50 protein-coding genes and 3 tRNA genes (2 of these 53 only partly in view) are annotated in these 57009 nt (G+C 62.5%); 27 read left to right on the top strand and 26 right to left on the bottom strand.

Going from position 1 to position 57009, the window contains the following annotated elements; all coding sequences use genetic code 11:
- From ED21_RS14790 to ED21_RS11200, 6 genes are all read right to left on the bottom strand, one after another.
- Positions 1-1557, bottom strand: the 5' portion of a protein-coding gene (locus tag ED21_RS14790) for a M10 family metallopeptidase C-terminal domain-containing protein (protein ID WP_006834023.1). Its footprint begins 747 nt before the window's first position; only the first 1557 of its 2304 coding nucleotides appear in the window; its start codon is at positions 1555-1557; its stop codon lies off the left edge, out of view.
- Positions 1558-1728: 171 nt separating this feature from the next.
- The gene (locus ED21_RS11220) at positions 1729-3084 is read right to left on the bottom strand and encodes an HlyD family type I secretion periplasmic adaptor subunit (RefSeq protein WP_006834022.1); all 1356 of its coding nucleotides are present in this window, start codon (positions 3082-3084) and stop codon (positions 1729-1731) included.
- Entirely contained in the window at positions 3081-4802 is a 1722-nt protein-coding gene (locus tag ED21_RS11215; protein ID WP_006834021.1) for a type I secretion system permease/ATPase, read from the bottom strand. The genes ED21_RS11220 and ED21_RS11215 overlap by 4 nt, the downstream gene beginning before the upstream one ends.
- 5 nt (positions 4803-4807) lie before the next feature.
- Positions 4808-6241: a TolC family protein gene (locus ED21_RS11210; RefSeq protein ID WP_198005851.1), complete on the bottom strand. Its 1434-nt coding sequence runs from the start codon at positions 6239-6241 to the stop codon at positions 4808-4810.
- Positions 6242-6337: 96 nt separating this feature from the next.
- Positions 6338-6413, bottom strand: a tRNA-Thr gene (locus tag ED21_RS11205).
- A gap of 26 nt (positions 6414-6439) precedes the next feature.
- A tRNA-Cys gene (locus tag ED21_RS11200) sits at positions 6440-6513 on the bottom strand.
- Positions 6514-6626: 113 nt separating this feature from the next.
- Between ED21_RS11200 and ED21_RS11195 the strand changes: the two genes are divergently transcribed.
- Positions 6627-7406, top strand: coding sequence for an acyl-CoA thioesterase II (locus tag ED21_RS11195; RefSeq protein WP_006834019.1), 780 nt, complete (start codon positions 6627-6629; stop codon positions 7404-7406).
- 112 nt (positions 7407-7518) lie between these two features.
- Here the strand turns inward: ED21_RS11195 and ED21_RS14785 are convergent, their stop codons facing one another.
- Entirely contained in the window at positions 7519-8160 is a 642-nt protein-coding gene (locus ED21_RS14785; protein ID WP_006834018.1) for a hypothetical protein, read from the bottom strand.
- Positions 8161-8743: 583 nt separating this feature from the next.
- Between ED21_RS14785 and ED21_RS11185 the strand changes: the two genes are divergently transcribed.
- The 3 genes from ED21_RS11185 to ED21_RS11175 all read left to right on the top strand — a co-directional run bounded on the left by ED21_RS11185 (position 8744) and on the right by ED21_RS11175 (position 15505).
- Entirely contained in the window at positions 8744-10426 is a 1683-nt protein-coding gene (locus ED21_RS11185; protein WP_006834016.1) for a BCCT family transporter, read from the top strand.
- Between the two features lie 375 nt (positions 10427-10801).
- Positions 10802-13456, top strand: coding sequence for a TonB-dependent receptor (locus ED21_RS11180; RefSeq protein WP_006834015.1), 2655 nt, complete (start codon positions 10802-10804; stop codon positions 13454-13456).
- A gap of 84 nt (positions 13457-13540) precedes the next feature.
- Positions 13541-15505, top strand: coding sequence for a tetratricopeptide repeat-containing sulfotransferase family protein (locus tag ED21_RS11175; RefSeq protein ID WP_006834014.1), 1965 nt, complete (start codon positions 13541-13543; stop codon positions 15503-15505).
- 453 nt (positions 15506-15958) lie between these two features.
- Here the strand turns inward: ED21_RS11175 and ED21_RS11165 are convergent, their stop codons facing one another.
- Both ED21_RS11165 and ED21_RS11160 read right to left on the bottom strand, forming a co-directional pair.
- Entirely contained in the window at positions 15959-16759 is an 801-nt protein-coding gene (locus ED21_RS11165; protein ID WP_233995740.1) for a crotonase/enoyl-CoA hydratase family protein, read from the bottom strand.
- An 11-nt stretch (positions 16760-16770) separates the two neighbouring features.
- The gene (locus ED21_RS11160) at positions 16771-17955 is read right to left on the bottom strand and encodes an LL-diaminopimelate aminotransferase (RefSeq protein WP_006834011.1); all 1185 of its coding nucleotides are present in this window, start codon (positions 17953-17955) and stop codon (positions 16771-16773) included.
- Positions 17956-18089: 134 nt separating this feature from the next.
- Here ED21_RS11160 and ED21_RS11155 point away from each other — a divergent pair, with 134 nt between their 5' ends.
- The 7 genes from ED21_RS11155 (at position 18090) to ED21_RS11125 (ending at position 24865) form a co-directional block, all read left to right on the top strand.
- Positions 18090-19970 carry an alpha/beta hydrolase gene (locus ED21_RS11155; RefSeq protein WP_006834010.1) on the top strand — a complete coding sequence of 627 codons (1881 nt, stop codon included), beginning with the start codon at positions 18090-18092 and terminating at the stop codon, positions 19968-19970.
- A gap of 122 nt (positions 19971-20092) precedes the next feature.
- A complete protein-coding gene (locus ED21_RS11150) occupies positions 20093-20896 on the top strand; it encodes a phasin family protein (protein ID WP_006834009.1) in 804 nt (267 codons plus the stop codon).
- 185 nt (positions 20897-21081) lie between these two features.
- Complete coding sequence (gene clpS / locus ED21_RS11145) at positions 21082-21447, top strand: ATP-dependent Clp protease adapter ClpS (RefSeq protein ID WP_006834008.1); 366 nt, start codon at positions 21082-21084, stop codon at positions 21445-21447.
- 37 nt (positions 21448-21484) lie between these two features.
- Complete coding sequence (locus tag ED21_RS11140; protein WP_006834007.1) at positions 21485-21958, top strand: DUF427 domain-containing protein; 474 nt, start codon at positions 21485-21487, stop codon at positions 21956-21958.
- A gap of 65 nt (positions 21959-22023) precedes the next feature.
- Positions 22024-23253, top strand: coding sequence for an LptF/LptG family permease (locus ED21_RS11135; protein ID WP_006834006.1), 1230 nt, complete (start codon positions 22024-22026; stop codon positions 23251-23253).
- Positions 23253-24350, top strand: coding sequence for an LPS export ABC transporter permease LptG (gene lptG, locus ED21_RS11130; protein WP_006834005.1), 1098 nt, complete (start codon positions 23253-23255; stop codon positions 24348-24350). Before ED21_RS11135 ends, lptG begins: the two co-directional genes overlap by 1 nt.
- Positions 24347-24865, top strand: a complete 519-nt coding sequence (locus ED21_RS11125; protein ID WP_006834004.1) for a GNAT family N-acetyltransferase — start codon at positions 24347-24349, stop codon at positions 24863-24865. The genes lptG and ED21_RS11125 overlap by 4 nt, the downstream gene beginning before the upstream one ends.
- 41 nt (positions 24866-24906) lie before the next feature.
- Here ED21_RS11125 and ED21_RS11120 read toward each other — a convergent pair whose 3' ends face one another.
- The gene (locus tag ED21_RS11120) at positions 24907-25995 is read right to left on the bottom strand and encodes a fatty acid desaturase (RefSeq protein ID WP_006834003.1); all 1089 of its coding nucleotides are present in this window, start codon (positions 25993-25995) and stop codon (positions 24907-24909) included.
- A gap of 143 nt (positions 25996-26138) precedes the next feature.
- Here ED21_RS11120 and ED21_RS11115 point away from each other — a divergent pair, with 143 nt between their 5' ends.
- Positions 26139-27302 carry a hypothetical protein gene (locus ED21_RS11115; protein ID WP_006834002.1) on the top strand — a complete coding sequence of 388 codons (1164 nt, stop codon included), beginning with the start codon at positions 26139-26141 and terminating at the stop codon, positions 27300-27302.
- Between the two features lie 186 nt (positions 27303-27488).
- Positions 27489-27875, top strand: a complete 387-nt coding sequence (locus tag ED21_RS11110) for a response regulator (protein WP_233995739.1) — start codon at positions 27489-27491, stop codon at positions 27873-27875.
- A 236-nt stretch (positions 27876-28111) separates the two neighbouring features.
- Here ED21_RS11110 and ED21_RS11105 read toward each other — a convergent pair whose 3' ends face one another.
- Complete coding sequence (locus ED21_RS11105; RefSeq protein WP_198005850.1) at positions 28112-28765, bottom strand: Crp/Fnr family transcriptional regulator; 654 nt, start codon at positions 28763-28765, stop codon at positions 28112-28114.
- Positions 28766-29010: 245 nt separating this feature from the next.
- Here ED21_RS11105 and ED21_RS11100 point away from each other — a divergent pair, with 245 nt between their 5' ends.
- Positions 29011-29802 (top strand): response regulator, encoded by a 792-nt coding sequence (locus ED21_RS11100; RefSeq protein WP_006833999.1) that lies wholly within the window; start codon positions 29011-29013, stop codon positions 29800-29802.
- Between the two features lie 102 nt (positions 29803-29904).
- Here the strand turns inward: ED21_RS11100 and ED21_RS11095 are convergent, their stop codons facing one another.
- Positions 29905-31572 (bottom strand): CHASE domain-containing protein, encoded by a 1668-nt coding sequence (locus ED21_RS11095; RefSeq protein ID WP_006833998.1) that lies wholly within the window; start codon positions 31570-31572, stop codon positions 29905-29907.
- A gap of 272 nt (positions 31573-31844) precedes the next feature.
- Here ED21_RS11095 and ED21_RS15645 point away from each other — a divergent pair, with 272 nt between their 5' ends.
- Genes ED21_RS15645 through ED21_RS11085 form a run of 3 tightly spaced genes read left to right on the top strand, consistent with a single transcriptional unit; the run spans position 31845 to position 33832 of the window.
- A complete protein-coding gene (locus ED21_RS15645; protein ID WP_006833997.1) occupies positions 31845-31991 on the top strand; it encodes a NepR family anti-sigma factor in 147 nt (48 codons plus the stop codon).
- Positions 31991-32599, top strand: coding sequence for a sigma-70 family RNA polymerase sigma factor (locus tag ED21_RS11090; RefSeq protein ID WP_006833996.1), 609 nt, complete (start codon positions 31991-31993; stop codon positions 32597-32599). The genes ED21_RS15645 and ED21_RS11090 overlap by 1 nt, the downstream gene beginning before the upstream one ends.
- Before the next feature lie 54 nt (positions 32600-32653).
- Positions 32654-33832, top strand: coding sequence for an AI-2E family transporter (locus ED21_RS11085; protein WP_006833995.1), 1179 nt, complete (start codon positions 32654-32656; stop codon positions 33830-33832).
- Positions 33833-33889: 57 nt separating this feature from the next.
- Here the strand turns inward: ED21_RS11085 and ED21_RS11080 are convergent, their stop codons facing one another.
- Positions 33890-34501 carry a superoxide dismutase gene (locus tag ED21_RS11080; RefSeq protein WP_006833994.1) on the bottom strand — a complete coding sequence of 204 codons (612 nt, stop codon included), beginning with the start codon at positions 34499-34501 and terminating at the stop codon, positions 33890-33892.
- Between the two features lie 190 nt (positions 34502-34691).
- Between ED21_RS11080 and glmM the strand changes: the two genes are divergently transcribed.
- Genes glmM through thiD form a run of 3 tightly spaced genes read left to right on the top strand, consistent with a single transcriptional unit; the run spans position 34692 to position 37065 of the window.
- Entirely contained in the window at positions 34692-36029 is a 1338-nt protein-coding gene (gene glmM / locus ED21_RS11075) for a phosphoglucosamine mutase (protein ID WP_006833993.1), read from the top strand.
- The gene (locus tag ED21_RS11070) at positions 36029-36253 is read left to right on the top strand and encodes a DUF1272 domain-containing protein (RefSeq protein ID WP_006833992.1); all 225 of its coding nucleotides are present in this window, start codon (positions 36029-36031) and stop codon (positions 36251-36253) included. Before glmM ends, ED21_RS11070 begins: the two co-directional genes overlap by 1 nt.
- Positions 36250-37065, top strand: coding sequence for a bifunctional hydroxymethylpyrimidine kinase/phosphomethylpyrimidine kinase (thiD, locus tag ED21_RS11065; RefSeq protein WP_006833991.1), 816 nt, complete (start codon positions 36250-36252; stop codon positions 37063-37065). The genes ED21_RS11070 and thiD overlap by 4 nt, the downstream gene beginning before the upstream one ends.
- 22 nt (positions 37066-37087) lie before the next feature.
- Here the strand turns inward: thiD and ED21_RS11060 are convergent, their stop codons facing one another.
- Positions 37088-37972, bottom strand: a complete 885-nt coding sequence (locus tag ED21_RS11060) for a TIGR00730 family Rossman fold protein (protein WP_006833990.1) — start codon at positions 37970-37972, stop codon at positions 37088-37090.
- 51 nt (positions 37973-38023) lie between these two features.
- Positions 38024-38099 (bottom strand) — tRNA-Trp (locus ED21_RS11055).
- 87 nt (positions 38100-38186) lie between these two features.
- Here ED21_RS11055 and aat point away from each other — a divergent pair.
- Positions 38187-38870 (top strand): leucyl/phenylalanyl-tRNA--protein transferase, encoded by a 684-nt coding sequence (gene aat / locus ED21_RS11050; RefSeq protein WP_006833989.1) that lies wholly within the window; start codon positions 38187-38189, stop codon positions 38868-38870.
- Here the strand turns inward: aat and ED21_RS11045 are convergent.
- Genes ED21_RS11045 through ED21_RS11030 form a run of 4 tightly spaced genes read right to left on the bottom strand, consistent with a single transcriptional unit; the run spans position 38819 to position 40794 of the window.
- Complete coding sequence (locus ED21_RS11045; RefSeq protein WP_006833988.1) at positions 38819-39304, bottom strand: DUF2155 domain-containing protein; 486 nt, start codon at positions 39302-39304, stop codon at positions 38819-38821. The two genes, aat and ED21_RS11045, sit on opposite strands and share 52 nt — an antisense overlap.
- A 2-nt stretch (positions 39305-39306) precedes the next feature.
- A complete protein-coding gene (locus tag ED21_RS11040) occupies positions 39307-39705 on the bottom strand; it encodes an NADH:ubiquinone oxidoreductase subunit NDUFA12 (protein ID WP_002649874.1) in 399 nt (132 codons plus the stop codon).
- 49 nt (positions 39706-39754) lie between these two features.
- Positions 39755-40213: a DUF192 domain-containing protein gene (locus tag ED21_RS11035; RefSeq protein ID WP_006833987.1), complete on the bottom strand. Its 459-nt coding sequence runs from the start codon at positions 40211-40213 to the stop codon at positions 39755-39757.
- A 2-nt stretch (positions 40214-40215) separates the two neighbouring features.
- Positions 40216-40794: a regulatory protein RecX gene (locus tag ED21_RS11030; protein ID WP_006833986.1), complete on the bottom strand. Its 579-nt coding sequence runs from the start codon at positions 40792-40794 to the stop codon at positions 40216-40218.
- A gap of 130 nt (positions 40795-40924) precedes the next feature.
- Between ED21_RS11030 and ED21_RS11025 the strand changes: the two genes are divergently transcribed.
- A complete protein-coding gene (locus ED21_RS11025; RefSeq protein WP_006833985.1) occupies positions 40925-42664 on the top strand; it encodes a fatty acyl-AMP ligase in 1740 nt (579 codons plus the stop codon).
- A 69-nt stretch (positions 42665-42733) separates the two neighbouring features.
- On the opposite strand, the gene ED21_RS11020 is transcribed toward ED21_RS11025, so the two are convergent.
- Positions 42734-43747: a PAS domain-containing protein gene (locus ED21_RS11020; protein WP_006833984.1), complete on the bottom strand. Its 1014-nt coding sequence runs from the start codon at positions 43745-43747 to the stop codon at positions 42734-42736.
- A 159-nt stretch (positions 43748-43906) separates the two neighbouring features.
- Here ED21_RS11020 and ED21_RS11015 point away from each other — a divergent pair, with 159 nt between their 5' ends.
- The 5 genes from ED21_RS11015 (at position 43907) to ED21_RS10995 (ending at position 49496) form a co-directional block, all read left to right on the top strand.
- Positions 43907-45154 (top strand): toxic anion resistance protein, encoded by a 1248-nt coding sequence (locus tag ED21_RS11015; RefSeq protein ID WP_006833983.1) that lies wholly within the window; start codon positions 43907-43909, stop codon positions 45152-45154.
- Between the two features lie 2 nt (positions 45155-45156).
- On the top strand, positions 45157-45915 hold the full coding sequence (locus tag ED21_RS11010; RefSeq protein WP_006833982.1) for a hypothetical protein: 759 nt from the start codon (positions 45157-45159) through the stop codon (positions 45913-45915).
- Entirely contained in the window at positions 45915-46217 is a 303-nt protein-coding gene (locus tag ED21_RS11005) for a polyhydroxyalkanoic acid system family protein (RefSeq protein WP_006833981.1), read from the top strand. Before ED21_RS11010 ends, ED21_RS11005 begins: the two co-directional genes overlap by 1 nt.
- A 190-nt stretch (positions 46218-46407) precedes the next feature.
- Complete coding sequence (locus tag ED21_RS14780) at positions 46408-46932, top strand: biliverdin-producing heme oxygenase (protein ID WP_156787444.1); 525 nt, start codon at positions 46408-46410, stop codon at positions 46930-46932.
- A complete protein-coding gene (locus ED21_RS10995; RefSeq protein ID WP_006833979.1) occupies positions 46929-49496 on the top strand; it encodes an HWE histidine kinase domain-containing protein in 2568 nt (855 codons plus the stop codon). The genes ED21_RS14780 and ED21_RS10995 overlap by 4 nt, the downstream gene beginning before the upstream one ends.
- Here the strand turns inward: ED21_RS10995 and ED21_RS10990 are convergent.
- The 6 genes from ED21_RS10990 to ED21_RS10965 form a co-directional block, all read right to left on the bottom strand.
- Positions 49456-50190 (bottom strand): class I mannose-6-phosphate isomerase, encoded by a 735-nt coding sequence (locus tag ED21_RS10990; RefSeq protein WP_156787443.1) that lies wholly within the window; start codon positions 50188-50190, stop codon positions 49456-49458. The two genes, ED21_RS10995 and ED21_RS10990, sit on opposite strands and share 41 nt — an antisense overlap.
- 86 nt (positions 50191-50276) lie before the next feature.
- On the bottom strand, positions 50277-51317 hold the full coding sequence (locus ED21_RS10985) for a mannose-1-phosphate guanylyltransferase (protein WP_034922348.1): 1041 nt from the start codon (positions 51315-51317) through the stop codon (positions 50277-50279).
- Between the two features lie 56 nt (positions 51318-51373).
- On the bottom strand, positions 51374-51991 hold the full coding sequence (locus tag ED21_RS10980; RefSeq protein WP_233995738.1) for a TonB family protein: 618 nt from the start codon (positions 51989-51991) through the stop codon (positions 51374-51376).
- Between the two features lie 220 nt (positions 51992-52211).
- On the bottom strand, positions 52212-54875 hold the full coding sequence (locus ED21_RS10975) for a TonB-dependent receptor (protein ID WP_006833976.1): 2664 nt from the start codon (positions 54873-54875) through the stop codon (positions 52212-52214).
- A 253-nt stretch (positions 54876-55128) separates the two neighbouring features.
- Positions 55129-56070, bottom strand: coding sequence for an isopenicillin N synthase family oxygenase (locus tag ED21_RS10970; RefSeq protein WP_006833975.1), 942 nt, complete (start codon positions 56068-56070; stop codon positions 55129-55131).
- Between the two features lie 14 nt (positions 56071-56084).
- Positions 56085-57009: the 3' portion of a NupC/NupG family nucleoside CNT transporter gene (locus ED21_RS10965; protein WP_034922345.1), read on the bottom strand. The gene runs 419 nt beyond the window's last position; only the last 925 of its 1344 coding nucleotides appear in the window; its start codon lies off the right edge, out of view; its stop codon occupies positions 56085-56087.

Below are 57009 nucleotides of genomic sequence, written 5' to 3'. Positions count from 1 at the left end.
CGTGTCGTCGCCCGCGTCGCCGAAGAGGCCGTCGTTGCCATTACCGCCCGTCAGCGTGTCGTTACCCGGACCGCCGAACAGGTAGTCCCAGCTCGCCCCGCCATCGATCGTATCGTTTCCGGCTTCACCGCGAAGCGTATCGTTTCCGGCGCTTCCGACAAGCGTGTCGTTCCCATCTCCGCCCCAGAGAATGTCGGCCAAGATGCCACCATCAATCACGTCGTCGCCACCATTGCCCCAGAGCACATTGGTCACATCGTTACCGATCAGCTGGTCGGCGCCCGATCCGCCAATTGCGTCCTCGAGAATGACGCCTCGCGCAATTGCTACGTTGCCTATGTTCCCGCCTACGCTGGAGTACATCTCGGGACGCAGATCGATCACCTGGTCAGCTGCGAACCCGCTATAGTCGAGCGTGTCGTGCCCGCCGCTATCGTAGATAGTGTAAGCGATATCCGGATAGAGTGTCGCATTAAAGACCGCATCTATACCTACACTGTTAAACCCATAGATGTCGTCGCCAGTGCGGGTCGAAGGCGCGCCATACAAATTCTGGATAGCAACGATATCGGCCAGCATCGGCGTCCCGACATAGACCGAATTAAAACCTTGCTGCGAGAAATACGTGTTCTCGGACTGATCGAAATAGCTCATCACCGTCGTTGCCCAGCTATCGTTGAGATAGGTGGCATCGTTGGCATAGCTCGCAGCACCGTTGTAGTTTCCGGCATGCCCCAGTCCGAGTGCGTGACCGATTTCATGGAGATAGGTCTGGAAGGTATAACTGCCGAGCGTCGAGCCATATTGCGCGTACCAGGCCGCACTGACGTTTACAGTCGAACTTACAATGCCTCCGTTGCCGAATTGGACGGAAGATTGCGCGAATGCCCCTTCCTCGCTGTTCTGAAAAATCAAATTGGCAGGAGACGATCCACTGGATGCGGGTGAGAAATCGATGTCAGCCACTGTCGCCCAATATTGCATAGCTTCGAGGGCGAGACGTTCCTCTCCCTGGCTCAGTCCGACAAACTCGTAGAAGATCGGCTGTGTGAAGGCGCGTTCGTTGCCGCCCCAGTAGCCACTCGTAAGTTGGTTGGCGATCTGATCCAGGCTGTACAGCTCCAGCGGCTGCGCTTCGGACACGCTAAGAGTATATTCACCGATGCTCTGGCCGTTCCAGGAATTGGCCTCGATATAATAGGTGCCGGTTCTGTCTGCCGTTAGCCTCATCAGCGAATTGAGATCTGTACCGCCGTCGTCGTTTTCCGCGATGAGTCGGCCGGCCCCATCGCGAACACGCAGATATGTGTCCTCAACGGGACCAGCGCCGCTACCCGAAAGGGAAATAGAAACGGTTTGACCTGCGGTCAGGTCGATCCGGAACCAATCGCTGTCGCCGATGACCTCGAGTTCACCGACTACTGTCTGGCCAACAGAAATGGTTGCGGAAGTAGTTGCGTCACCAGGAATGTCACCTTCGGCAGCGCTGACCCCAACGGAGGCGGCGAATGTTGCCGCCTCGCCGTGCGAAGCGACAATCAAGCGCTTTGCGACCAAGTCATTGCCATCGGAGTGGCATGCCGAGCAGCCGCAACCATTTGTAGCCCAATCCATCCCAACCTCAGTAAATCTCGCATTTTCCGAACAGGTCCATGCGACCGCTTCCTTCGGAGCATCTATATCACACGGCAATTGCCGTCCGATTAACTGCGCCAACTCGACGCCGCCCTATTCCCGGAAGGCTGTCTCGCTCAAGCGCGTTATGGGTGTGAGGATGTATTGCAGCACTGTACGCTTGTCACCGAGCAGGCTGACGTCGGCGACCATGCCCGGCCCGATCGCAAGCTCCATGCCATTGGGCCCCTCGATCGCGCTTTGCTGCGTGGTTACCCGGACTAGATAGTAGATCTCGCCCGATTGCGGGTCCTGGATTGAGTCGGGAGAAATGGTCGATACCTCGCCTTCCAGCGCGCCATAGACCGTCTGATCATAGGCGGTAACACCGACTTTGGCCTTCTGCCCGATACGCACGTTGCCGATGTCCTGCGGAGAAATGCGCGCTTCGACAAGCAGGCTATCCTCCTGCGCAACCAGTTCGACCAGCGGTTCACCCGGATTGACCGCGCTTCCGCGGGTCGTGACGAGTACCCGGCTGACTTTACCGCCAACCGGTGCGCGCAGTGTGGTGCGCTGAAAACGTTCCTGCAGTGCGGGCAGTGTACTTGCCCGCGCTTCGTATTCCGCCTGCGCGCCGGCCAGTTCGCTGGCGGCCTGTTCGCGCCAATCCTGCCGGATACGCGCAAGATTGGCGCCAGCTTCGGCTACTTGCGCCTGTGTGCGTCCGAGCGCGGCCCGTGCGCCGGCCAGATCGCTTCGTGCTGATGCGGCATCGCTCTCCGCCCGCGTGAGGCTCATGCGCGGCTCGATACCGTTTTCGACAAGCGGACGGATGGCCGCCAGTTCGCTTTCGGTTCGGGTGAGCGTACTTTGGCGCGAAGCAATCGCCGCTTCGGCCTCCGCAACGCTCTGACGCGATCGCTGGAGCTGCGCCTGTCCGGCGGAAAGCGCGCTGCTAAGGTTCGCCTGGCGCGAGGCGTAGAGCGCTTTTTCGATCTCGAGCTGGCGTGCGGCCTCATCGTTTGCCGGGGCAGGGTAACGCGGCGAGCGCCCGGTCACTTCGGCGGTGAGTCGCGCGACCTTCATGTCCAGCGCTAGCGCGGTTGCCTCGGTACTGCCGAGACTCGCACCGGTTTCGGTGGGATCGAGGCGCAGAAGCGGCTGGCCGGCAATAACCTCATCGCCGGGACGCACGAGGATCTCCTCCAGCACGCCGCCCTCGAGACTGGAAACGACCTGCAATTCGCTACTCGCAATAACGCGCCCCATGCCGCGCACAGTGCGATCGATCTCGGCCCAGGCGGCCCAGCCGATGATCAGAACGAAAAAGGCGACGATGCCCCAGAAGAGGAACTTGGACGCCTTGCCCGGTTCGATATCGTCGACGAAATCCTCGAGGTGGCGTTCGTGCTCTTCTTCCTCGATCGTGATCGGCTGGTCGCCCTGGTGTTCGGCAAGCGAGTTCATGGCTGCTTGTTCCCTTCGGCCAGCTTCTTCAGGACCGCGTCCCGCGGCCCGTCGGCCACGACCTTGCCGCGGTCCATGATGATGATCCGGTCGACCAGCTGCAGCAACGGCTGGCGATGGGTCACCACCACCAGCGTGTGGTCCTTGAGCTCGTCCTTGAGGCGATTGATCAGGTCCGCTTCGGTCTGCGCATCCATCGCGCTCGACGGTTCGTCCATCACCACGATGCGCGGCTTGCCAGCCAGCGCGCGGGCGATGGCGATCGACTGGCGCTGGCCGCCCGAAAGCCCTTCGCCGCGGTCGACCAATTTGAGGTCATAGCCGTTGGAAATGCGCGAAACGAAGAGGTCGGTGCCCGAAACACGGCTGGCACGCAGCATTTCCTCGTCGTCGATATAGGGGCGTTCGAGGACGATATTCTCGCGGATCGAGCCGGAAAACAGCGCCGGTTCCTGCAACACCGAACCGATCTGCGCGCGCATCGAATAGGGATCGAACTGGGCAAGGTCGACACCGTCGACCAGCACCATCCCTTCCTGCGGTGGATAGAGGCCGAGCATCATGCGTGCGATGGTCGACTTGCCCGATCCGACACGACCGAGCAGCGCAACCTTTTGGCCCGGCTCGATCTTGAGGTTCACATTGTCCAGCGCCGGGGCCGAACCGCCCGGATAGGCGAAAGTCACGCCGCGCAACTCGATGGCGCCTGCGGTCGCGCCCATCTCGAGCGGTTCGCTCTCCGGCCCCTCGACCGGCTGCTCCATCAACTGGCGGACATGGCGATAGGCGGTGCGCGTGGCGGTGATGCGGCCGACCAGCTGCGATATCTGCGCCAGCGGCGCGATGGCGCGTCCGGCGAGGATCGAGCAGGCAATAAGGCCGCCCAACGTCAACTTGTTATCGGCTACCATGAAGACGCCGACAATCACCACACCGGCGTAGCTGATCATGCCCGCGCTTGTCGCGAAGGTCGTCCCCACCGACGAGATCAGACGCTGCCGCAGATTGCTGTGGGCGTGCTCGCGAACCGCTTCCTTCCAGCGTCGCTTGAGCATGCGATCGGCGCCTGCGACCTTAACATGCTCGATGCTGCCGACGGTCTCGATCAGCACCGACTGCTTGGCGAGGCCCTGCCCCATAGTCGTTGCTGCGATGCGTTGTAGGGCAGGCTGCGCGGCGAGGCCGACCAGGATCACCAGCGGCACCATGGCGGCGGGAACGGCGACCACCCAGCCGCCGATCATCGCCACCACGGCCAGCGTGATCAGGATGAAGGGCACGTCGACCACTGCCACGAGCGTGGCCGAGGCGAAGAAATCGCGAATGGTTTCCAGCTCGCGCATCATGCCGGTGAGCGCGCCGGTCGATCCCTGCCGCAGTTCGAGGCGCATGGCCGTGAGGCGCGCGAAGACATCCTCGCCAATTTCCTCGTCGATCTTGGCACCGGCGAAGTCGACGAAATAGGCGCGCAGCAACTTGAGAATGAAATCGAACAGCAGGATGATGCCTAGACCGATCGAAAGCGCGAGCAGCGAACCATAGGCCGCGTTGGGAACCACCCTGTCGTAGACCGTCATGGTGAACAGGGCGCTCGCGAGGCCGAACAAGTTGATCAGCACGGCCGCCACGGCGACCTTGGAATAGGTCCGCCAGTTGCGCCTGATCGGATCGGCGAGCCAGTCGGCGATCCGTTTCTTAGGGATTTCGACGAGCGACATATCGCTCACAGCGGCACCTCTTCTTCCTCGATTTCGAGCACGTCGAGCAGCCGCCCGGTGCGCAGGAGTAGCACATAGCGTGCCTGGTCTAGTTCGGTCAGCGCGCGGATATAGGCGCTTGCGGCACTAAGATAGGCGTTTTGCGCATCGGCCACGTCGAACAGCGATCCGCGCAACGCGCCGAAGCGTGTCACAACGATGTCTCGCGACTGGCGGGCAGCCTTGTAGGCTTCTTCCAGCGCGGCGACCTGGTCCTCAATTGCCTGGACGTCGGACCAGGCGATCTCGGCATCACGCCGGGCCTCCTCGCGGATGCTGTCGGCTTCGGCATCGGCCGCTTCGGCTTCGGCATCGGCAGCACGGGCGCGCGACCAGACGCCACCACCCAGGATGCGCCAGTTGAGGTTAAGTGTGGCGCGCGTGTCGAAATCGTTGCGATCCCGCTCGAGGATACCATAGCGGCCATGGTCGGCCCGGGCGCTCAACTCGGGGAACTTGCCCGCCTCGGCCGCCTTGGCCTCCTGTTTGCGCGCATCGGCAACCGCTTCTGCCCGCAGGACGGCAGGGACGTTCTCGGCGGCAAAAACCGCATACTCCCTCGTGTAGCGCAAGTCGGTCAACAGGGGCGGCCTCAACAGGCGATCCGGCGGCGCAAAGCCGCTCAGCTGTTCGAAGCGCGCCTCGGCGCTGGCGAGCTGGCGCCTGGCCTGCGCAAGCTGGACGAGCCCTTGCGAACGGAGACTCTCGACGCGCACCCGATCGCCTTCGGCCGACACGCCGCGATCGATCCGGATCTCGACCGCCTCGTCGAGCCCGTCCTGCGCCGCGACGAAACCCTCGATCAGTCTTACGAGCGCCTGGTATCCGAAAACCTGGGTCCAGGTAATGACCATGTCGCCGGCCACTTCACCGGTGCGGGCCTGGCGTTCGTAGCCCGCCGCCCTCAGCAAGGCGGCCGCCGAACGCACTTGCCCATCGGTCCGACCGAAATCTACGAGCGGCTGGGCGACCGAGAAGGTGAAATCTACCCGCTCTCTCGGGCGCGACCGTTCGACAAGATTGAAAGGATCGTCGGAGAAATTGCGCTCGAGCGTCTTGAAAGCCGAGACGCCGACGTCGATTGCCGGGAGGTATCCGCTGCGCGCCTCGTTTACCCGCGCTCTGGCCGCCGTTTCCCTGGCGCGGGCGGCCCGGTCGACCGGGCTTTCCTCAAGCGCGGCGAGCACGATGGTGCGGAAGGTATCGGGATCGGCCTTGGCTTCCGACAGAGCCAGCACGGGATCCCCGCGAAAGTCGATCGCAAGGGGGCGGTTTTCAGGGGTCGGAAGGCTGGGGGCATCGGCCGCCTGGATCGCCGTTTCCTGCGCGCGCGCTGCTCTGCCATCGATCAGCATCGACGTGGCAAGCGCAAGCGCGCAGCAAAGGGCTGTATCCCGCATGTCCGTCCAATAATCCCCGTGTTGCCCGAGGCTCTTACCAGCCTCTTTACCACAAGGCATTAACAAAACCAGCAGAACGCGAAGAATTCGGGAAGGTGGTGCCGCTTAGGTGACTCGAACACCTGACCCCATCATTACGAATGATGTGCTCTACCAACTGAGCTAAAGCGGCACATTCTCTTTTGCGAACAAGAGAAGTGGAGGCCCGAGCCGGAATCGAACCGGCGTGCAAGGATTTGCAGTCCTCTGCGTAACCACTCCGCCATCGGGCCTCGCCCGGCCTCTCGACACGGGAAGCGGCCCACTAGCGATTCTGCAGGCGCATTGCAATCGCCTTACGTAACGTCAGTCTGGACGAAGCGAAAAAGCCGCGCGATGAGGGGGCATGAGCATTGCCAGCCTGACCGATCCGATCACGCCTGACGGCGGGAATACCCGCTTCGAAAATCTCGATCACTGGATGCAGGGCCGCACGCTCTATGGCGGCGCTTCGGCGCTCATCGCCTACACGGCCGCCTTGCGCGCCTTTCCCGACCTGCCCCCCTTGCGCGCAGGCCAAGTCGCCTTCGTGGCGCCGACCGGGCCCGAGGTTGAGCTGCGGCGCGAGATCGTGCGGCAGGGGCGCAATGTCGCGCAGGTGCGCAGCGAGATCTGGTGCGAGGGGAAATGCACGCTGACCGCCTTTTGGCTGTTCGGCACCCAGCGCGAAGCCAACGCGCAGCATCCCGCCGCCCAAATCGCCGACTGGCCCGGCCCGCCCGAAGATGCCCCGGTGACCATGACCGACAAGGGCCCCGCCTTCATCCAGAACAATTTCGAGCTGCGCAAAGCGCAGGACATCAGCGGCCCGGGCGAGCCTGTCGTGCGCCGCTGGGCGCGCCTTGCAGACCGCGAAGGCCTCGATCCGGTCAGCGAGCTTATCCTCCTGGGCGACGTGCTGCCGCCGGGCGCCATGCGCGCGATGCAGCGAAAGGGGCCGATCAGCTCGATCAACTGGTCCTTCAACCTCCTCGACACTGCGCCCACCACGCGGGACGGCTGGTGGCTGTCGGAAAACGCCAGCCAGCACGCGGGCGGCGGCTATTCCTCCGAGCGGCTGCGGCTGTGGAACGCGGACGGGCAGCAGGTGCTCGACGGGATGCAGAGCGTAGCGATCTTCGGATGACGAAGGCGACAGGGTGTCAACCGCTACGCGTAGCTCTCAAGCCCTTGAATTACGGTATCAAACCACTCTTTTCCTGCGGGTGACACCCGGCCTACACCCCCGCCCCGAGCCATCACCGATCGCTGGCGGGCTTTTCGACGCTTTCCGCTTCGCGGTCGAGGTCGTCACGGGCGTCGAGCTCGCTGTTGCAATCCTTGTGCCACTGTTCGGGCCCGTGTTCGACCCGGTCGGCAAGCGCAGCTAATTCGTCGATCCCGAAAGCATCGGCAGGATCGTAGTGGCCCCGGGGCTGACGGTTGAAGGTAGCGCGCATTGCGAGCAGTGCCAACGTCAGGCGCTCGTCGTAACGGCGCGACGTACCGACCAGTTCGCCATTGTAATAGTGCGGCACCTCCACCCCGTTGAGCGCACGATCGAGCGCGGCGTCGGCCAGGGCATCGAAGCGCGATACGAAGGCCGCTTCCCAACCCTTGTCGAACGGCGTTCCGCGCAAGCGGGCGCGCAGCTTGTAGGCCGACTGGCGGCTCATTCCCACCGCGCGCGCGGCGGCGGACACATTGTGCGTCGCGGCCAGCTCGCGCAGGAAAGCCGCCTGCCGCGCCCTCGTCCATCCATCGTGGCGCCAGGGATCGCCCTGTGCAGGAGAACTAGTGGGGGCCGTGTGGCCATGCGCGGCATCATGCGTTGCGCGGCCAGGCGCGGCGGCATCGTCGCCGTCCCGCGCGAATTTATCGGAATCCGGATGTCTGGTCATCCGCGAGGTTAAGGCAAATTGCGCGGCTGTAGGAAAGAGGGCGAGGCAGCGAGGCGGAATCAGACGGCGAAGAGACTTGTGATCTGTGGGCTTTCGGGTGGGAAGCGGTCACTGCTTTGCTCCCAAAGCCGACGCGCCGACTGACGGGAACGTAATTACTGCTTCCACCACCAAAACATCGACGTGATGAAGGCACCTCCTTTGCCTGCTCGATACCTGCGGAACGCAATTAACCAAAAAACGGCCACAGCTAAGATAGGTATCGCAAAGACGATATCGGTCATCAGCACCTTTTCCGGAGAAGCAAGTAATGCAGAGCATGGCGTCTCACGTCCATGTCCGCAATCCGGTCGCAAGCGGAATGCCGGGTTTCAGCCAAACCGTGGCAAAGCTGCTAGTCCGCTCCTAAGCGGGTCGCCCCTTTGTCGAACGTCTGTTTATGGGGTGGAAAGCAGCCGCTCCCCTACTGTCGCTTGGAGTCCAGTGGCAACAATCGGTACAAGCCGCACAATTCTTTCGTCACTGAACCGAATTGCGTTGCCCGGATTTGCATCCTGCAGCGGGTTCCCTATGACTGGGAGGCATGTCTTCCGAAAGTGATGCGCCCATTGCCCCGCCTCTGGTGGAGCTTCCGATCAACACACACGACCGCGGTTTCTACGACGGATTCAGCCGGGCGGTGACGATCCCGTCCAAGATCATCGTCTCTCTGCTGATAATGTGGGCGATCTTCTTCCCGGTCAGCGCAAACGAAACGCTCACCGCGGCAAATTCGACGATCATCTCGAGTTTTGCCGGTTGGTATGTCTATCTGGTCGCTGCGCTGGTGACGGTGTGCTTCCTGCTCGCCTTGTGGCCATCGGCGGGCCGTCTGCGGATCGGGGCCGCTGGCGAAGAACCCGAGTTTGGACGCTTCAGCTGGTTTGCCATGCTTTTCGGAGCCGGCATCGGTATCGGGATGCTCACCTATTCCACTGGCGAACCACTGGCTCATTTCGCAAACAACCCAGATATCATTCGCGGGACGATCCAACCCCTCAGCGCCGAAGCCGTCAGGCCGGCTTATACTTACACATTCCTGCACTGGGGTTTTGCGGCATGGGCGACCTATGCGCTTGTCGGCCTGGCGATCGGATATGTCGCCTATCGTCGTGGCCTCCCACTGACAATCCGATCAGGACTTGCACCATTGTTCGGCCTTAGAATGTCGGGGATCTGGGGTCATATCATCGATGTTGTCGCGGTCGTGGCGACCATACTCGGTGTCGCAGTTACGATGGGTTTCGGTGTCGAGCAATTCGTGGCCGGGCTTGCGCGGCTGGGAATGGGCGACTGGTTGCTGGATGCAGACGGATCGTCATCCGCTGCGGCGGTTATTGTCTCGCTCTTCGTCCTCGTAGGCGCATCCACACTCAGCGCATTGTCGGGAGTGGGTCGCGGGATTAAATGGCTATCCAACCTCAATATGGGTCTGTCCTTCGCTTTGCTGGCACTCTTCATGATCGTCGGCTCGGGCCTGCTCGGGGTCGAGCTCCTGGGAAGCGGGCTGTGGGACTACCTACGCACGATCGTGCCGAATTCTCTCACCTTGTTCGACGAGGCCGGACCAAACGGTCCCGAACTGGTTCAATGGCAGCTCGACTGGTCGGTGTTTTACTGGGCCTGGTGGATCGCCTTCGCCCCCTTCGTCGGGATGTTCATCGCACGCATTTCGCGCGGCCGGACCGTCCGTGAATATGTTTTCGGAGTGATCCTAGTGCCCTCGCTCATGTGCTTCGTCTGGATGACGATCGTGGGTGGGACGGCGATTGACCTCGAATTGAGCGGGATCGCTGGCGGCAAGATCGTCGAAGCAGGCATTTCGGATCAACTCTTTGCCACCCTTGCCGTGCTGCTTTCGCCTGACGTGGCGGCAGTCGTGTCCGGCCTCGTGGTGATCCTGCTTATGACCTATTTGGTCACTTCTGCCGACAGCGCGATCCTGATCGTCAATACGATCAACGGCGCGGGCGAGACGAGCGGCCAGCGTCGCCGCCACATCGTGTTCTGGGGAGCCGCGCTGGCATTTGTCGTCGGTTCCATGCTGATCCTGGGCGGGATCGATGCGATCCGGATCACCATGATAATCGGTGCTTTGCCGTTCTCTCTGGTCGTGGCCTTGATGGCGATCTCAATCGTCAAGGCGGTCATCTATGATCTCAGGCGCAAGAAACACGGCGTGCCGACAACTGCGGCGGGGTGTGCGGAGGTCGCCTCGGCAAAGTAGAGTGCCCAAGAGAGGTTAACCAATAGACTCGATGCAATGATGTACAAATAAACTTGTACTTGAAATTACTTCGTTTAATTCTCTTCTCGGTATTCGTATAAAAAGTACCTTATCATGCCATCAAGATTTGATATTTGAAATATCTGCCGCATACTTGAAATAATGAATACACCATTGATTCCTGTTGTCTTATTGCAACATGCCATAATTCATTGGAAAAAACCCAAGGACTCCGGTGGTGAGTCCACAATCCCTCCCTTATTGATTAAGTCGAGCCAGATAATGAATGGGTCTCGCTCGCGAATATTGGCTTTTTCCGCTTGCCGGGTCTGCAGCCGAGAAAAGTTCGATCCACAACGGGGGAAATTTCCAGTCATGAAGAAACTAGCAAGCGGCGCGTCCGTAAGCGCGCTCGCCATCGCAGTCGCATCGCCTGCGCTCGCGCAGGAAACCACGGAAGCACAACCTGAAGCACAGCCGCGCGCAGGCGGCGTCCAGACCATCGTCGTCACCGCGCAGAAGCGCAGCGAAGACCTGCAGGACGTGCCCGTTTCCGTCGCCGCCATCGGCGCCGAGGAACTCGATGAACTCGCAGTCGACACCTTCGAGGATTATCTCGACCAGTTGCCCACAGTCACCGCAGGTGGCAGCGGCCCGGGTCAGAGCACGATCTACATTCGCGGCCTCGCCTCGACCACGCCGAACCTGACGACTGCAGGTGTTGCCGGTCTCGCCCCCAACGTGGCGCTCTATCTCGACGAACAGCCGCTCGCACAGCCGGGTCGTAACCTCGACGTCTATGCCGCCGACATGGAGCGTATCGAAGTTCTCTCGGGCCCGCAGGGCACGCTCTTCGGTGCAAGCTCGCAGGCAGGCGTCGTCCGCCTTATCACCGCCAAGCCCGACCTGTCCGGCTTCGACATGAGCGCCGATGCCGGCCTCTCCTTCACCAAGGGTGGCGAGATGAGCTACAAGGGCGAGGTCATGGTCAACCTGCCGGTGACCAACACGATCGCACTGCGCGGCACTGCCTATTACGACCAGCAGGGCGGCTACATCGACAATATCTTCGGTACGCGCGACCTGAGCGAAAGCGCCCGCTTCCGTCCGGCTGGTACGGTCCGTTCGAACGGCGTTCCGGTGAACGCACTGCGCGGCGGCTTCCAGGCCGGCGCCGACCTGTCGAACGTGACCTTCCTCGAAGCCGACAATGCCGCGCTGGTCGAAGAAGATTTCAACGACACCAGCTATGCCGGTTTCCGCGCCACCGCGCTGTGGGAAGTCACCCCCGACTGGACCGTGACGGTGGCCCACAGCCGCCAGGAAGTCGAAAGCGACGGCGTCTTCTTCGCCGATCCCGAACTCGACGGCCTCGACGATCTGGAAATCCAGCGCTTCGAAGAAGACACGCTGGAAGACGAATTCTCGAACACCGCCTGGACCGTCGAGGGCCGCCTCGGCATGCTCGACTTGGTCTACACCGGCGCGTTCACCGACCGTACGACCGACCAGCGCGTCGATTATACGGACTACCTGTTTGTCGGTCAGTACCTGCCGTACTACATCTGTGACGGCTCGGTGACATACCCCGGCGCAGCGGCCCCCAGTGGCACCTGTCAGGCACCCAACCTCTACGTCACCTCGTTCAGCGAAACGGAAGTCTTCACCAACGAATTCCGTTTCAGCACGCCGGACGACAACTGGATCCGGACCACGGGCGGCGTGTTCTTCTCCGATCTCGAGCTGAAGGAACGCAACGACTTCGCCTATCCTGGCAACGTCATCGCGCAGCCGTTCGGCGCTTTCGCACCGAACTTCCCGCAGGCGGGCTATACCTCGCTCGACGGCCCGTTCCCGGCAGAAACGATCTTCCGGAACGACATCCGCCGGACCGACAAGCAGTTCGGCATCTTCGGTGAAACCAGCATCGAAATCATCCCGGACCTTCTGACCATCACCGGCGGCATCCGTTACTACAACATCCGGGTCGACTTCGAAGGCAGCGCCAACGGCAGCTTCTGCAACAGCGGCGCTGCGCAGGACGCGAACGCGTTCGGCACCGACCTCAACGACCTGTATGACGGCGACGGTTCGTTCACCTTCATCGGTTCGTGCAACTCGGCCCTGCGCCAGACCTTCACGATCGACGACACCTTTGCCGACATTCGCGCAGCCGGTCTCAGCGTTTCGCAGGCTCGCGCGGTATTCAACGCCGTTCGCGCACCGGACGAAGCGAAGGCCGAAGGTGTGATCTACAAGGGTACGCTCACCGTCACTCCGACGCCGGACCTGCTGTTCTACGCGACCTATTCGGAAGGCTTCCGTCCCGGACTGCTCAACCGTCCGGGCGGCGCGACCAACGGCGCCGGCTTCGTAGTTCCCTTCGAACTCGATACCGACGAAGTGAAGAACTACGAATTCGGCTGGAAGACCGAGCTGCTCGACGGCCAAATGCGCTTCAACGGCAGCGCGTTCTACGTCGACATCAGCCGCCTCCAGACGACGATCTTCGACCCGTCGATCACGAACCTCTTCTTCTCGGCAAATGCTGCGAATGCGGAAATCCGTGGTGTGGAAGCAGACTTCACCGTGGCGCCGTATTCGATGCCAGGCCTGACGCTCTCGGGTGCCGTCTCGATACTCGACACCGAGATCACCGAAGTGCTCATCCCGACGAGCGACGTGATCGTGGGTAACGAACTTGCCTTCGCACCTTCGTTCCAGGGCAATTTGCGCGCACGGTACGAATGGTCGCTGACGAATGACTGGGAAGCTTTCATCCAGCCCCAGGTCACCCATTCGGCATCGAAGTTCACCGACGTGATCGAGATCAACAAACTCGAACTCGACAGCTACACCGTGGTCGACCTTTCGGCAGGCGTTAAGGGCGAACAGTGGAGTGTCGAACTGTTCGGCGAGAACCTGTTCGACGAACGCGCACAGATCTCGGGCAACTACGTCAATGACCGTCCGCGTATCGCGACCAACCGTCCGCTGACGGTGGGCCTTCGCGTCGGCTTCGAATACTAGGTCCGGCACCCTTCAAGGGAAATGAGGCGGCGGGAGCGGGCAAAGGCCATCGCTTCCGCCGCTTCCGTTTGTTAGGCGGCAATCATGACCACCCGCGAAGACACTCTCTCGGCAGCGCAAAAGGCCCTGCAGGCTGGCGACTTCGCGCGCGGACGCGAGCTTGCCGGCGACCTGCTGACCGAAGACGGCAAGGACGGCGAAGCGCTGTACATGGCCGCGGTCGCTGCGCGATATCTGAAGCAGTACGACGATGCCGAACGCTATCTTGCCTCGCTTCACGGGGTCATGCCGGAATATGGCCGCGCTTGGCAGGAAGCCGGGCATCTTGCGAAGGCGCGCGGCCAGTCGGCCGAAGCAATCTCCGCCTATGCCAACGCCACCCGCTTCAATCCCGCACTGGAAGCAAGCTGGCGCGCCATGGCCCCGCTTCTTACGGAGACCGGGCGCGTAGCCGAGGCACAGAATGCCATTGCGCAGGCCGACCGGATCGCTGGCCTGCCTAAAGAGCTCGTCGCGGTCACGCACCATTTCCACGAAGGCCGCCTGCTTCGTGCCGAGGAAATCTGCCGCCATTACCTGCGTAGCCATCCGAAGAACGTCGAGGGCATGCGCTTGCTCGCCAAGATCGGCATGCAGCTGGGCGTACTCGAAGATGCGGAGTTCCTGCTCGACAGCGCTGCCGCTTTCGAGCCGCACAACATCCAGGTCCGGCTCGACTATATCGACGCGCTGCGCCGCCGCCAGAAGTTCGAAAGGGCGCGCGAGGAAGCCGAGGCGCTTTACCGGCAGGACCCCGAAAATCCGCTGTTCCAGTCGCACCTAGCAATCGAGAGCATGCAGACGGGCGACTATGACAAGGCGTTCGAACTTTTCGATGCCGTGCTTGCCAGGCTGCCCAACGATCCTGCCACGCTGACCAGCCGCGGCCATGCCTTGAAGACAACCGGCAGGCAGGAGGGTGCGGTCGAGAGTTATCGCGCCGCCTTCGCCGCCAAGTCCGACCACGGCGACGCCTATTACGCGCTCGCCAATCTCAAGACCTACAGCTTCACCGACAGCGAAATCGCCGCGATGCGCGAACAGGTCGCCCGCCCCGGCCTCGCCTTCATGGACCGCGTCCACCTCTCCTTTGCGCTCGGCAAGGCATTCGAGGATCGCGGCGAATATGAAGCGTCATTCGGGCATTTCGAAGAAGGCAATGCACTCAAGCGCGCGCAGACCCGCTACAGCGCCGATGCCATGAGCGAGGAACTGGCGAAACAGGCCGAATTCTGCACGCCGGACCTGTTCGATACGCACGCAGGTTCGGGCCATTCCGCGCCCGACCCGATCTTCATCCTCGGCCTCCCACGCGCAGGCTCGACCCTGCTCGAACAGATCCTTGCCAGCCACAGCCAGGTCGACGGGACGCTGGAACTGCCCAATATCCTTGCGCTGGCGCACCGGCTGCGAGGCCGGAAGGCCGGCCAGTCGCGCTATCCGCTGATTCTCCACGACCTCACCCGCGAACAGCTGTCGCAGTTCGGCGAGAAGTTCATCGAGGACACCCGCGTCCACCGCCGGGGTGCGCCCTTCTTCATCGACAAGATGCCGAACAATTTCCGGCACATCGGCCTCATCCACCTGATCCTGCCCAATGCAAAGATCATCGATGCCCGCCGCGCGCCGATGGACTGCTGTTTCTCCGGCTTCAAACAACTTTTCGCCGAAGGGCAGGAGTTCACTTACGGGCTGGAGGAAGTGGGCCGCTACTATTCCGACTACGTTGCGCTGATGGATCATTGGGACCGCGTGCTGCCGGGCAAGGTCCTGCGTGTGGATCACGAGGACGTGCTCGACGATCTCGAAGGCCAGACCCGCCGCATGCTCGAATATTGCGGCCTGCCCTTCGAGGAAGCCTGCCTCGACTTCCACAAGTCCGACCGCGCAGTACGAACCGCCAGCAGCGAACAGGTTCGACGGCCGATCAACCGCAGCGGGCAGGACGCATGGAAGCCGTTCGAGCCTTGGCTAGACCCTCTCAAGGCAGCTTTGAGCCTGTCCGGATAGCAGGTGATCAGTCCGAACGGTTTCGACACACTTTTTTGACGCTGATGCCTTCCGCGCTGGATGTCCGCTATCGGGTCGTTGGCTGTCCGTCTGCTCCGGCACATCGCTCGTTCAGTGAAACTGTCACGAAAGGGGTGGTTAGCAGATACCCACTACTGTCCGCCTTTCCAGCGCCTCAATATCGAGAGAAGGCCCCAAGCCAGACCGCCACTAATCGCGAAGGCCGCGAAGAGTGCAGCCAAGGACCGCAACTCCAAGGAGCAGCCGCCTCAGATGCATTGGGCGGCGAAGCTTTCGAAAAACCAAACAAAGAGCATCACCGTAGAAGCCAACCAGAATAGGCAAACTAAGATACCCGTCGCTGATGGGCCCGCCTGATCAGAAAATGCCACGAAGGCACGGTAGAGAAAGAGCGAAACGTCCGCAATCGGCTCATCAGCGGAGATAGCCCCCTTACACGTCCGTAAACTTCGGCGCGCGTTTCTGCATTCCGGCCATTACCGCCTCGATCTGGTTCGGCCGCCTCATCACGGCCGCCTGCTCGACGCTTTCGGCCATCAGTACATCGTCGCCCGATTGCTCCAGCATCGCTTCCGACAAGCGCTTGGCGCCACGGATGGCTTCGGGATTGCGGTTGGCGATTTCGCCCGCGATGTCGTTCGCCTTGCCCAGCGGGTCGTCGGAAACAAAGGTGGCGAGGCCGTATTCCTTCGCCTCTTCGCCGGTGAACTCGCGGTTGGTGTAGACCAGTTCGCGCAGGACATCGTCGCGCACATTGCCGCGCCACAGATGGTAGCCGCCCATGTCGGGCACGAGGCCCCATTTCATTTCCATGATCGCCATGCGGGTGGCGGGATGGACCACGCGGATGTCCGCGCCGCTGGCGATCTGGAGGCCGCCGCCGAAGCACACGCCGTGGACCGCCGCGATGACGGGGACCGGGCACTTGCGCCAGGTTATCGCCACTTCCTGGAAGGTGTTGGAATTGCCATGCGTGCGCTCGGTCAGGGGCTTGCGCTCCCCGTCGGGCGCGGCGGTGAAGCTCGATACGTCGAGACCGGCGCAGAAGGCACGCCCCTCGCCCGCCAAGACAACCGCGCGCAGCCCTTTCATGTCGCGCAGGGTCTCGCCCGCCTCGATGATCGCTTCGAATTGCGCCGGGTCGAGCGCGTTCATCTTGTCGGAGCGGTTGAAGCGGACCTGCGCGACGCCGTTGTCGGCAAGATCGATCGTGACGCGGTTTTCGGTGCTCATATTCTCTCCGATCATCGCCCGTAATCGGCGAGGAATTTCTTGATGTTGCGCGCCGCCTGCCGGATGCGCTGTTCGTTCTCTACCATGGCGATGCGGACATAGCCCTCGCCTTCCTCGCCGAAGCCGACGCCGGCGGCGACCGCCACTTCGGCCTCCTGCAACAGGCGCTTGGAAAACTCGAGGCTGCCCATGTTCTCGAAACCCGGCGGGAGCCTGGCCCAGGTGAACATGCTGGCGGGCGGGTTCGGGATGGCCCAGCCGGCGCGGGTAAAGCTTTCGACCATCACGTCGCGGCGGTGCTGGTAACGCGCACGGTTCTGCTCGACCACTTCCTGCGGCCCGTTGAGCGCGGCGCAGGCGGCGGCCTGGACGGGAGTGAAGGCGCCATAGTCGAGATAGCTCTTCACACGCGTCAGCGCGGCGATCAGCTTCTGGTTGCCGACGCAAAAGCCGATCCGCCAGCCGGCCATGGAGAAAGTCTTGGACATGGAGGTGAATTCCACCGCGATTTCGATGGCCCCCGGAACCTCGAGGATCGAACGCGTCGGCTTGCCGTCGTAATAGAGCTCGGAATAGGCGAGGTCGGACAGGACCCACACCTCGTTGCGCTTCGCCCAGGCGACCAGCCGCTCGTAAAAATCGAGATCGACCGTCTCGGCAGTCGGATTGCTCGGATAGTTGACCACCAGCACGGTGGGGCGCGGCACGGTGTAGGCCATGGCGTTGTCGAGCGCGCGCCAGTAATTCTCGTCCGGCGTGGTGGGCACGCTGCGGATCGTGGCGCCGGCGATCATGAAGCCATAGGTGTGGATCGGATAGGCCGGGCTCGGCGCGAGGATGACGTCGCCCGGCGCGCTGATGGCGGTGGCCATGGAGGACAGCCCCTCCTTCGACCCCATGGTCACGACGACTTCGCGTTCGGGATCGAGCTCTACCCCGAAGCGGCGCTGGTAATAATTCGACTGGGCGCGGCGCAGGCCGGGAATGCCCTTGGACTGCGAATAGCCGTGCGCATCGGGCTTGGCCGCGACCTCGCACAGCTTGTCAATCACGTGCTGCGGCGGGGGCTGGTCCGGGTTGCCCATGCCGAGGTCGATGATGTCGCGCCCCGCCTGCCGGGCCGCATGCCGCATCGCGTTGACCTCTGCGATCACATAGGGAGGCATGCGTTTGATACGGTAGAATTCGTCGGACATTTAGGCTCCGTGGCGCGTTGTTCTGTCACACTGATTACCTATTCGCGTCCCAAGCGCAAAGATGCTCGCTATTGCACCTGCACGAATTATCTTGGAGGGCCGCGAAGAGCCGCTTGTCAGACCAGAGGATAGAGATGACCGAGACGCCCGACCCTTTCACCAACCTGTACGAACATCCTGCCAAGCTGATGCGCGCCATATTCGCGCCGATGACGGGCGGGATGGACCCGCAGATGATGATGGGCGAGGCGTCGATGAAGCCGGAGGACGCACAAGCCTGGGCGGAAACGGGTGCGCAATTGCAGGCGCTCTGGGCGCAGTACCAGGCCGAGCAGATGAGCAATCCGCAGGCGCTGGTCCCCTATTTCGACCCGGCGCGCTGGATGGCGCTCGCCACCGACTGGTACAGGCAGATGCCGATCGCGCAGGCCGAACAGCAAAAGGCGCTGTGGGACGAAGGCATGGAGCTTTGGAACACGGTGCTCGGCCAGTACGGCCTTGGCCCCAGGGCCGCCGATGGCGTGGACGGCGAAGTCGAACTGCCGCGCAAGGACCGCCGCTTCGCCGACGAGAAATGGCGCGCGCACCCCGCGTTCGCGCTGATTCACCAGACCTATCTCTTCCTCGCCGAGCGGGTCGAGCAGATGGCCGACAGCATGGAGGGCCTGAACCCGCAGCAGCGCGAACAGCTCAAGTTCACCACCAAGGCGATCACCGAAGCGGCGAGCCCGGCCAATTTCCCGCTTCTCAACCCCGTTGTAATGGAACGCACGCTCGAGACCAAGGGGCAGAACCTGGTCAAGGGCATGGAGCATTTGCTCGCCGATATGCGGCGCGGGCAGTTGAGTCATACCGACGCAAGTGCCTTCACGCTGGGCGAGAACATCGCCACCACGCCGGGCAAGGTCGTCCACGAGACGCCGCTCTACCAGCTGATCCAGTACACGCCGACCACCGACAAGGTCATGGCGACCCCGCTGGTCATCTTCCCGCCGTGGATCAACCGGTTCTACATCCTCGATCTCAACGAGAAGAAGAGTTTCGTGAAGTGGGCGGTGGATCAGGGCGTCACCGTCTTCATGGTCAGCTGGAAATCGGCCGATGCCAGCATGAAGGACGTGATCTGGGACGATTACGTCCGCGCGCAGATCGACGCCATCGACCATATCCGCGCCCGGCTTGATGTGCCAAGCGTCCACGCGATCGGCTATTGCGTCGCCGGAACGACGCTGGCCGCCACCCTCGCCCTGCTCCATCGCCGCGGCGAAGAGGACAAGGTCAAATCGGCCACCTTCTTCACAGCGCAGGTCGATTTCGAGAAGGCGGGCGAACTGCTCAACTTCATCGACGACAGCCAGCTGGGCACGATCAAGGCGCTCTCGCCGGACGGCTATCTCGACGGACGCTACATGGCGGCGACCTTCAACCTGCTGCGCGGGACAGATCTGATCTGGAACTACGTCGTCAACAATTACCTGCTGGGTGAAGATTACCCCGCTTTCGACCTGCTGCACTGGAACGGCGACGTCACCAATCTGCCCGCCAAGTGGCACCAGCAGTACCTGAGCGACCTTTATCGCGACAACCGTCTGGTCGAGGCCGACGCGCTGAGCGTCGACGACACGCCCATCGACCTCGGCACGGTCAAGACGCCGACTTATGTGCAGGCGGGCAAAGAAGACCATATTGCGCCGGCCGAAAGCGTCTGGCGCCTGAAGGAACACTTCACCGGCCCGATCAAGTTCGTGCTGGCCGGCTCGGGGCACATCGCCGGTGTGGTCAATCCGCCGTCCTCGGGGAAGTACCAGTACTGGACCAACGAGGGCGAGTCCCGCAACCTCGCGGAATTCCGCGAAGGCGCCGAAGAGCACCCCGGCAGCTGGTGGCCCGACTGGATCGGCTGGCTGCGCGAGCAGGACGGCGCAACCGTCGCCGCCACGGGCAAGCGCAACCCCGGCGGAAAAGGCGATAAGGTGGTCGAAGACGCGCCGGGGCGCTATGTCGCTACACGCTGATATGCGACCTAACCCGCTGTAAACACGTCTCGTCACGGCATATTGTGCACTGCACAAAAACGCTTGACTTCGCAGCTGCAATGCCTATTTTGTGCGGTGCAACATAAAGCGAGGTTATTCCCATGGCCGAGAGCCAGACCAAAATCGATGCTGCTGCCGAGAAGGCCTATGCCGCGGCTGCCGAAAAGAAGACTGCCGAGGTTAGCGCCGAGGCTGTCGAGAAGGCAGTCGAAGCGGACAGCCCGGCGCCAGTGAAGACCGACAAGGTCGCGAAGGCCGTTGCAGCTCCCGCGAAGAAGGCCCCTTCCGAGAAGGCTCCGGTGAAGAAGAAGCCGGCCGCAAAGAAGGCAGCTCCCAAGAAAACCGTGGCGAAGAATGCCGCTCCGAAGAAGGTTGCCGCCAAGAAGGCCGCTCCTGCGAAGAAGCCGGCTACCACGACCTCCGCTACCCCGATTGCCAAATTGAAGGACACCATCATGGCCACTGCCAATAACGCTAAGACCACCGACTACACCGCTAAGGCGAAGGAAATGGCTGCCGAAGCGCAGACCCGCGCCAAGGCTGCTTACGACAAGGGTGCTGAAATGACCCAGGGCGTCGTCGAATTCCAGAAGGGCAACTTCGAAGCGCTCGTCGAAAGCGGCAAGATCCTTGCCGGCGGCATGCAGGACATGGGCCGCACCTATGTCGAAGAAGCCAAGTCGGCTGCCGAAACCGTCCAGGGCGACGTCAAGAAGTTCGCTGCCGTGAAGTCGCCGACCGAGCTGTTCCAGCTGCAGGGCGAAATCGCACGTCGCAACTTCGACGCCATGGTCTCGACCACCTCGAAGAACACCGAAGCCATGCTCAAGCTTGCCAACGAAGCCTTCGCTCCGCTGTCCAGCCGCATGAGCCTCGCTGCCGAAAAGGTCCGCAAGGCCGCCTAAGCAATTACGATCTTCAACCCGCCGGGCATCTCTCTCCTCTCTCCCTTGCCCGGTAGTTGGAAACGGCGGGTCGGATGGCACCATGTGTCATCCGGCCCGTTTGCTTGTGCAGCGGATACTCGTGGCAGCGAACATGGTTTAGCCACTTGCGATTCCGCAAAGCCTTACGATATTGGCGCGCTGACATGACCCATCCCTTCCGCCTCCACACGATCCGCGCCGCCGAGAACGGCGATGACGATAGGCGCGAAGGCGACGGCCAGGTCGCCATCGCCACCAAAACCCGCGCCAAGCCCAAGAAGCCCAGCCAGTACAAGGTGCTGCTGCTGAACGACGATTACACTCCGATGGAATTCGTGGTGATCGTGCTGAAGCGCTTCTTCCGCATGGATATGGAAGAGGCGACCCGCGTGATGCTGCACGTCCACCAGAAGGGCGTCGGCGTCTGCGGCATCTTCCCCTATGAAGTCGCCGAGACCAAGGTGAACCAGGTGATGGACTTCGCGCGCCAGAACCAGCATCCGCTCCAGTGCACGCTGGAAAAGGCCTGAAACGATAGCCTTCTTCGGCCATCCCGAGCCCGATGCGGTGGGCGAAGGACAGGAAAGCGTCTGGGACTACCCTCGCCCCGCCATTGCCGTAGCCACCGACCGGCATATCGTAATCCGCCATCGCGGCGTGACGCTGGCCGATACGCGCGGAGCCTGGCGCACGCTCGAAACCAGCCATCCGCCGACCTACTACCTGCCGCCAGAGGACATCGCGACCGGGCATCTCCGGCCAAACCAGCAGCGTTCGCTGTGCGAATGGAAGGGACAGGCGCGTTATGGGGATGTGATTATCGGTGACGAGCGGATCGAAGCCGCTGCCTGGAGCTATGCCGCCCCCACCGACGCTTTTGCGCCCATCGCCGGATTTCTCGCCTTCTATCCCGAGCCGTTCGACGAATGTCTTGTCGACGGCGAACAGGTAACGCCGCAACCGGGCGGCTTCTACGGCGGATGGATCACCAGCCGCGAGGCCGGGCCTTTCAAGGGCATTCCCGGCAGCCGGTTCTGGTAGGGCATGACGCGCGCCGATTTTGCCGCTAGGGCCTTGCCCCAAGTGACCCAATAGCCGGAACCCGAGTGCTCAATTTCCTCCCCGCAATCGACCGCTACATCGCCCGGCTCGTGATCGTGCCGATGGTGGGCGTGTTCGTGCTGGCAGCGTCCTTGCTGGTGCTCGACAAGATGCTGCGGCTGCTGGATTTCGTCGCGGTGGAAGGCGGCCCGGTGGGCGTGGTCTTCAAGATGCTGGCGACGCTGCTTCCGGAATACGCGAGCCTTGCCATTCCCTTGGGCCTGCTGCTCGGTATCCTGCTCGCCTTTCGCAAACTGGCGACGACGAGCGAGCTCGATGTCTTCCGCGCCGTGGGGATGAGCTATGGCCGCCTGCTTCGCGTGCCCTTTCTGATTACCGGCGTATTGATGACGCTGAATGTCGCGCTGGTGTTCTTCATCCAGCCGGTCAGCCGCTTCACCTACGAACGGCTCGAATACGAACTGCGGTCGGGCGCGCTGGGCGCCTCGATCAAGGTCGGCGAGTTCACCACGCTGGCGGACCGCATGGCGCTGCGCATCGAGGAAAGCGAGGATGACGGGCGGCAGTTGAAGGGCATTTTCGCTCGCGTCGCCAACGACAAGGGGCAGGTGCTGTCGATCAGCGCCAAGGAAGGCAATTTCCTCGCCACCACCGACGATCCCGACACTATCATCCTGCGTCTGACCGAAGGCACCATCGTGCAGGATACGGGCAGCCAGACGCCGCGTGTGCTCACCTTCACACGGCACGACCTGCCGATCGACCTGCCCGCGATCGAGGAATTCCGCGCCCGTGGAGAAGACGAGCGCGAGTATATCCTGCCCGAATTGCTACGCATCGGGTGGGCCGACAACCAGACCGAGAGCAAGCGCGACGCCTCTCAGGCGAGTTTCAACTTCCGGCTGGTGGAGGTCGTGATGATGGCGCTGATGCCGCTGCTTGCGGTGGCGCTTGGTATCCCGCCGAAGCGAAGTACCAGCGCGCTCGGCGTCTTCCTCTCGATCATCATGGTCGTCGCCTATCACAAGGTGAACCAATATGGGGAGGACCTGGCCGCAATCGGCATGTTCGATCCGATCCTGGCGTTATGGGTGCCGTTTTTCCTCTTCGCCGCGTTGATCTTGTGGATGTATTACCGCGTCGCCTTCGTGCCCGGCGGACAGGCCATCGGCGCGCTGGAAAACTGGTTCGCCAAGGTTTCGAAGCGGTTCGGCAAGCTGTTCCGGCGCAAACGGCGCGTGGTGCATGACGAACCGGGTGAGGAACCCGCCTGATGCAGCTCGATTTCTTTCCCTCGGCAACGCTGACCAGATATCTCGCCAAGCTCTTCGTGGTTCGCATCCTCGCGGTGCTGGTCATGCTGGTGCTGGTCCTGATGATGCTCGACCTGCTGTCGAACAGCGGCAAGATCCTCGCGGTAGAAGGCAATGGCCAGGGCGAACTGCTGAAATACGCCAGCCTGCGCGTGCCGCAATTGATTCAACGCTTCCTGCCCTATTCCGTGCTGCTCGCAACGCTCATCTCGCTCGTCACGCTGAACCAGAACAGCGAGGTCATCGCGATGAAAGCGGCCGGCCTCTCGGCGCATCAGGTTCTGGCCCCGCTGCTGCTCACCGCGCTGGTTGTCGGCGGCGTGTCCTTCGTATTCAACGAGCGCGTCGTCACCCGCGCGACCGCCACACTCAAGGCGTGGGACGCGGCCGATTGGGGGCCGGTCCCGGAAGAGTCCTCCGTCCGGGCCAATGTCTATCTTGCCGACGGAAGCAATGTGCTCACCGCCGCACAGCTGACCGGTTCGGGCGACGCCATCCGCATGCGCGACGTCACCTGGTACCGCCGCAGCCCCGAAGGCACGATCGTCGAACAGGTCGATGCCGCGCGCGCGACTTACGCGGGCCCCGGCTGGCGGCTGGAGAATATCGAGCGCTTCGAAGTCGCTGCGGCGGCCTCCAGCACGGGTGACAGCCTGGTCGTTGGTGAAGGACTTACGCCCGACCAGATCGACCTTGCCAAGATCGACCCCGATGCGGTGCCCTTCTGGGAACTGGGAGAGCGGATCGACGCCTTCGAGGACGCCGGGCGCCGCACCGGCGAAATGCGCGCCAAGTGGTGGCACAAGCTGTCCGGCCCGCTGTCTTCCTTTCTCATGCCGCTGCTAGGCGCGGTCGCCGCTTTCGGCCTTGCCCGTTCCGGCCAGCTCTTCGTGCGCGCGCTGATCGGCATGGCGCTGGGTTTTGCTTATTTCGTGGTCGACAACGCCGCCCTCGCCATGGGCAATTTTGGCGGCTACCCGCCGCTGCTCGCCGCCTGGGCGCCTTTCTTCCTTTTTGCGCTGATCGGCGAGACGGTCTTGATCCGCACCGAGGAATGAGCGACTTCGCGATCCGGCTGGCGCGTGCCGAGGACGCGGCGGGCTTCCACGAGGTCGAGGAGGACGCCGCCACCATTCTGCGCGAAGAGCCTTCGCTGGCAGGCATTCCCGTCCCGCCTTCCGAAACCGCCGAGCATTATCGCGTACTTATCGGTAAGGGCAGCTGCCTGTCCGCCGTGGCCGAGGATCGGCTGGTCGGTTTCGCTGCCGCCACCCGCGTGGGACGCGAATTGCACTTGCACGGACTGAGTGTACGGCGCGATAGCCAGCAGATGGGCATTGGCAGCACCCTGCTCCGCGCCCTTGCCATCGATGCGCGCAATTGCGGCCTGCGGGCGATCACTCTCACCACCTATCGTGACATACCGTGGAACGCGCCCTTCTACGCGCGGCACGGTTTCGTCGAGGTCGAGAATCTCGAAGGCCGCGCGCATCTTGCCGAGAGCCTCGAGGCTGCCGTGGCGTTAGGCCTGCCGCGCGACCGGCGTATAGCCATGATCCGCTTTCTAAGCTGAAGACGAGACACCCGAAGGGTGCCCGCCCCCCAGTCCCCCGCCTATTTGCGGCCCATCGTGCTGCGCGCGATGCGCGCTACGAGGACGCCCATGCCGGCATGGTTGGCGCCGTGATAGGTCGAGGCCTCGCCCAGCTCTCGGGCGAGGCGGCGGTGCGCTTCGGGCAGCGAATGATAGGGCATCGAGGGCATGAGGTGATGCAGCGCGTGATAGCGCAGGCCCACCGGTGCCCAAAGTTCGGCGATCCGGCCCGGCGGCGGCACGTTCACGCTGTCGAGGAACTGGGCGGTGACGGTCATCGCCTCGCCCTCGTTCTCCCACAGATGGGCCACCAACGTGCGCAGCTGGTTGAGCAGCGCCACGACCGAGGCGACGCCCAGCGCCACCAGCAGAGGCTTCCAGCCGAAGGCAAAGACGCTGCCGATCAGCGCCCACGACCAGAGAAAGCCCCCGGCCTCCTGAAGCAGGACACGCGGGCGCAATTCGCCTTCGGGGGGACGGCGACGGAATTCGGGATTGATTGCGAGCGCGCTCGCCCGCTGCCAGGTCAGGCGGCGGATCGGCGGAATGATCGCGCCCAGCGGCACCAGCACGGCAAAGCGGAACAGCAGCGCCACCGGGGCGAGGATCGCGATGATGACGAACAGCGGCAGGCTCCACGCGTTCATAAGCGCGAGCGGGAGATATTCCGGATCCTCCACCGTGCCATATTGCGTGCGCTTGTGGTGGAGCGTGTGGACCTGCTCGTACATGAAGGAAGGCGTCAGCATGGGAATGCCGACCAGCGCGTTCCAGGCGGTGCGGAAACCGGGCAGCGCGCCGTTCCGGAAATGCGAAATCTCGTGGATGAAGAGCAGCGCGCGGTAGAGCGACAGGACCGATACCAGCGCGAAGGCGACCGCGACGACCATGTTCTGCGCCAGGATCGCGCCGGCGAGCGAGCCGTAGCCGACCAGCGCCGATCCGATCATGTCGCTCCAGTAGATGGCCGCGCGATGCTCGGCGATATCCTTGGTCAGGTCGCGAGCAGCGCGCAGCATCGCCTTGTCGTCAGCGATCTGCGAATGCCAGCCACGTGTCCGGGGAGCGGACGCGGATTTGGCAACAGCGATGGTCTGTTCGGCGTTCATGGTCGTAATTTCCTGGGACGCCCTTTAGGGCAAAGGCACGAAAAAGGACAGTCTCCGCTTTCGATCATTGTGATCGCGTGCGCGCGGCATCCTTGACAAAGATCGGCTAGCCTACACAGGGCTAACCGAGGCTGAACGAAGGAATGCTGGTGTCCAAAAACAATATCGTGATCGACCCGGTCGATGGCAAGAAGGGGCGCGCCGCCTTCGTCGATCTGGGCCGTGAATTCGCCGCGCGCGAGCCGAATCACGTGCCGCAGCTGCGCTCCGAACAGCTGGAACTGGTCGATCCCGCGAAGAATCCCTTCTTCGGCCACGCCACTGTCCAGCTCTTCATAGCGACCCGTTCCGGCAAGCCAGTCGGACGCATCGCGGCGCATATCGACCATCTCGCGCTCGAACTGCCGCGCGAGCAGGGCATGGGACCCGGCACGGGCATGTTCGGCTATTTCGACGCCGAGGACGAGGAGGTCGCCCACGCCCTCCTCTCCCGCGCCCGCGAATGGCTGCGAGCCAAGGACATGACCCGCATGATCGGGCCGATTTCGCTCTCGATCTGGGAAGAACCCGGCCTGCTGGTAAAAGGGCAGGACCATTCGCCCATGATCATGATGGGCCACCACCCGGCGCATTACGCCGGCTGGATCGAGAGCTTCGGCATGACCGAGACCAAGCGCCTGCTCACCTACGACCTCGACATCCAGAAGGGCTTTCCCAAGCTCGTCCAGCGCATCGTCGCCTCGGGCGAGCGCAATGAGCGTATCCGCATCCGCCCCATCGACATGAAGCGCTGGGACGAGGAAATCCGCACGGTGCTGCACATCCTTAACGATGCCTGGTCGGACAATTGGGGCTTCGTTCCCTTCACCGAGGCCGAGATCGATCACGCCGCGAAGAAGATGAAGCCGATCATCAAGCCGCGGCTCAACATGATCGCCGAGTTCGACGGGCGCCCGGTCGCCTTCATGATGGTGCTGCCCGACATCAACGAGACGCTGAAGAAGGTGGACGGCAAGCTTTTCCCCTTCGGTTGGTTCCACCTGCTGCGCTGGCTGCGCAAACCCATGGGAGCCGGCATGCGCGTGCCGCTGATGGGCGTGCTGAAGGAATTCCAGAGCTCGCGTCTTGCCAGCCAGCTCGCCTTCATGATGATCGAGTTCATCCGCCGCAACGCGGTCGAGGACTACGGCAGCACGCGCGGCGAGATCGGCTGGATCCTCGATGACAACAAGGGGATGGTCGCGATCGCCGACACGATCGAAAGTACCATCAATCGCGAATATGTGATCTACGAAAAACCGCTCTGATTCCGGCCCTGCGTGGCGCGCCTGCCACACCAGCTTGCCAATCGGTCCCGGGCGGGAACTGCGGGGCCTCTCCTCGTGTTTCGAAATCAGGGCGCTCGCGATTGGTTGGCGCCTCCTATTTCGTGGATCGATGGAACGCGCGTGAAAAAGCCCGGCAAGCCGAATAGCAAACTACCCAGTCGAATCTTGCTGGTTGAAGACGATGCCGTGATCGGCCTGACCATCGAGCAGGCCCTGCTCGACGCGGGCGTTGCAGACGTCACCATTTGCCCTACGACCGACCAGGCGCTGGCCGCCCTCAGGGACAAGCAGCCGGAAGTGATCGTCCTTGATGTGCACCTGGCGGATCGCGACGATGGCTGGGCGGTGGCCGAACTGGTGCAGACACTCGGGCCAGACAGCCCACGGATCATCTTTTCGACCGGCATGCCGCAGGATATTCCCAAGGACATCGCGGAAATGGGCTGCGTGCTCGAAAAGCCCTATGATGCGCAGGTGCTCGTCGACCTCCTGCGCGAGCCCCAGCGTCGCGGGATCATCTCGCGCCTGCGCGGCGCGCTTTCGCACAATTGACAATTCCGCACTGGTTCGAATGGGACTGACGTGGGCGCGCCCGCCTCACGTCGACGCATCTGTGACGACCACGAGAAAAAAAGGCCTTCGCTCTTGTGGAGCGAAGGCCTTTCGGGATCGTATCACCAGCCGCTTGGACGGGAGGGGGGGTCTCGGCGGTGACATAAGCTAAATGAGCCAGCGAGAATGGGGTTCCCGTCTGTGCGAAAATTTTTTCGACAACAGGGCCAAGCCATTCAGATGTAAGGTCGTCTGCCCCTGCTATCACGGTCGAAGCCAGCATAGTCGGCCGCGTGCTCCATGTTGGGCACACAGATTTCGCGCGGGCCCCATTCGACCAGGCCTTCCTTATCCAGCGTACGGATGGTCCGATTCGTATGAACCAGCGATAGGCCCAGCATATCGGCGATCTGCGACTGGGTGACCGGGATCGTCAGCGTGTTGCCCTCGTTCGCGACCCCCGTCGCAAGGGCCCGGTCGAGCAGCCACACCGCAAGAAAGACAACCCGCTCCTTTGCACTGCGCCGGCCGAGCGAGACGATATGGCCTTCCAGAGCCGCCTCTTCCTTCGCTGCGAGCCAGGTCACGTCATAGCCGAGCTGCGGGTTCTCTCTGATGAGACCTTGGAAGTTGCTTCGGTCGAAATGGCACAAGCGCGAAGATATTAGGGCCTCGATCGAATGGCTGGCTGGTTCGTCGAACGCTCCCTGCAGGCCGACCAGGTCTCCAGGGAACATGAAATTGACGATCTGGCGGCGTCCATCCTCAAGCGACCGGTAGCGAATCAGTACCCCTTCGATAACGGTGTAGAGGTGACGGATATGCTCGCCTTCGCGGAAGATTGGATCGCCACGCTCGATCAGTCTTTCGCCGCGTTTTATGGTGTTCATGTAAGCGCGCTGGCTTGGATCCAGCGGCCTCAATCCGGGGCAATCGAGCAAGGGGCAGGCGATGCAATCGTAAGGATTTGCAACGTTGATCAAACCGGCACCCTCTTGCATTACACGTTACAATTGTCTGGCGCTGTTCGTCGGAGCAAATATGTCTTTTGTCAAATCGTGTGAATTACCAGCGCAATAAAGGAACCGAACCGGAAGCCGGGCGTTCTCCACGCGCAAACCACGGAAGGGGTTATATGTCGCTTGGTGACCAGATTGCTAAAAACCTGCCTTATCTCCGTCGATACGCCCGCGCGCTTACCGGCTCGCAGGCTACCGGAGATGCCTTTGTTCGCGCCACGCTCGAAGCGGCGCTGGCAGACGAAAAACTCAAGTCCTCGCTCGAAGGCGGCCGCGTGCCGCTGTACCGCGCCTTCAACAAAGTCTGGTCGAGCGCCTATATGGATGTGCCGTCCGAAGAAGGCGACACGGGCCATGAAGGCGCTGCGCAGGATCGCCTGAAATCGATCACGCCGCTCAACCGCCAGGCCCTGCTGCTGACCACGCTGGAAGATTTCAGCGTCGAACAGGCGGGCGAGATCATGGATCTCGAGACGGACAAGATCGAAAGCCTGGTCCAGGAAGCCGTCGGCGAGATCGACCGCGAAAGTGCGACCAGCGTGCTCATCATCGAGGACGAGCCGCTCATCTCGATGCAGCTCGAAGACCTCGTGACCTCGCTGGGCCACGAAGTCTGCGGAACCGCCGCCACGCGCACGCAGGCGCAGGAAGTCGTTGCGGAAAAGACGCCGGGTCTCGTCCTCGCCGACATCCAGCTTGCCGACGGCTCTTCGGGCCTTGACGCGGTGGACGATATCCTCGCGATCGACAGCGTGCCGGTGATCTTCATCACCGCCTATCCCGAACGCCTGTTGACCGGCGACCGTCCCGAGCCGACCTATCTCGTGACCAAGCCGTTCCAGGAACAGACGGTGCGCGCAGCGATCAGCCAGGCGCTGTTCTTCGGATCGAGCCGCCCGCTCGGCTGATCCGCGATACGGATTATAAAGGGGACAAGGCCGCCCGGAGAGGATCCGGGCGGCCTTTTCTTTTGTCTCGAGACTATCGTGGCGTTGCCAATAGCAGGGCGATCAATGCCCTCGGCTGGTTCCGGCCGAGGGCCGCACGCTGCGGAGCTGGAATTCGTTGGGCTCGCGCACCGGGACGAGCAGGGTACAGCGCACGCCTTCGGGATGGAAATCGAGCTCGACCGGATGGCGCAGTTCGTGGGCGACGATCTTCTCGATCAGATCGGTCCCGAAGCCCCGCTTCCCCGGCAATTCGACGCGCGGGCCGTTGCTTTCGGTCCAAACGATTCGGGCGAGTTTACCGCTGACTAGTTCCCATACGACCGAAACTTTCCCGCCCGCGCAGGAGAGCGCGCCGAATTTCGCTGCGTTGGTCGACAACTCGTGGATCGCCAAACCGAGTGAGAGGGCATCGTTGGGAGCCAGTTCAACCGGCGGACCGCGCATTTCGACCTCGTGATCCTCGTCGCCAGTATACGGCGCGAGTTCGACCTGCACGACCGAAGCGATTGGCGTGGTCCCCCATTCAGACTGGGTCAGAAGGTCATGGGTTGCCGACAGCGCCCGGATGCGGTTGTCGATACCCGTAGCGAATTCGTCGAGTGAATTGGCACGCCGTCGTGTGAGCGACACGATTGAAAGCACATTGGCGAGGGTGTTCTTCACCCTGTGATTTAGTTCGCGGGTCAGCGAGTTCCGGATCGAGTTCTGCTGCGCAAACCATTCAAGAGAGCGGGTGTCCTCCTCGGCCTGCTGGGTCAACAGGCGCGCCACAACGAGCAGCAGGCTGGCGACCGCGAGACCGAAGAGCAGTGTTATCATTGACAGCGGCGAGAGCGTGGCTTCCCTTTTGGACTGGACGACCAGCATCATCCTGCGATTGGCGAGATCGATTTCCCTTTCGACCGTCTCGCCCTCTTCCGCCCAGGCGCTGCTCGATGCCATCATAATCCGATCATCGCCATCGAGGTCGTAGAAGCGGACATTGGCTTCACTACCGGTAACCAGTTCTGAAGCCGATTCAAGGAACTGCTGGGCGTTGAAGGGACTGTAGATAAAGCCTTTGAGCGAGCGCGTAGGGCCACTGCCACTGAAAACCGGCATGTAGATGAGGAAGCCGCTTGCCCCCTCCGCACCTTCTTGCACCAGCGTGACCCGGCCGCTCGCCGTGGGCCTCAGGCTGCGGGTGGCCTGATCCATGGCTGCTTGCCGGACCGGTTCCGAATACATATCGTATCCCAGCGCCCGGCGGTTTCGCAGTGTATCGGGCTGGATATAGAGGATCGGCACGAGTTGCTGCCGGGGAAGTTCTTCTAGCGTCGGCGTGACGCGGGACAAGGACACTTTCCTCGAATTGAGACGCCTCTCGAAATCGTCGACTTCTTCCATTCCTATAGCGGGTGCCCAGCCGATCCCCTCGGCCCCCCGATAGTCGGAATCGAGCCGCAGTTCCGACACGAACTCACGAAACAGGACATCGGTAATCTCGTTCTGCGATCCGAAGAGCGCGGCCCCCGCCCGCAAAAAAGACGAACTCGAATAGGCACGCCGTTCGATTGCGGACACCATGGACTGAGCCTGGCGGTTGAGATCGGCTGTCTCGCGCACGCGCTCGCCGCGCTCGATAGCGAACACGCTGACGACCGTCACGGCCGCCACAAGCAGGAAGATCGCAAGGGGTACGGCGCGCGGGTAATCGACGAGCCATCGTCGCCGGCTGCCCCTGCGCATGAGATCATCCTGTACCAGCTTGCGCCTCGCGTCGTTCTACCCCGGTTTGGCGATACTATCCGCCGCAGCCGCTAAAGTTCCGCCCTATCAGGACATCCCGGCATTTTGCACAATTGGCGGAACCGATCCCCCGTTATCGCGTTAGGGCGAAACTATGGGATCGAATGCGGGGCCAATTTGCGCGGGACTGACGCGCCGATTTGCGTCCGCGAAGGTAAGGACGTATTCTTTTAACGATGACTTCTGAAAAACCTTCCGAAGGCAGGTCCTCTATGGGCAAGGGCAAGGAAGCAAAAGGCGAAGCGCGGCAGGATCCCGAATGGGCGAACGGCTTGCGTCAGCTTTACGATTCCGTCGTGGAGGAAGAACTCCCCGACAGCTTCAAGGACCTCCTGGCACAACTGGACAGCAAGGACTGATGGGGGCGGAGAAACGGACGGTCTCCGAAAAGGCCGATTTCAAGCGCGAACTCACCGAGGTGGTGCCGCACCTGCGCGCCTTTGCGCGCGGGCTGTGCGGACGTGCCGACATGGCCGACGACCTGGTGCAGGAAACCCTCCTCAAGGCCTGGGCCGCGCAGGAGCGTTTCCAGCCCGGCACCAGCATGCGCGCCTGGACCTTCGTGATCTTGCGCAACGCCTATCTCACCGACATGCGCCGCAACCGTTTCCGCGGCGAATACGACGAGACCGTTGCCGAGCGCGTGCTGACCGCACCAGCCGGGCAGGAGGAGCCTATCCATCTGTCCGACATGCACCGAGCCCTTCTGACGCTCCCGCCGGAGCGGCGGGAGGCGCTGCTGCTGGTCGGTGCGGGCGGTTTTTCCTACGAGGAAGCGGCCAATATCTGCGGCTGCGCCGTGGGCACGATCAAGAGCCGCGTGGGCCGCGCCCGCAGCGCGCTCAACACCATGCTGGCTGACGGATCGATCCCCAAGCGCTCGATCGACGACGACACGGCGCATCGTGCGATCCTCGAGGAGCTCGACGATGTTGCCGCAGGCCAGGGTGTCGCGGCGCGCAGTTGAGCCGGCCGGGCGCGCGGTTGCCCGCAAGGGCGGCGCGCGGGAAATAGGATGGGAATGAGCGAGGGCGAACCACAGTCCAGCGAAATATCGACCCCGGCCGAAGTCCACCACGGCCGGCGCTTTTCCTTTGCCGAACAGGAACTGCGCCTCATCTCCGCCCTCGTCGTGCTGATCGGCCTCGGGGTGTTCTTCGCCCTGCCCTTCGTGCTCTCGATCGGATCGGTGGTCTTCCTGCCCGTAGTGACGGCGATCATCCTCACGGTGATCCTCTCGCCGCTTGCCGACAAGCTGACCGGCCTCGGCCTGCCCAACGCGCTGTCCTCGCTGGTTTCCCTGCTCGTCTTCTTCGCGATCCTGCTCCTGGCCCTTGCCCTGATCCTGCAACCGGCGATCACCCTGTTCGACGAGCTCCCCGACCTGTTCCAGCAAGTTGGCGAGCGCTTTACCGAATTGCGCAACCAGTTCGCCTGGGTGGCCCAGATCAACGAACAGCTGGCGGCCCTCGTCGATCGCGGCGAGGGCCGCGAAGTGGTTCTGGCCACACCGAGCCTGCTCGAAGAGGTCGCCTTCGCCACGCCGACCATCGTGGTGGAAACGATCCTCACCCTGTTAATGGCCTTCTTCATGATCGAGGCGCGGGTGCGCCTGCGCCAGAAGCTCCTGTTCGGGAGGACCAGCTTCGGTACCAGCATCAAAGCGGCACGGGTCTTGCGCGAAGTGCAGGACCGTGTGGCAGCCTACATCCTGACCGTGGGCCTCATCAACGCCGGCGTTGGCGTGGTGGTCGCCCTTGGCGCCTGGGCGCTCGGTGTCGATGCCCCGATCATGTGGGGCGGACTTGCTGCAATCCTAAACTTCCTGCCCTATATCGGGCCAACGATCATGATCGGCCTGCTGGCGCTGTTCGGCATCGGCACCACCGAAACGGTGCTGCTCGGCCTCGTCCCGGCCACCGCTTATCTCGCGCTGCACACGGTGGAGGCGAATGTGATCACGCCTTCGATCCTGGGCGCGCGTTTCACCATGAACCCGGTGATGATCCTGATCGCCCTGTCCTATTTCACCTGGGTATGGGGCATCTTCGGCGCGCTTCTCTCGGTGCCGATCCTGCTGATGCTGACCGCCCTGTTCGACCATATCGGCCGCCCGAACCTTGTCGGCTTCATCTTCGGTGAGCCCCTGTTTTCCAACAATCTGCTCGACATGGGGCAGGACGAGGCCGGCGAGACATGAAAAAGCCCGCCGGGCGGATGCTCCGGCGGGCCTTCGATGTCTCTCAGGAAAGCTGCCTCAGCAGGGATACTGCCAAGTCGTACCGCGCGCGAGATTCTCGCTTGCGAAGCTCCAGTTGATCTTGCTGCTCACCGCATTGAGATATTCGGGGCGAGCGTTCTGGTGGTCGAGATAATAGGCATGTTCCCAGAGGTCGATCACGAGCAGCGGGTTGACGCCGTCCTGATCGGCCAGAGTGTCGCCATCGTGGGTTTCCTCGATGGTGAGTTCGCCGTTCTTGACCGCCAGCCAGACCCAGCCGCTGGCGAAATGACCTGCGCCGCGCTCTTTCAGCTTGTCCTTCAGCCCGTCGACCGAACCGAAGGCGTTGTCGATCATGGCCTTCAGTTCGTCCGAAGCGGAGGTTTCTTCCGCCGCCATCGAATGCCAGTAGAAACCGTGGTTCCAGCTCTGGGCGGAGTTGTTGAACAGGCCCTGGTCGCTACCGCGGGCGGCCGCGATGACTTCTTCCATGGTTTTACCGGCAAGGTCGCCGCCTTCGATGGCCGCGTTGGTCTTGTCGATATAGGCCTTGTGGTGCTTGCCGTGATGGTAGCTCAGCGTCTTGGCCGAAACGGCCGGTTCGAGAGCGCTATCGTCATAAGGAAGGTCGATCAGCTCGAACGCCATAGATATTTCCCCTTTGTGAAAAACTCGGTGTAAATCGGCACAGGCAATCGCCTGCTTGCGACCCTAACGCATGGAAGCGCCCGTGGTTGCACTAGGCCGCGACGAGCGGCACGGAAAGGGGGCAAGCGGTCTTTTCTTGTGTCGCCATTCACGCCAGAAGGGCGGCCAGGCAAACTCACGAAAGGCTTTCATGGCACGGACATACTTCGGCACCGACGGAATTCGCGGCCGCACCAACGAAGGCGTGATGACCGCCGAGACCGCGATGAAGGTCGGCCAGGCAGCGGGCACACATTTCCTGCGCGGCGGCCACAAGCACCGCGTCGTTATCGGCAAGGATACGCGCCTGTCGGGCTATATGGTCGAAAGCGCGCTGGTCGCCGGCTTCACCAGTGTCGGCATGGACGTGATCATGACCGGGCCGCTGCCCACGCCTGCCATCGCCCTGCTCACCCGCGAAATGCGCGCCGACCTCGGGGTGATGATCTCCGCCAGCCACAACCCATTCGAAGATAACGGCATCAAGCTCTTCGGCCCCGATGGTTACAAGCTGTCGGACGAGGCGGAAATGGCCATCGAGACGCTGATGACGCAGCAGCCTCTCCTCGTCAGCCCCGAGCGGATCGGACGGGCGCGGCGGATCGACGATGCCAGCGGGCGCTATATCCACGCGGTCAAGCAATCGGTGGCGAGCGATGTGCGCTTCGATGGCCTCAAGGTCGTGGTCGATTGCGCCAACGGAGCGGCTTACAAGGTCGCCCCAAGCGCAATCTGGGAACTGGGCGCGCAAGTGATCGCCATGGGCGTCGAACCCAACGGCACGAACATCAACCGCGATGTCGGCTCGACCTCCCTCGACGCTATCAAGGCCCGCGTGGTCGAGGAAGGCGCGCATATCGGCATTGCGCTCGATGGCGATGCCGACCGGCTGATCGTGATCGACGAGAAGGGCAACACGGTCGATGGCGACCAGATCATGGGCCTCATCGCCACGCGCCTGAAGGAGCGCGGCGACCTCAGGGGCGGCGGCGTGGTGGCCACGGTGATGAGCAATCTCGGGCTCGAACGCTATTTGGCAAGCCAGGGCCTCACTCTGGAACGCACCAGGGTCGGCGACCGCTATGTCCTCGAACGCATGCGGCAGGGCGGCTTCAACGTCGGCGGCGAGCAGTCGGGGCACATGATCCTGAGCGACTACGGCACCACGGGCGACGGCACGGTGGCGGCGCTGCGTGTGCTTGCCAGCGTGGTCCGCTTCGGCAAGCCGGCGAGCGAGCTGCTCCATGTCTTCGATCCCGTCCCCCAATTGCTCAAGAACGTGCGCTATTCGGGCGGCAAACCGCTTGAGAACGAGAGCGTGAAAGCCGTGATCGTCGAGGCGGAGAAGGAACTGGAAGGCAAGGGCCGCCTGGTCATCCGTCCCTCGGGCACCGAGCCCGTCATTCGCGTCATGGCCGAGGGAGACGACGCGCGACAGGTCGAGACGGTCGTCGACCGGATTTGCGATGCCGTGAGGGAGGCCGCCTGATGCTGGAGATGCGCCCCGAGTGCGAGCGCTGCGGCACGGACCTTCCGGCCGAGGCTTCCGGCGCCTTCATTTGCAGTTTCGAGTGCACGTATTGCGCCGATTGCGCCGATGCGCTGGACGATCTGTGCCCCAACTGCGGCGGCGAACTGATGGACCGGCCCACCCGCGCACAGGACCTGCTGGAAAAATACCCGCCCAGCACGACGCGGAAGTTCAAGGGGTGAGCGAGACTGCCGCCCCGCCCCGCATCCTCTCCATTGCCGGCTCCGATTCCTCGGGCGGCGCAGGAATCCAGGCCGACATCAAGACGATCACCATGCTCGGCGGATATGCGATGACCGCGATCACCGCCGTCACCGCGCAGAACACGCGCGGGGTGCAGGGGATCGAGGTGATGCATCCCGATCTCGTGATGGACCAGGTCGAAAGCTGCCTTGCCGATATCGGTGCCGACGCGATCAAGATCGGCATGCTTGGCTCGCCCGAGATCGCCATGCGGCTCGCCGAACGGCTCGATACCTTTGCCGGCGCGATCGTGTTCGACCCGGTCATGGTGGCGACCAGTGGCTCGGTGCTGGCCGACGAGGCGACCATTGCCGGCTTCGGCGCGCTGATGGAGATCGCAACCGTGGTGACGCCCAACCTGCCGGAACTCGCCGCGCTGACGGGCCGCGAGACCGTGGGCGCGGAAGAGGTGTTCGAAGTCGCGCTGGAACTGGCCGAGGCGCAGGACACCATCGTGCTGGCCAAGGGCGGGCACGCGGCAGGCGACCAGGTGATCGATTATGTCGTTTCTGCCAGCGGCAAGCTCGCTAGCTTCGGGCACGCGCGGATCGACACGCGCCACACGCACGGAACGGGCTGTACGCTTTCCGCCGCGCTGGCGACCATGCTCGCCCACGGCCAGCCGCTTACCCACGCCATCCGCATCGCCCGCGCCTTCACCCGCGTTGCAATCGAGCAGGCGCCGGGTTTCGGCGAAGGCAGCGGACCGCTTGGCCACGAGGCCGTGCGCAAGCTGGAGGCGGACGACTAGCGCCCGCCTTCCCGCTAACGCGTTACAGCTCGTAGAACGCGCTGATGTGGTCCCAGGCCTCGTCCGCGGTTTCGCACCAGCGGAACAGGTCCAGATCCTTCTTCGAGATCGTGCCTTCCTCGGCAATCGCCTCGAAGTTCACGACGCGGGTCCAGAAATCCTTGCCGAACAGCAGGATCGGCATGGGCTTCATCTTGCCGGTCTGGATCAGCGTGAGCAGTTCGAAGAACTCGTCGAACGTGCCGAAGCCGCCGGGGAACACCGCCACCGCCTTGGCTCGCAGCAGGAAGTGCATCTTGCGCAGCGCGAAGTAGTGGAAGTTGAGCGACAGATAAGGCGTCACATACTGGTTGGGCGCCTGTTCGTGCGGCAGGATGATGTTGAGGCCGATGCTTTCGCCTCCCGCATCGCTTGCCCCGCGGTTGGCCGCTTCCATGATCGAGGGGCCACCGCCCGAGCAGACCACGAACTGGCGCTTGCCGTCCTCTATGATCGACTTCTCGGTGACCATTCGCGCCAGCTTGCGCGCCTCGCCGTAGTACTTGCTTTTCGCGACCAGGCTTTCGACCACCTTGCGCTCGTCCTCGGGCAGGTCCTTTGCCCCTTCGAGCGCGGTTTCGACCGCTTCGGGCGGGGGAATGCGCGCGCTGCCGTACATCACCATGGTCGAACCCACGCCTGCCTCGTCGAGGATCATCTCGGGCTTCAGGAGTTCGAGCTGGAAACGGACCGGGCGCAGTTCCTCGCGCAGGAGGAAATCCTTGTCCTGGAACGCCAGCTTGTAGGAAGGATGCGCGGTTTGCGGAGTGTGGACCGCTCGGCCCTTCTTCTCGAACTCGGCTTCTTTTTCCGCGGGATAGAACTTGCGATCCTTCAGATCGCGCTTTTGCTTTTCTTCTTCTGTCATGACGGGGGCGATAGTGCGGCCATGCGTCAGCGACAAGTCATGAAGAGAAAATGGCAGGGGTGACAGGATTCGAACCCGTGGCCCTCGGTTTTGGAGACCGATGCTCTACCAGCTGAGCTACACCCCTGCAGAGGAAGGCGCGCACTAGTATAGCCTTGCGCGCTTGGCAAGACACGTATCGCAGCAACGCCAACAAACTGGTAGGACTTCGTCCATGCATGCTCCCGTGCCCGACACCATCCCGGCCGAATTGCTGCTGCGGGCCTATCGCAGCGGGGTCTTCCCGATGGCCGATCACCGGAGCGACCGGGAAGTCTACTGGGTCGAGCCGCGCGAACGGGCGATCATCCCGCTGGACGGGCTGCATGTCTCGAAAAGCCTGCGCAAGATCCTGCGGCAGGATCGCTTCCGCGTCAGCTGCGACGAGAATTTCGCCCGCGTCATAGCCGCCTGCGCCGAACCGCGCGAAGAACTGGCCGAAAGCTGGATCAGCCACCAGATCGAGGCGAGCTACATCGCCCTGCACAAGGCGGGCCACGCCCATTCGGTCGAAGTCTGGCAGAGCGGGGAGCTCGTCGGCGGGCTCTACGGCGTGGCCTTCGACCGGGTGTTTTGCGGCGAAAGCATGTTCAGCCGTACGGCCAACGCCAGCAAGGTAGCGCTGGCCTGGCTGGTCGCCGCCATGCGCCGCGCAGGCTATGCCCTGCTGGACTGCCAGTTCATGACCGAACATCTCGGCAGCATGGGAGCGGTCGCGATGCCTCAGTCGGCCTATCTCGGCCTGCTCGCGCGGGCGAGCAGCCCGGCATCATCGAGCATTCCTGCCGCGATTGCCGCGGCGAACGCTCACTCCTCGCCCGGGAATTCCATCGCGCAGGATTTCACCCAGACATCGTAGATAGGGTGCTCGACCACATTGATCGAAGGCTTGTTCTTGAACAGCCAACCCGAAAAGACACGCCGGAAATCGCTGGTCGACCCGCGTTCGCGCACCAGCACCTGAACGAAAGCGCCTTCGTCCTTTTCCATTTCCCACGGCGCGGTGCGTTCACAGGCGCGCAGGCGGATGATGACATCGCCGACCCGGCGCTGTTCGCCCGGCTTCAATTCGAGGTCCTGGCTGAGGTTGTTGCGCTTGTTGAGCAGCCCGATGGTCGCGGTGCGCTCTTCCATCGGGGTGCCGATTCCGGCATCCTCGGCAATCACTTCGGGCAATTCGACGCCCTTCAGTTCTTCTGGGATTTCGGTCTGGACCGGCTCGGGCGCAGGCGGATCGTCCGCACAGGCGGCAAGCGAGCAAACCGCTGCAAGAAGCGCGACCCGGCGCAGCATGGTCAGGCGTCCGGCGACCAGGCTTCGTAATCGCCGACGGCGCGGGCGCGTTTGCCGCCCCGCTCCAGCGCGCCCTGCGGCCGATAAGCCGTCTGCGTGCCCGTGGCGTTGGGCGTGTAATCGACTTCCCAGATGCGTGCGGGCGGAAGATTGCTTTCCGGTACATCGTCGAACGCCCCGTGCAGCCAGCCGTGCCATTCGCTCGGCACGCGGCTTGCGTCGTTGGAACCTTCGTAGATCACCCAGCGCCGTTCGCGCTGGCCTTCGCCGCGCTTCTTCGAACGGTAATAGGTGTTGCCCTGTGCGTCGGTTCCGACCTTCTCGCCGTTCCGCGAAGACCAGAGCATCGTGCCGATGGTCGCGCCATCCCACCAGGTGAAAATCTTGCCGAGGAAACTCATGGCGCGCGCCTAGCGGATTCGCAGGCAAAGGCCAAGATACCTTGCGCGCCTACCAGCTGACCCCGTCGCCGGGCTCGATCCCGAGTTCCGCGGCGCGACCGCCGGGGACTTCCAGCACTGCGCTGGCCGAGCCGACCGAATAGATCTGCTGTTCCGAATATGGTTCGGCCATGGCGGCGATATTGGTGATTCTCCCGTCAAGCCCCACGAAAATGATATCGAGCGGGATCGGGGTGTTCTTCATCCAGAAGGCCTGCGCGGTCGGCGCGTCATTGGGGAACAGCATCGCCTCGTCCGGGCCGAGCCGGGTGCGATGCATCAGCCCTTTGCGCTGCAACTCGGGTGTATCGGCCAGTTCGGCGCGAAAGGTATGCGAGCCCTCTCCGCTCGAAATGACCACGGGCACGATCCGATTGCCCGATTCGGCGTGGATTGCGGGTTCCGCCGGGTCGGCAACGGCCGTGTCGCCCTGGGGCGAGCAGGCCGCCAGGAGCGCTATGGCGCCCAAAATCAGTCCCGCGCCTCTGCAACCCATTCTTCAAGCTCCGCCTCGCTCTGCGCCTCGACTGCGCGCCGGGCGTGCTCGAACGAATGGCCTGCGCGCAGGATCGCGGCAAGCTGCTTTTCGCGCGCCTTGTGTGGCGCTTCGGGACCGGGGGCGGCGGATGGCCGGCCGAAGGGACCGAAGCGCCGTCTCCGGACATAGGCGAGCAGCGCTTCGCGGACTTCGGCCTCGGCGGGTCGGTTGCCCTCGCGCACGTCCTCGCCAAGACCATCGGCGCGCAGTTTCTCGTCCACCCGCCGCGCGCCATAGCCGCGCGCCAGCAGTCCGGAGGTTTTCATCCGGGCAAAGGCCTCATCGTCGACATAGCCCTTGGCGGCAAACCGTTCGACGAGTCCCGGAATATCGGGCTGCCCCTCCCCCTCCCAGCCGCGCTCGCGCAGCTTGCGTTTGAGGTAGGATTCCAGCTTGCCGGAGGAAGTCATGAAACGCGCCACATAGTGCAACGCGAGATCGTTCAGCCGCGTGCGGTCGAGCGGTTTGGGTATGCGACGAGTGCGCCTGCGTGTTGCATCACCATCAGCCATCGGCCATATTCGTGCCACAAACCTTGACGATTGGGAAAGGCTGAAAAGACTGTCGCTTATGGGAGGGTGGCATCTGTTCGCACGAGGGTCGCCGCTAAGGCATTGTTTTCAAAAGGTATAAAAAGCAAATATGACCGACGCCGTTTTGACGCCGACGCCGAACGACTGCAACCTGCCGCGACGCAGGAGCGATTTTGCCACTTTCAACGAGGCGATCGATTACGCTGCGCGCAGCGAAAAGGGCCTCAATTTTCACGATATGCGCGGCAATCTGTCGCGCGTGTATACCTTCTCGGAAATGCGCGCCGACGCGCTCGAGCTGGCCTACAAGATGGTTGCGAGCGGGATCGGCAAGGAAGACCGCGTGGCGCTGGTCGCGGAAACCAGCCCGGAATTTGCCGCGCTCTTCTGCGCTTGCATCTATGTCGGCGCCTGGCCGGTGCCGCTCCCGCTGCCGACCACCTTTGGCGGCAAGGACAGCTATATCGACCAGCTCAAGGTGCAGCTCGACAGCAGCGATCCAAAGATCCTGATCTATCCGCCCGAAATCGCCGAAATGGCCAAGGCCGCCGCGGACCAGCAGGGCTGCGAGGGCGAAAGCTGGGATGTCTTCGCAAAGCGCGAAGGGCCGGAATGCGACCTGCCCGAAGCCCGCCCCGATGATATCAGCTATCTCCAATATTCCTCCGGCTCGACCCGCTTCCCGACCGGCGTCGCTGTCACGCACGAGGCGCTGCTCCACAATCTTTACGGCCACGCCACCGGTGTTGATCTCGGCGAGAACGACCGCGTGGTCAGCTGGTTGCCGTGGTATCACGACATGGGACTGGTCGGCTGCTTCCTGTCGCCGATCGCCAACCAGGCTTCGGTCGATTACATCAAGACCGAACATTTCGCGCGCCGCCCGCTCGCCTGGCTCGACCTTATCAGCCGCAACAAGGGCAATACGCTCAGCTATTCGCCGACCTTCGGCTATGACATCTGCGCGCGCCGCATTTCCAGCCAGAGCCATGTTTCGGAGCGCTTCGACCTCTCGCGCTGGCGCACCGCCGGCAACGGCGCGGACATGATTCGGCCCGACGTCATGCAGAACTTCGTGAACGCCTTTGCCGAAGCCGGCTTCAACGCTTCGGCCTTCACGCCGAGCTACGGCCTCGCCGAGGCGACACTGGCGGTTACCGTCATGCCGCCGGGCGAAGGCATTCGCGTCGAACTGGTCGAGGAAGAGCGCCTTTCGGGCCGCCCGCGCGACCTCTCCAAGCCCGCGCGCTACCGCGCCATCGTCAATTGCGGCAAGGCGCTTCCGGGCATGGAAGTCGAGATCCGCGGCGAGAACGGAGCGGTGAAGGGCGACCACCAGATCGGCAAGGTCTGGTGCCGTGGCAAGAGCGTGATGCACTCCTATTTCCGCAACGAGGAAGCCACCCACGATTGTCTTGTGAACGGCTGGCTGGACACAGGCGACATGGGCTACCTTACCGATGGCTACCTGTTCATCGTCGGCCGCGCGAAGGACATGATCATCATCAACGGCAAGAACCTCTGGCCGCAGGATATCGAATGGGCGGTCGAGCAGCTGCCCGGCTTCAACCACGGCGACATTGCCGCCTTCTCGATCGACACGGAAAATGGCGAGGAAGCGCCCGCTGTGTTGGTGCATTGCCGCGTGTCCGAGCCCGAGGAACGGCTTAAGCTCCGCGACCAGATCGCCGATAAGGTCCGCGGCGTGACCGGCATGAGTTGCGTGGTCGAACTCGTGCCCCCGCGTACGCTGCCGCGCACCAGTTCGGGCAAGCTCAGTCGGGCCAAGGCTAAGCGGCTTTACCTTTCGGGCGAAATACAGCCGATCGAGCTCGACCTGGTCGCCTAAGGTTACTGAACAAGCGCCGGTGCCCGCACGTCATCGGACGTCTCATCGGAACGCTGGGCCGCTGATCCCTTACGCCAGAGTGCGCAGGTAGAAGGTCGCGGCTGGCCCCGAACTGTGCCACTCGACCCTGCTCGTGTGGCTGCCCGTCGAACCCAGTCGATCAAGCAGGATCATGCCTGCACCGACATGCTCCGGCGTGTCGAGCGGCTCGCCGATATCCTCGTGCCAATGCATGCAGAGCAGGTGCTCTTCCTGGGTGGCGGACAGGGTGATCTTGCCCTTGTCGTCCCGCAAGGCGCCGTATTTCAGCGAGTTGGTCTGGAGCTCGCCCACCATCAGGGCGAGCTGTTGCACGCCATCGTCGCCGAGCGGGACCTCCGGCATCTCGAGCACCTCGATCCGCTCGCCTGCCCCGCTTGCGCCCAGCACCTGCTCAAGGGCCGCCGCGGCCGATACCGGCTCTTCACGATGGACCGTGAGCATGTCCTGAGCTCTCGCCAAAGCGGCGATCTTCCGTTCTAGTTTCACCTGCATGTCGGCCGCGCTGTCCGAATGGCGCGACAGGAGTTTGGCAACCGAGCCAACCACTGCGAGCTGGTTTTTCAGCCTGTGACGCATCTCGTGTGCGACGCTGTCGGAATGTTTCGCCTGCTCTTCCGCCTCCTCGCGGCGCAGTTGCTCGCTCATCCGGCTCATGTATTCCGTCACATCCCGCGAAGTCGCCAGGATATGGCGGAGCCTGCCGTCGCGGTCGCACACCGGACCCACGCTGACATCCCACCAAGTCGGTGTTCCCGCCAGCGTCGGGCAGAGCGCCTCGAAGCGCGATTGCTGGCCGCGACGGGTCTTGTCGATCGAAGTCTCGATATGATGGCGCGCTTCCTCCGGCCACAGCGTGGCCCATTGCTTGCCGACAACCTCCGCGAAATCCTCGATCGCCAGTGCTCGGCGGCCGTTCTCGTTCATATATTCGATTTCGCCGGATGCATTGAGGAGCTTGATGCAATCCTGGCTCTGGTCGAGAATTGCTGCAAGCAGCAGTTCCGATTCTGCGGCAAGTTGCCGTATGGTACTGGTTGGCATGATGCGTCCCCGTCTGGCCTCAATCGGCCCCCCGGCGACTCGCATAGCATAGATTGTTGTTTTTCAGGACTCTTTAGCCAGCTAAGGTAAGTTCGCTTGAATATCCTGTCTTAGCTTCCTAATACAGGTCCAGGAATGTAACGGAGGTCTTCGCCCGACATGAGTGATGCAAAACCGCAGGCTGGCACGGCTGCTGCGCCCACGACCGCACCCACCACCACGGCGGCCCCGCCCGAATTCGACCTCACCCCGCCCGATCCTGTTCCGGCCGTCGCTCCTGAAAAGGCTGCGGGCCTCGTTCCGGTCTCGGAAGAGGTGAAGAGCAAGCTGGAAACCAAGGTCGACGGTTTCGTCGAGGACCTGATTGCGCAGGACGCCAATTCGCCCGAATTCGGCAAGAAGGTGGACCAGCTGACCAATATGGGCCGTAAGGAAATCATGGCGGCGGCCGGCATGTCAAACCGCTTCCTCGACCGCCCCGTGCGCGCCATGGACAAGGACGAGGGCGTCGGCGCCAATCTCGCCGAACTGCGCCGCGTCGTGGAGGACCTTGATCCGGGCAAGCGCGGCAAGTTGTCGGGCACCCGCAAGTTCCTCGGCATCATCCCCTTCGGCAACAAGCTGACCAATTACTTCCGCAGCTACCAGAGCGCGCAGACGCACATCCAGTCGATCCTCGGCAACCTTGCCAGCGGCAAGGACGAGCTAATCATGGACAACGCCGCGATCGACGTCGAACGGCAGAAGCTGTGGGAGGCGATGGGCAATCTGGAACAGATGATCCACATCTCCAACACGCTCGACGCCAAGCTGGAAGAAAAGGCCGCCGAACTCGACGCGACCGATCCGGCCAAGGCCAAGGCCGTGCGCGAGACCGCGCTGTTCTATGTCCGCCAGCGCACGCAGGACCTGCTGACGCAAATGGCGGTGAGCGTACAGGGATATCTCGCGCTTGACCTCGTAAAGAAGAACAATGTCGAGCTGGTGAAGGGCGTCGACCGCGCCAGCACAACCACCGTGGGCGCGCTGCGCACGGCGGTGACGGTGGCCGAGGCGATGACCAACCAGCGCCTCGTGCTGGGCCAGATCACCGCTCTCAACGACACGACCGCGGGCATCATCGATTCTACCAGCACCATGCTGCGCGAACAGACGGGCAAGATCCACGAGCAGGCTGCCGCAAGCACGATCCCGCTCGAAACGCTCCAGCGCGCCTTCCAGAACATCTACGATACCATGGACGAGGTCGACGAATTCAAGGTCCGCGCGCTCGAAAGCATGAAGCAGACCGTCACCGTCCTGTCGGACGAGGTCGAGAAATCGAAGGGCTATATCGCGCGCGCCGAGGGCCAGAGCCAGGCGCAAAGCCGCATCGCCGACGACAGCCTGCTGAGCATCGAAGGCTGACCATGGGCGACCTCACCCGCGACAGCGACCGCATCCTGGGCGATGCCGCACGCGTGCGCGACGACAACCGCACCGGCGGTCGCCATCGCCGCGAAGTCTCGATCGGACGCGGTTCGGCGAAGATCAAGAAGGACGTGTGGCTCAAGCGCATCCGCAACATCCTCATTACGCTCTTCGGCATCTGGGTGGCAGGCGGGATCGCCGGGCTGGTCATCGACGGCATCGGCTTTGCCGGTGTCATGGCCGTGCTGGTCGCCAGTGTGGTCGCTGTCGCCGTGCTCAGCAATTATCCCAAGCTCAAGACGCCCAGGCGCGAGAGCCTCAACAAGGGCAATGTGCAGGACATGGTCGGCCGGACTGAGCTCTGGCTCGAAAACCAGCGCCCGGCCCTGCCCGCCCCGGCAGCGGCGATCGTCAGCGATATGGGCGTGCAGCTCGACGCGCTCGGCCTGCAGCTTGAGGGTGTCGACCAGAACCACCCCAAGGCCCGCGAAGTGCGCAGCCTAGTGGGCGAGCAGCTGCCCGAAATGATCGACAGCTACCGCAAGATCCCGGCCCAGCTGCGCACGGAGAAGCGTGGCGGGGCGACGCCCGACGAGCAGCTGACCGACAGTCTCGGCAAGATCAGCGGCGAGATCGATTCGATCACACGCCAGCTTGCCGAAGGGTCGCTCGACGATCTGGCGATCAAGCACCGCTACCTCGATTACAAGTTCGGCGAAGGCGCCGAGACCACCCCGCAACTGGAGCACAAGGACTGATGCGCGTTCCCCTGCAGCACACGCTGGGCAAGGACGAAGTCCGCCGCCGCCTGCACGCGCGCAGCCACGAGATCGGCGACGCGATACCCGGCGGCGTGGCCGAGGTGACGACAAGCTGGCCCGACGAAGACTGCATGGCGCTGGACATCAACGCCATGGGCAATGTGGTTCGCGCGCAGGTGCTGATCGAAGAAACGCAAGTCGTATTCGAAATCGACTTGCCCCCGGCGCTATCCTTCGTCGAGCCCATCATCGCCGGCGCGATCCGGAAAAAGGGTCAGAAACTTCTCGAATCCAAGTAGGCTCGGCGAGCCGCCACAGCTCGGTTTCCATGTCGGAAACGCCTCGCAAGTCGGAACCAAATCCGCTTTCAATCGCTTTGCCCAGCGGAAGAAAAGGGTTCAGATTCCTTTTCCGTAATGCCTCGTTCGTGAATTTCCTTCGCAAGCCGGGTTCGTACTTGAGAGGACGGGGGTCCAGTTGAGAGAAGAGTTGAGGGAAGCGACTGGCGCGATTCACGCCCGGATCGATGCTTCGGTCGGACATATGGTGCTTGCTTCCGATGCCGATTACGCAGCCTTCCTTTCGGCGCAATACGCAGCGCGCTCCCTGACCGAGCGCATGCTGGCGGAAACCCCGCCCATCGATTTGCCCCCTCCCCCGCGGCAAACCGATGTTCTTGCAGAAGACCTGTCCGATCTCGGCGCAAGCGCCCTCCCGGCTTCCTTTGCGTTTACAGTCAATTCCCCTACCGAGTCCCTGGGCGCGGCCTGGGTTCTCGCAGGCTCCTCGATGGGTAATCGTACGCTGCTGGTCCGTCGCCGAAAGGCCGGGCTCGACGGCCCCACGCGGTTCCTTTCGGACCCGCGGATGCCTGCCTATTTCAAGGAATTGCTCACGATCCTGAACGCCCACCACTCCGATAGCACCATACGGGACGCGATTGCGGGTGCACGGAGGACCTTCGTCCTCTTCGAAACCGTTTTCTGCCGCTGCCAACTGGAGCAGGCCGCATGAGCACGCAGATGCACGATGTCGATCTGACCAATTGCGATCGCGAGCCGATCCACCGGCTTGGCCATATCCAGGCCTTCGGAGCGCTGATCGCCGTGAACGCCGACTGGTTTCTCGCCCAACGCTCAGCAAATCTGCAATCCATTCTGGGCACCGAGAGGGAGCCTGAAGTTGGGGTGCGCCTTTCGCAGATCATCGCACCTCGCGGAATGGAGCGCCTGAGAAGTGCGGTGGCAGCCCTAATCGATCCTGACCAGACGGAGCGCCTCTTCGGCGTCGATCTATTGGACGATGGTGGGCTCTTCGACTGCGCGATCCATACATCGGGCCACTACACGATCATCGAGATCGAGCCGCATGAAGAAGGCAAAGTCAATAGACAGATCGGATTGCTGCGTCCGATCGTGGCGCGGCTCGAAAAAATAGGCGAGAGTGATCGCTTGCTCGCGGAAGCGGCCCGCCAGTTACGCCTCTCGCTCGATATCGACCGCGTCATGGTCTATCGCTTCCACAAGGATCTTTCCGGCGAGGTAGTGGCCGAGTCCAAGCGTGATGATCTCGAGAGCTTCCACGGGCTTCGTTATCCCAAGACCGACATCCCGGCACAGGCGCGCGAACTCTACAAGCGCAACCGATTTCGCATCATCAGCGATGTAGAGGAAGCCCCCATCCCCATCGAGCCCGGCGTCAATGCCGAGGGCGAACCGATCGATTTGTCCATGAGCACGCTGCGCGCAGTCTCACCGATCCACATCGAATATCTACACAACATGGGTGTCGGCGCTTCCCTGTCGATCTCTATCATCATCGGCGGCGAGTTGTGGGGCCTGTTTGCCTGCCATCACTACGGCCCGAAGGTCTTGCCCTATTCGCAGCGCACTTCAGCCGAGCTTTTCTCGGAACTGTTCTCGCTCATACTCGAACGTTCGCTTTTCCGAGAGCGCGAGGAACTGCGCGAAAGCGGACGCAAGGTGCACGACCGACTGATGCGCGATATCGCGGCTGGCACGCCCCTGAGCGAAAGCCTTCCGCTCCTCACCCCGGTTATTCAGCAGATCATCCCACATGATGGAGCCAGCGTCTTCATCGATGATGTCTATGACGCGCGCGGGGCAGCCCCGAACGAAGAAGAATTCCGAGCGGTCGCACCGGCTCTCAACGCAGCCGCCACCAGCCGTGTGCTGGCCACGGACTCGCTACAGCAGCGCTTCCCCAAGGCCGACCGCTTCGCTGATCGTGCGGCGGGCGCGCTGGTCATTCCGGTCTCGCGGACACCGCGCGATTATCTCGTTCTTTGGCGGCGCGGCCTTACGCAAACCGTGCTGTGGGCCGGCAATCCGGAAAAGCCGGTCGAATACGGCCCCAATGGTGCACGCCTCACCCCGCGAAAGAGCTTCGAAGCGTGGCAGGAGTCGGTTGAGGGGCGCAGCCCGCCCTGGACCGATGGCGAATTGCAAGTCGCCGATGGGCTGCGCGTCACTTTGCTTGAGATCATCCTGCGCCTGACGGACGAGGCGGTTAAAGAACGCGCCCGCGCCCAGTCACAACAGGAACTGCTGATCGCCGAACTCAACCACAGGGTACGCAATATCCTTAACCTCATCCGCGGATTGATCAGCCAGTCAAAGCGCGAGGCGGGATCGATCGAGGAATTTTCCGACATCATTGGCGGGCGCATTTCCTCACTCGCCATGGCGCATGACAACATCACGAAGACCAACTGGTCGCCAGCGCCCCTCCGCGAACTGATCGAGACCGAAGCGCACGCCTATCTCGACGGCCGAGCGGACAGGCTGAACCTCACCGGTCCCGAAGTCCTGATAACTCCCGAAGCCTACACTGTCTTGGCGCTGGTGATGCATGAGATGATCACCAACTCGGCGAAATACGGTTCGCTTTCTGACAGCACCGGCCAGCTCGAAATTGTGGTCGAGCGAAACAAGGACGGATCGCTCCAGTTATTTTGGCGCGAAAAGGGCGGCCCTCCCGTGAAACCGCCCACGCGGCGCGGCTTCGGCTCTACCATTGTCGAGCGCTCGATTCCCTTCGAACTGGGAGGCGAGACCAAGATCGAATTTAAGCTGTCCGGGGTGGAGGCAGAGTTCTGCGTTCCCGCTCGCCACGTCACTTGGAGCGAGCGAACAACTCCGCAGTCAGATTCGCGCAGCAGGGCTGCAGCCGACACTGCGTTGCTGCCGGGTTCTCTCCCCGAAAGCATTCTGCTCGTCGAGGACAGCATGATTATCGCTCTGGATACGGAGGATAGCCTGCGCGAACTCGGCGTAGGCCGGGTCATGGTCGAAAGTACAGTGGCCGGCGCGCTGGATTCGCTTGAGAAGCACACACCCGATCTCGCAATCCTCGACTATAATCTGGGCAAAGAAAGCAGCGAACGGGTGGCCGAAGAGCTTTCCCGACGCGGGATACTCTTCTGGCTAGCCACTGGTTATGGAGAGATGGCTGACCGGGTCGAGGACATTGGAGGGATGGGCGTTCTCACCAAGCCCTACGGCAAGGCCGAACTGATCAAGATCTTGTCGACTTCAAATCCCGAGGCCGAGGACTAGCTACCAGAAGGCAGCGTTCGGAAAGGTCGAATTCGATTTCATACAGACTGCCAACCCAGGCTGAACCTCCGGCTGCTACGACGATATCCCCGATGCAGCACTGACCAGCCAGCGGTAGGAATTGAACGGCCCCCTCCAGGCGGGCTGCCAAACCATCGCTGGGCTTGCCAATACATTGGGCAAGGAAAAAGTGTGGACCGTCGACCAGCAAGAGTTCGCGCCCGGGGTCGATCCGTGTCCTTAGTTCGGGAGGGTGGGGGCCGGTCAGTATGGACGCCATCGCCTCTTCCAGATGGAGTACCCGCGGCCTGCCATAGTCGTAGAGGCGATAGGTGATATCGGTGTTTTGCTGAATTTCCACCACGGTTAACCCAGGCCCCATAGAATGGACCGTGCCTGCAGGCACATAGATGAAATCGTTGTCGGCCACTTCACGCCACGCCAGCATGTTTTCGATTGAACCGTCGAGCGCAGCCGCGCGAATCATCTCGGCAGAAAACTCTTCGCGGAAGCCCACTGCAAGGCGGGCGCCTTCCTTTGCATCCGTAACAAGCCAACACTCATCCTTACCTGACTGTGCCGGGCTGAAGTCCGCCGTTGGATGCACTTGAACGGAAAGATGCTCTCCGGTGAATAGATACTTTGCCAGAACCGTAGACATCGAAGGAGGTGTATCGAACCAGATCTCTCCCACCGGCTGGCTAGCCTCTGACCCAAAGGATGGAGGCAGATTGCGCCTGCCCCAAGGCTTGGTCAGCCGTTTCCTACCGAGCAGCCCACTCACCTCTCCTGCGCCCCCGGCAGCTCGCCAATATTCTGTGAGTGCTCACGAGTGGTCACGAGCAATTCGCCGTGCGAAACGACGATAACCACGTCTTTCAGGCCGAGGGCTGAGACTCGCAGCCCCTCACTACGCACCAAAACCCCGGAACAATCGACGAGATCTGCGCGGCCCTCGACGACATTGCCATGGGTGTCCCCCTCGGCGAGGGTCATCAAGGCATCCCAATTGCCAATATCCGACCATCCCATATCCGCCGAGACCATGGCGCCCCGTTTGGTATGTTCCATTACCGCATAATCCACGCTTTCGGGATTGATCTGTGCGAAGGGCTGACATGCGGCCAGAAAGGTTGTTCCATCGGCCAAGCCATTTTGATGGGCACGTTCGATCAGATCCATCATCTGAGGTCGTTGAAGTGCCAGCTCCGCGAGGAAATCCGCCGCGCGGAAGACGAAAATGCCCGTGTTCCAAACGAATTTTCCGGATGCGACATAGGACTGGGCGGTTGCGCAATCAGGCTTCTCGACGAAGCGAGCGATGAGGTGACCCGCTTCTTCCCGCGCGCCCCGTTCGATATAGCCATAACCCGTCTCCGGGCGCTCGGGCTCGACTGCCAGACACACCAACCACCCCTTGCGCGCAAGTTTCGCGGCCCGCTCCACTCCGGCACGAAAGGCGCTCTCGTTGGCGATGTGGTGATCGCTCGGGCAGACCAACATAACGGTCTCGGGTGGAAGTGTCAGAGCAGCAAGGGCAATGGCGGGCGCGGTGTTGCGTCCGACCGGCTCGACTATGAGCGAATGATGGCCGCCTTGTCGCTCGACCAATTCGCAATGGTCCTTGCCCGCCACCACGATTGACGGGGCGAAGCGCGACCGATCGGACACCCGCGCGAGCGTTTGCTCGAAAGGGGTTGCGTCCCCCATAATCCGCAGGAACGGTTTAGGACAGCCGGGTCGACTTAGCGGCCAGAGCCGCGTTCCCGAGCCACCGCACAGGATTACCGGCTGTATCGAATCTGGCGAGCGTTCGGGCATGCTGCACTTGTGGCGCGGCGATAGGCGCACAGGCAAGCCCTGTCAGTGCAGAGGGATCAGTTGAAGAAGCGTTGCTGGTAATAGAACGGCGCGGCAACAGGGTTGCCTTGCGTATCGCGCGCCGGATCGAAGCGGATCTGCTCATAGGACAGGCGGCAAACGACCGCGTCGGTTTCCGGGAACGGGCTTGGACGATAGATTGAGCAGGCTGTGACCCTCCCCTGAGGCGAAACCATCAGGCGCACTATGACCGATTGCCCAATCCGCGCCTGGCGGCCGCCCGGCGGGATAGGGAAAGCGCTGACATCGCTGATCGAGCGCGTGAGGACAGGTTTCGTGGCGGCCACTCCGCCCTGCCCGCCGCCGCCGCGCCCGGCCCCGGTCCCCGCGCCGGAACCTGCGGCTCCCGTACCGCCGCCGGCCTGCGTGGCTCCGGAGGTCGTGGCGCTACCCGTGGAGGACGCGCGCGGCACGGGGCGGTCTTCCCTCACTTGACGGCGCGGCGTCGGCGCCGTGACGGGCTGCGGCACAGCCTCTTCGCCCGGATCGCCCTGCGCGCCCTCGTCCGGCTCGGGTTCGACCACGGGCGTTTCCTCTTCGGGAGCGGTCACGGTGACGGGGAAGGCCGAGATGACCGAGCGTTCGACCGTGGCAATCGTTCCGGGCGCCAGCAAACGTGCGAGTGCGTACAGAAAAGCTAAGTGGATAAGCAAAATCAGCGCGATGACCCAAGGGTTGGGTCGCTTCTTCGATGTGCTGAAGTTGGTCGCGTCTTCGGGCATATCGGCACAAACGGGGGAACGGAGTTGCACGTTCCGAACGCTAACCGCGTTCGAAAGAAAAAGGGCGGCCCCGAAGGACCGCCCTTTCCTGTTTGTCGGTCGCTGGTGCGGCTTAGAAGCCGATCACGAGCGAGACGCTGCCGGCGCGCGGTGCACCGATCTGCGCGAAGCCGAAGTCGTCCAGCGAACCACCGAAGTAGCCGATGTAGTACTCATCGAACAGGTTGGTGAGGTTCAGCTGCACCGCAACGTCGCCACCGGTCGGGAATTCACCCAGCAGGATGCGCGCGTCGAGGTCGACTACGGTGTAAGCAGGGACCTTGGCCGGGAAGAAGAATTCGTCGCCATTGGCGAGTTCACCTTCGAGCGGCACGTTCTGGTCATTCACGAAACGCGTACCAGTGCGCTTGGCCTGTGCACCGAGTTCGACGGGACCGAAAGCGATCTGGCCACGAGCACCGAAGGAGTACTGTGGCGTACCCGATTCCGTCTTGCCGCCGGTCGCGAGGTACTGGAGGTCGCCAACTGCGTTACAGCTGTAGAAGTTGTTGTCGACTTCGAACTGGTTGCAGGTGCCGGACAGGACATCGTCCTTAATTTCCGAGTCGTTGTACGAGCCGAAAACGTAGAGCAGCGTGTTGCGGGTCGGGCGCCAAGCGATCGAACCGTCGATGCCGTACTTGTCGACCGTGCCGAGGTTACGGAAGACGCGTGCGCCTTCACCATCGCGAGCGTCCGGATCGAACGCCGAAGCGAGGCGATCCTGATACTGCGTGTAGTAGCCGCCGATCTGGGCCTGGATCGAACCCGACTGGAAACGCAGGCCGACATCGAAGCTGTCGGTGGTTTCCGGGACCGGCTGCGAAGCCGGGTCGTTCGCATCGAGGAAGAGCGAGTCGTACAGCGGATCGGTGCCGGGGACCGAGAGACCCTTGGCGTAGTTCGCGAAGACCGAGACATCGCCCGTTACATCATAGGTGAAGCCGATGTTCGGCAGCAGCTTGTCGTACTTGTAGGTACGCGACTGCGGCGGCGCGAAGTCCTGACCGTTCTCGATCTTTGCCAGTTCGTAGCCGGCGGTGTCGAAGCCCGGGTTCGGACAGTCCACGAAACCGTTGTCCGACGTCGTGTAGCAGTTCTGGTTCAGTTCGCGGGTGAAGAACGGAGCGCGCAGAGCGAGCTTCGCGGTGAGGTCGCCGAAGCGGCCACGGTATTCACCCGAAATCTGGTGCAGGATTGCGTAGGACAGACGGTCACGCTTGTTGACCGGATTGCCGTTCACGTCGAGCAGCGGGTTGTCGATCGCGAACACATCGCTGATCTCGCCGTTGCCGAGCATGTAGGTGATCTGGCCGGTCTGGCGGTGACGCGCGTGGTCGAGCGTGTAGGTCGCACGGACGCGGTGATCCGGGTTGATTTCGTAGATCAGGTTGGTGATCACGCCGTAACGATCGGTCGTCGTCTGGCTCGGATCGTTACCGGCGATTTCGTCGTCGAGATCGCCGTCGCCGTTGAGGTCACGACCGAAGTAGTAACCGCCGTTGAAGGCACCGGTGTAACGACCCGTTTCGATGAAGTTGTCGTTCTCGTCTTCGTATCCGGTAACGAAGAAAGATTCACGCAGATCGTCGGGTCCGCCACCGTTCGCCTTGACGTACTGGTAGCTCGGGTCGACCGTGAGCGTCAGCGCGTCGGTGAGCGAGAACCGCGATGCACCGCGGATGTTCCCCGTGTCCGACGGGTTGAAGCGGCGGTAGAAGGCTGCGCCGCAACCGTTGCGGTCACTGTAATCGACGCTGTCGCCGGGGCTGCCAACGGCGTAGCCGGTTTCTTCGGCCAGCACGCGCGGGTCGACTGCGCAGGGGTATTCGCCCGCACCTTCGTAGACGCTGAAGCGCTGTTCCTTATCGTTGAAGCCCGAAGCGGGCTCGTAGTACGACAGGAGCGTTTCGAGACCTTCCGAGCCAGCGAAGTTGTTGCGGTTCACGTTCCAGTGACCCGAGATCGACACGAAGTCGCCATTGGTGCCAAGGTCCTGCCAGATACGGCCGTTGAACTGCGTCTTGTTGATGCGACCATACGGATTGTAGGGAACGCCATAGGTGGTGTAGCTGACCGACCCGAATGCCTTGGTGCCCATGCCGGTGATGTCACCGGTGTCCACCATCAGGAAGCCGCGGACATACGCGCTGTCTTCCACACCTTCAGCAAGAACATCGCCGTAAGTCATGGTTGCAGTCATGCCGAGCACATCGCCCGGTTCGCGGGTGCGAATATTGATGGTGCCGCCGGTGGCCGAAGCCGTCGGGCTATCGACGTCCGTCGAACCGAGGCTGACGCTGACTTCCTCGAGCACTTCGGGATCGACCATCTGGTTGGTGTAGAGCGCGTAGTTACCCGAATCGTTCAGCGGCAGGCCGTCGAGGGTCTGCGAAACACGGTCGGCGCCGAAGCCGCGGATGGTGAAGCCACCGCCCGACGAACCCCAGGGGTCGTTGTTCTGAAAGCTGACGCCCGGGACCAGGTTGACGATGTCGTTGACCGTCTGGCCGGGACGCTGACGACGGATGATCTCTTCGTTGAGGACCTGCTTCGCCTTGGTGGTGTCGGGAATTTCGACACCACCGACGCCGTTGAAGCGGGCGCCGGTGACGACGATGACTTCTTCGCCTTCGTCTTCGAAGTCGATCGAGCCGGTCGACTGGGCGAAGGCAGGCGACGCTGCCACTGCGGAAAGACCGACCACCGAGGTGGCCAGGAGATACTTGAACTTCATCGGAGAAGACCCCTTCGTCTCTTACGATTGAATATGGATAGCACTTGAGATGCGCAGCCCCGCTAGGCTGGCGATGTTTCGCCAAAGCTATCGTTTTATGACAGAGTCAAGACAACCGGCCGGGCGGTGTGGATGAGACACACCAGAGATTGCGAAAAGCTCTGTTTTTCAGCCATTTACCGCTGTTGCAAAAACCACACAGGCCCCGGAAAAGATTCCGGTTCCTGCGAAAGGTCGTACGCCGAGGCGTGTCTCAGGCGAGATTGATCTCGCGCAGACGCTGCATCAGGTAGTCGTGGCTGGAGATTGGCTCGGGGTGGTCAGTTGGGTTTTTCGGGTCGATGCACGAAGGCAACGTCTCGATCACATAGTCGGGCCTGAAATGCAGGAAGAAGGGCATCGAATAGCGGGCCCGATAGGCCGCTTCCCCATGCGGATTGACCACGCGGTGCTGGGTCGACTTCAGCTTGTGGTTGGTCAGCCGGTCGAGCATGTCGCCGATGTTGACCACCAGCGCGCCTTCGGGCGGCGCCACGGCCTTCCACTCGCCATCGGCGGTCAGCAGTTCGAGACCTGCCTCTTCCGCGCCCAGCAAGAGGGTGATGGTGTTGATGTCGCCATGCGCGGCGGCGCGGATCGCACCTTCCGCTTCCGCGCCTTCGAGCGGCGGATAGCGCAGCAGGCGCATCACCGAATTGCCGTCCTCGATCGTCGCGGCAAAAAATTCGCGCGGCAGGCCGAGATGGATGGCGATCGCCTCCAGCACGCGGCCACCTGCGGTTTCGAAGGCGGAGTAGAGATCGGAGAAAGTCTGCTTGAAGCCGTCGACCTCCTCGGGCCAGACATTGTCCGCCATGTATTGCGCAAGCGGGTGGCCTTCGTCGAGCTCGCGCCCGACGTGCCAGAACTCCTTCAGGTCATGGACCTTGGCGTCTTTGGCCTTCTCGGTGCCGAAGGGCGTGTAGCCGCGCGCGCCGCCGCCGCCGGGGATGTGATAGGCCTTCTTCACATCTTCGGGCAGCGCGAAGAACTCCTTCGACAGGCTCTCTGCCTTGTCGATCAGATCCTGCGGGATGCCGTGATCGCGAATGACGGCAAAGCCGTATTGCTGGAAACTGCGGCCGAGGTCCTCGGCAATGCTCTCGAGCGGCTGTGCCAGCGACACAACCGCAATATCGGTGTTCGAATCGGTCATAGTGGCTGCGCCCTTTAGTACGGAAGGAAGAGTCCTGCCAGCGCGGCACTCATCAGGTTGGCGAGGCTGCCGGCGGCGAGCGCGCGCAGGCCGAGCTTGGCGATTACCGGGCGCTGGTTCGGGGCAAGGCCGCCCGTCACCGCCATCTGGATTGCGATCGAGCTGAAATTGGCAAAGCCGCACAACGCGAAAGTGGCGATCGCCTGGCTGCGCGCGGTCAGCGTGCCCGCCTCCATCGCGCCCAATTCGATAAAGGCCACGAATTCGTTGAGCACGATCTTGGTGCCGAAGAGGCCGCCGGCGAACTGCGCCTGGTTCCAGTCCGCGATGCCGATCATGTACATGACGGGCGCGAAGACATAGCCGAGCAGCTGCTGGAAGGTGACGTCAGGATAGCCGAACCAGCCACCGATGCCGCCAAGGATGCCGTTGGCGAGCGCAACCAGCGCGACGAAGACCATGACCATCGCACCCACGGCAACGGCCAGCTTCACGCCAGTCTGGGTGCCCTGTGCGGCGGCCTCGATCACATTGGCCGGCTTGTGGCCTTCCTCGAAGGTCTCGGCCACCTCGACCTCGTGCGGCTTGCCGCTTTCGGTAAGCGCGGCCGGTCCTTCAGCGCTGATGCGCGTCGTGGGCAGGACGATCTCGTCCTCGGTGCCCGAAAGCTCGGCGGCGTTGCGGGCCAGTTCGCTCTCGTCATCGGGCATGATGATCTTGGCCATCAGGATACCGCCCGGCGCCGACATGAAGGCGGCGGCCAGCAAGAAAGGCACGGCGTCGGACCCGATGAAGCTGGCGTAGGCGGCAAGGATGGTCCCTGCGACGCCCGCCATGCCCACGGCCATGAGAGTGAACAACCGGCTCGGCGTGAGCGCGGCGAGATAGGGGCGCACCACCAGCGGGCTTTCCGACTGGCCGACGAAGATGTTCGCCGCG

The sequence above is a fragment of the Erythrobacter sp. SD-21 genome (genome assembly GCF_000181515.1).
In the GTDB taxonomy this organism is placed as follows: Bacteria; Pseudomonadota; Alphaproteobacteria; order Sphingomonadales; family Sphingomonadaceae; genus Qipengyuania.
This window is presented reverse-complemented; position numbering and strand designations above follow the sequence as displayed.

Excerpts from the sequence above, each read along its gene's own strand:
- ED21_RS11220 (WP_006834022.1), bottom strand. The coding sequence starts at position 3,084 with ATGAACTCGCTTGCCGAACACCAGGGCGACCAGCCGATCACGATCGAG.
- ED21_RS11215 (WP_006834021.1), bottom strand. The coding sequence starts at position 4,802 with ATGTCGCTCGTCGAAATCCCTAAGAAACGGATCGCCGACTGGCTCGCC.
- ED21_RS11210 (WP_198005851.1), bottom strand. The coding sequence starts at position 6,241 with ATGCGGGATACAGCCCTTTGCTGCGCGCTTGCGCTTGCCACGTCGATG.
- ED21_RS11195 (WP_006834019.1), top strand. The coding sequence starts at position 6,627 with ATGAGCATTGCCAGCCTGACCGATCCGATCACGCCTGACGGCGGGAAT.
- ED21_RS14785 (WP_006834018.1), bottom strand. The coding sequence starts at position 8,160 with ATGACCAGACATCCGGATTCCGATAAATTCGCGCGGGACGGCGACGAT.
- ED21_RS11185 (WP_006834016.1), top strand. The coding sequence starts at position 8,744 with ATGTCTTCCGAAAGTGATGCGCCCATTGCCCCGCCTCTGGTGGAGCTT.
- ED21_RS11180 (WP_006834015.1), top strand. The coding sequence starts at position 10,802 with ATGAAGAAACTAGCAAGCGGCGCGTCCGTAAGCGCGCTCGCCATCGCA.
- ED21_RS11175 (WP_006834014.1), top strand. The coding sequence starts at position 13,541 with ATGACCACCCGCGAAGACACTCTCTCGGCAGCGCAAAAGGCCCTGCAG.
- ED21_RS11165 (WP_233995740.1), bottom strand. The coding sequence starts at position 16,759 with ATGAGCACCGAAAACCGCGTCACGATCGATCTTGCCGACAACGGCGTC.
- ED21_RS11160 (WP_006834011.1), bottom strand. The coding sequence starts at position 17,955 with ATGTCCGACGAATTCTACCGTATCAAACGCATGCCTCCCTATGTGATC.
- ED21_RS11155 (WP_006834010.1), top strand. The coding sequence starts at position 18,090 with ATGACCGAGACGCCCGACCCTTTCACCAACCTGTACGAACATCCTGCC.
- ED21_RS11150 (WP_006834009.1), top strand. The coding sequence starts at position 20,093 with ATGGCCGAGAGCCAGACCAAAATCGATGCTGCTGCCGAGAAGGCCTAT.
- clpS (WP_006834008.1), top strand. The coding sequence starts at position 21,082 with ATGACCCATCCCTTCCGCCTCCACACGATCCGCGCCGCCGAGAACGGC.
- lptG (WP_006834005.1), top strand. The coding sequence starts at position 23,253 with ATGCAGCTCGATTTCTTTCCCTCGGCAACGCTGACCAGATATCTCGCC.
- ED21_RS11125 (WP_006834004.1), top strand. The coding sequence starts at position 24,347 with ATGAGCGACTTCGCGATCCGGCTGGCGCGTGCCGAGGACGCGGCGGGC.
- ED21_RS11120 (WP_006834003.1), bottom strand. The coding sequence starts at position 25,995 with ATGAACGCCGAACAGACCATCGCTGTTGCCAAATCCGCGTCCGCTCCC.
- ED21_RS11115 (WP_006834002.1), top strand. The coding sequence starts at position 26,139 with ATGCTGGTGTCCAAAAACAATATCGTGATCGACCCGGTCGATGGCAAG.
- ED21_RS11105 (WP_198005850.1), bottom strand. The coding sequence starts at position 28,765 with ATGAACACCATAAAACGCGGCGAAAGACTGATCGAGCGTGGCGATCCA.
- ED21_RS11100 (WP_006833999.1), top strand. The coding sequence starts at position 29,011 with ATGTCGCTTGGTGACCAGATTGCTAAAAACCTGCCTTATCTCCGTCGA.
- ED21_RS11095 (WP_006833998.1), bottom strand. The coding sequence starts at position 31,572 with ATGCGCAGGGGCAGCCGGCGACGATGGCTCGTCGATTACCCGCGCGCC.
- ED21_RS15645 (WP_006833997.1), top strand. The coding sequence starts at position 31,845 with ATGGGCAAGGGCAAGGAAGCAAAAGGCGAAGCGCGGCAGGATCCCGAA.
- ED21_RS11090 (WP_006833996.1), top strand. The coding sequence starts at position 31,991 with ATGGGGGCGGAGAAACGGACGGTCTCCGAAAAGGCCGATTTCAAGCGC.
- ED21_RS11085 (WP_006833995.1), top strand. The coding sequence starts at position 32,654 with ATGAGCGAGGGCGAACCACAGTCCAGCGAAATATCGACCCCGGCCGAA.
- ED21_RS11080 (WP_006833994.1), bottom strand. The coding sequence starts at position 34,501 with ATGGCGTTCGAGCTGATCGACCTTCCTTATGACGATAGCGCTCTCGAA.
- glmM (WP_006833993.1), top strand. The coding sequence starts at position 34,692 with ATGGCACGGACATACTTCGGCACCGACGGAATTCGCGGCCGCACCAAC.
- ED21_RS11070 (WP_006833992.1), top strand. The coding sequence starts at position 36,029 with ATGCTGGAGATGCGCCCCGAGTGCGAGCGCTGCGGCACGGACCTTCCG.
- ED21_RS11060 (WP_006833990.1), bottom strand. The coding sequence starts at position 37,972 with ATGACAGAAGAAGAAAAGCAAAAGCGCGATCTGAAGGATCGCAAGTTC.
- aat (WP_006833989.1), top strand. The coding sequence starts at position 38,187 with ATGCATGCTCCCGTGCCCGACACCATCCCGGCCGAATTGCTGCTGCGG.
- ED21_RS11045 (WP_006833988.1), bottom strand. The coding sequence starts at position 39,304 with ATGCTGCGCCGGGTCGCGCTTCTTGCAGCGGTTTGCTCGCTTGCCGCC.
- ED21_RS11040 (WP_002649874.1), bottom strand. The coding sequence starts at position 39,705 with ATGAGTTTCCTCGGCAAGATTTTCACCTGGTGGGATGGCGCGACCATC.
- ED21_RS11030 (WP_006833986.1), bottom strand. The coding sequence starts at position 40,794 with ATGGCTGATGGTGATGCAACACGCAGGCGCACTCGTCGCATACCCAAA.
- ED21_RS11025 (WP_006833985.1), top strand. The coding sequence starts at position 40,925 with ATGACCGACGCCGTTTTGACGCCGACGCCGAACGACTGCAACCTGCCG.
- ED21_RS11020 (WP_006833984.1), bottom strand. The coding sequence starts at position 43,747 with ATGCCAACCAGTACCATACGGCAACTTGCCGCAGAATCGGAACTGCTG.
- ED21_RS11015 (WP_006833983.1), top strand. The coding sequence starts at position 43,907 with ATGAGTGATGCAAAACCGCAGGCTGGCACGGCTGCTGCGCCCACGACC.
- ED21_RS11010 (WP_006833982.1), top strand. The coding sequence starts at position 45,157 with ATGGGCGACCTCACCCGCGACAGCGACCGCATCCTGGGCGATGCCGCA.
- ED21_RS11005 (WP_006833981.1), top strand. The coding sequence starts at position 45,915 with ATGCGCGTTCCCCTGCAGCACACGCTGGGCAAGGACGAAGTCCGCCGC.
- ED21_RS10995 (WP_006833979.1), top strand. The coding sequence starts at position 46,929 with ATGAGCACGCAGATGCACGATGTCGATCTGACCAATTGCGATCGCGAG.
- ED21_RS10985 (WP_034922348.1), bottom strand. The coding sequence starts at position 51,317 with ATGCCCGAACGCTCGCCAGATTCGATACAGCCGGTAATCCTGTGCGGT.
- ED21_RS10975 (WP_006833976.1), bottom strand. The coding sequence starts at position 54,875 with ATGAAGTTCAAGTATCTCCTGGCCACCTCGGTGGTCGGTCTTTCCGCA.
- ED21_RS10970 (WP_006833975.1), bottom strand. The coding sequence starts at position 56,070 with ATGACCGATTCGAACACCGATATTGCGGTTGTGTCGCTGGCACAGCCG.